Origin of the sequence: Rhodanobacter aciditrophus, assembly GCF_050026795.1 — a bacterium.
Taxonomy (GTDB): Bacteria; Pseudomonadota; Gammaproteobacteria; order Xanthomonadales; family Rhodanobacteraceae; genus Rhodanobacter_A.
This window is the reverse complement of sequence record NZ_JALBWP010000011.1, coordinates 893,867-944,038: the sequence shown is the minus strand read 5'-3', so window position 1 is coordinate 944,038 and position 50,172 is coordinate 893,867. Positions and strand designations below refer to the sequence as shown.

The window sequence follows — 50,172 nt, the reverse complement described above, 5'->3', positions numbered from 1 at the left end:
CCCCCCCAACCGCGACCCTGGGCGTGCGCCCCCCCTCCAGCTTGACAGGGGGCCCCGCGCGCCCACCGCCGGCGCCGCCCACACCACCCCCCACCGCCGCCGCCACGTTCACGACCCCCGGGGGCGGCCGGGGCCGCGCGGCGGGCGCGCCCGCGACGCATTCTGCAATAATCGCCGGATGCCCGAACCGTCCCAGTCGAAGAAAAACCCCAACTCCCGCCTGCGTGCAGTGATGGGCCACGAGTTCTTTGCGCCACACCAGTGGAAACGGCGCATCGTGTTGTGGAGCGGAGCGGTGCTGGTGGCACTGGCGGCGATCCTGTTCGCCAAGGCCAGCACCTGGTCGTACGACTTGTTCCTGCGCATCGTCGCGCATGGCGTCTGGATACCGCTGATCCTCACCCCGCTGGCATTCGGCCTGTTGTCCTGGGTCACCGAGGGCCGCCTGCGCGCGGCACGCGGCAGCGGCATCCCGCAGGCGATCGCCACCCTGCACGTCGAGGACGAGGGCTTCCGTGCGCGGATGCTGGCCCTGCCGATCGCGGCGAGCAAGATGGTACTGACCCTGATCGCGCTGGCGGTGGGTGCCTCGATCGGTCGCGAAGGGCCCACCGTGCACGTGGGCGCGGGCCTGTTCTATTCGCTGGGCCGGCGCTTCGGCTTCACCGACGCCAAGGCGGTCTCGCGCTTCATCCTCGCCGGCGGTGCCTGCGGCATCGCCGCCGCGTTCAACACGCCGCTGGCCGGCGTGATCTTCGCGATCGAGGAACTGGCCGGCACCTTCGAGCACCGCTTCAGCGGCCTGCTGCTCACCGCGGTGTTCGCCGGCGGCGTGGTGTCGCTGGGCGTCATGGGCAACTACTCGTACTTCGGCGAAGTGCAGACCACCCTGCCGCTGGGCCACGCCTGGCTGGCGGTGCTGCTGTGCGGGGTGATCTGCGGGCTGGCGGGCGGGCTGTTCGCACGGCTGATCCTGCTCGCCAGGCGTGGCCCGCTGGCACTGGTCGCACGGCTGCGCTCGCGCAATCCCGTACTGTTCGCCACCGGCTGCGGCCTCGCGCTGGCGGCGATCGGCGTGCTTTCGCACGGCAGCGTGTACGGCACCGGATACGACCAGGCGCGCGCCTTCGTGCAGGAGGCGGCGCAGACGCCCGGCGAGGGCTTCGGCATCGCCAAGCTGCTGGCGAACGTGGTGTCGTACTGGGCCGGCATCCCGGGCGGCATCTTCTCGCCGGCGCTGGCCGTGGGCGCCGGCCTTGGCCACAACATCGCGCATTTCCTGCCGCACGCGCCGGCAGCCGCGGTGGTGTTGCTGGGCATGAGCGCCTACCTGTCCGGCGTGACCGGTGCGCCGCTCACCTCGGCGGTGATCGCGATGGAACTGACCGACAACCAGGCGATGGTGATCCCGATCATGGCCGCCTGCCTGCTCGCCCGCGCCGCCGCCTCGATCTTCAGCCCCACGCCGGTGTACAAGGACTTCGCCGAACGACTGGTACGCGACTTCGAGCAGCAGCAGGCTGCCTGCAACGCGGCGCAGCAGTCGGACAGCGATACCGGCACCGACGGCGAACCCTGCGCGCCCGGGCCTGTCACCAGGGGCTCCGAACCGTGAGCGAGGCCCGCTGGGATCTGTTGCTGACCCGCGCCAACCTGGCGGGTTTCGCCGGCGACGCGCCGTTCGGCCTGGTCGAGGATGGCGCGCTGGCCTGTGCCGAGGGCCGCATCGCATGGATCGGCCCGATGCGCGAACTGCCGCCGGACGCGGCCGCCACGTGCGTCGAGGACCTCGGCGGCGCGCTGCTCACGCCGGGCCTGGTCGACTGCCACACCCACCTAGTGTTCGGCGGCAACCGCGCCCACGAGTTCGACATGCGCCTCAACGGCGCCAGCTACGAGGAAATCGCCCGCGCCGGCGGCGGCATCGTCTCCAGCGTGCGCGCCACCCGCGCGGCGGACGAGGATGCGCTGTTCGCGCAATCGCTGCCGCGCGCCCGCGCCCTGCTGGCCGACGGCGTCACCACGCTGGAGATCAAGTCCGGCTACGGCCTGGAGCTGGAAGCCGAGCGCCGCATGCTGCGCGTGGCGCGGCGCATCGGCGCGGAGCTCGGCGTCACGGTGCGCACCAGCTTCCTCGGCCTGCACGCGCTGCCGCCCGAATACCGGGAACGCCGCGACGACTACGTGGCACTGGTGTGCGACGGCATGCTGCCCGCGCTGGCCGGCGAGGGCCTGGTCGATGCGGTGGATGCGTTCTGCGAAAGGATCGCCTTCACGCCCGCCGAAACCCGCCGCCTGTTCGAACGCGCGCGGCAGCTCGGCCTGCCGGTGAAGCTGCACGCCGAACAGCTCTCCGACCAGGGCGGCGCTGCGCTGGTGGCGAGCTTCGACGGCCTCTCCGCCGACCACCTGGAGCACCTGGGCGACACCGGCGTCGCCGCGATGGCGGCGGCCGGCACCGTCGCCGTGCTGCTGCCCGGCGCGTTCTACGCGCTGCGCGAAACGCGACTGCCGCCTTTGGCCGCGCTGCGCGAACGCGGCGTGCCGATCGCCATCGCCACCGACTGCAACCCCGGCACCTCGCCCCTGCTCTCGCTGCGCCTGGCGGCGAACATGGCCTGCACGCTGTTCCGCCTCACGCCGGAGGAAGCGCTGCGCGGCGTCACCGCGAACGCGGCGCGCGCGCTGGGGCTCGCTGACCGCGGCACCCTGGCCGTGGGCCAGCGCGCCGACCTGGTGGCGTGGCATGCGGGGCAGCCCGCCGAGCTGTGCTACTGGATGGGCGGCAATCTCGTGCGGCGGATCTGGATAGGCGGCAGTCCTCTGTAGGAGCGCACCCTGTGCGCGAACGCTCTGTTCCGGCCATCGCCAGAGCCATCGCGCACAGGGCGCGCTCCTGCAGAATCAGGACAGGCTCGCAATCACCGCATCGACGAACGCTGCCGGCAACTCGGCACGCACCGGCACCCGCCACCAGTGCGGCTGCGCAAAGCCGCGGCACTTCACCGCGTCCTTGTCGGTCATCAGCACGGACAGGCCGTCGCCGAAGGCGAGCTCGTTGGCGACGAACGCGTGGTGGTCTGGAAACGCATGCCCGATCGTGTCGATGCCGGCCTCGCGCAGGCTGGCGAAGAAGCGTGCGGGGTTGCCGATGGCCGCCACCGCATGCACGCGCTGCCCTGCAAATGCCGCGAGTGGCTGCTCCCGCGTGCCGTCCAGCGTCGCCGCGGTGCCGCCCACGAGGCGCATGGGGTACTCGCCCGCCTGCGGCATGCCGCCGTTGCACACGCGCAGGTCCACGCGTGCCAGCCGGCGCAGCGGCTCGCGCAGCGGACCGGCGGGCAGCAGGCGGCCGTTGCCGAAGCGGCGCACGCCGTCGATCACGCAGATCTCCACGTCGCGGGCGAGGCGGTAATGCTGCAGGCCGTCGTCGGCGATCACCACGTCGCAGCCCTCCGCCAGCAGCAGTTGCGCCGCCGCGGGACGATCGCGCCCCACCGCCACCGGCACGCCGCTGGCGCGGATCAGGCAAGGTTCGTCGCCTACTTCGGCGGGGATGGGGCTTTCGCCCAGCAGCATCGGTTCGCGCTGCCTCCCGCCATGACCGCGGCTCACCACGCCGGGGCGAAAGCCTCGCGCACGCAGTGCCTCCGCCAATGCGATGGCGAGCGGTGTCTTGCCGGTGCCGCCGGCGGTGAGGTTGCCGATCACGATGACCGGCACGGGCAGGCGCACGCTGCGCAACACGCCGATGCGGTACAGCCAGCGGCGCAGCGCGGTCAGCGCGCCGTACAGGGCGGCCAGCGGCCATGTCCACCGGGGACTGCGGCGATGGCCGTACCACGCTTCGGCGAGTTCGTCCGCAAGCGCCATGCGCGCCTCAGTCGCTGCCGAGGTTCGCGTCGTGGAACTGCATGCGGTGCAGCGCGGCGTAGTGGCCGGCGAGAGCCAGCAGCTCGGCATGGGTGCCGCGCTCGACGATGCGCCCCTGTTCCATCACCGCGATCTGGTCGGCTCCCTCGATGGTGGAGAGCCGGTGCGCGATCACCAGGGTGGTGCGGTGGCGCATGAGCTGCTGCAGCGCCTGCTGGATCAGGCGCTCCGACTCGGTATCCAGCGCGCTGGTGGCCTCGTCCAGCACCAGGATCGGCGCGTTCTTCAGGATGGCGCGCGCGATCGCGATGCGCTGGCGCTGGCCGCCGGAAAGCTGGTTGCCGCCCTCGCCGATGTGGCTGTGGATGCCCCTGGGCAGGCGCGCGATGAACTCCATCGCGTTGGCCGCCTCGGCCGCGGCCACGATGTCGGCCTCGCTGGCGCCGGCCAGCTCGCCGTAGGCGATGTTGTTGGCCACGGTGTCGTCGAACAGCACCACGCTCTGCCCCACCCAGGCGATCTGCCGGCGCAGCGAGGCCAGGGTGTAGTCCTGGTAGTTCTCGCCGTCCAGCACGATGCGCCCGCCGCTGGGCTCGTTGAAACGTGGCAGCAGGCTCACCAGCGAGCTCTTGCCGCTGCCCGAGCGCCCGACCAGGGCGGTCACCGTGCCGGACGCGCAGTGCAGGTCCACGCCACGCAACGCGGGGAAGTCGTTGCGCGCATAGGTGAGCCGCACGTCCTCGAAACGCAGGTCGCCCTTCGTGCGTTCCAGCACGCGGGTACCGCGGTCGACCTCGGGCGGCAGGTCGATGATCTCGAACAGGTCCTCGGCTGCGGACATGCCGCGCTGGATGTTCGACTGCACGTTTGTTAGCCGCTTCAGCGAGGGCAGCATGGTGCCCATCGCGGTGAGCACGGCGAAGAACACGCCGGGCGACATCTGGTTCAGCACTTCCGGCCGCGTACCGAGGAACACCAGCGCGGCCAGGGCGAACGCCGCCACCAGCTGCACCGTGGAACTGGACGCGGCATTCGTCGCGGAGATCTTCAGGTTCAGCCGGCGGGTGTAGCGGGTAATCTCGTCGAAGCGATTGATCTCGTGGACCTGGCCGGCGTAGATGCGCACCTCGCGATTCGCGCCCACCGATTCTTCCACCGTGCCGGCGACCGAGCCCATCGTGCCCTGGATGCGCCGGCTGATCTGCCGGTAGCGCCGGCTCACCACGGTGGCGACCACCGCGATCGCCGGCACCAGCACCAGCAGCGACAAGGTGAGGTAGGCGCTGGTGCTCAACATCACGTAGAACATGAAGATCACGGTGAGCCCGTCGGTGATGCCGACCTTCGCGGCATCGCTGGCGGCCGAAGCCACCTGCTCGCTGGTGTAGGTGATGCGGGATATCTGCTGGCCCGACGGCTCGTCGCCGAAGAACGCCGACGGCAGTTTCATGTAGGCCGTGAACACGTCCCGCTGGATCGACTGCACCACGTGCCGGCCGATGTAGGAGACGCCGTAGCTGCTGGTGAAGGTGCCGCAGGAACGCAGGAAGAAGATGCCGACGATCCAGATCGGCATCCAGAAGATCAGGTAGGGATCCTTCTGCACGAACAGGTTGTCGATCATCGGCTTGAGCAGCTTGGTGAAGGTCGCCAGGCCGCCGCCGTCCAGGACCATGCCGACCACGGCGAGCGCGCCCACCGCCCAATAGCGTCTGGTGTAACCCAGCAGCCGCCTGTAGACGCGCCAGGTGTGCGCGTCCCAGATTGCGGTCCTGCCGCTGCTCATTGCGCTCCGCCGGGCTTGTCGGGCGTGGTGGCGATCGACAGGCGGGTGAAGCCGAGCTGGCCCAGCGCGTCCATCGCGGTCACCACGCTCTGGTGCGAGGACACCGCGTCGGCGCGGATCGCCACCGGGCGGTCATGGTCGCCATTCGCGTTGCGCGCTATCACCTGCTTCAGCACGTCGACGCCCTCGCCCGGCACCGCATCGCTGCCCACCCAGTAGTGGCCGTCGCGGTCGACCGTGATGGTGAGCGCGGGCGCGTTCATGTCGCGGTCCTGCGCGCTGGCGTTCGGCAGGGTGACCTGCATGCGCGAGTGCTGGATGAAGGTGCTGGTGAGCACGAAGAACATCAGCAGGGTGAGCAGCACGTCGATCAACGGCACCACGTTGATCTCGAAGTCATCCCGGCGGCGGTCGTTGCCGATGCGCATGCGCTTCAGCCCGCGGTCGGCGTGGCGGTTGCCGCCGCGCGGCGCGGGCGCGCCGCCACTGCCGGACTCAGGGTGAGATCATCCAGCAGCGCGGTGGCCTGCTTCTCCATCTGCACGCAGTAGCCGGCCACGCGCGAGCGGAAGTACCGGTGCAACACATAGGCGGGGATCGCCACGGTGAGGCCGGAAGCGGTGCAGATCAGCGCCTCGCCGATGCCGCCCGCCATCTTCGCCGGATCGCCGATGCCGCCGGCCATCACCTGCATGAACATGCGGATCAGGCCGATCACCGTGCCGAACAGGCCGAGCAGCGGGCCGATCAGCGCAATCGTGCCCAGCGTGTTGAGGTAGCGCTCCATCTCGTGCACCACGTGGCGGCCGGTGTCCTCGATGCGCTCCTTGATGATGTCGCGCGACTGCCCGCGCACCGCCAGCGCGGCGGCCAGCAGTTCGCCCAGCGGCGAGCCGTTCGACAGTGCCTGCAGGTGGTTCGGGTCGAGCTGGCCGGCGCGCGCCCACTGGCGCACTTCCTCGCCCAGCCCCGGCGGCAGCACGGCCTTGCGCCGCAGCGTCCAGCAACGCTCCAGCACGATCGCCAGCGCCACCAGCGAGCACACCAGGATGGGCAGCATCGCCCAACCGCCAGCCATCAGGATATCGAGCACGTTCGTTCCCACCGGGCTTCAAAACCGAGAGGCCGCATCATAGCAGCCGATCCGGCCGGTTCCGTGGCGGGCGTGGCAGTCCCTGAACGCGAGTGGCGGGTCAGGGTGACTCGCGCCAGTAGCGTGGTTCGCGGCGGCGCCAGCGCGCGATGACCCGGGCCGGGGCATCGGCGGGAAAACCGAGGGCTATCGCGCCGCTGTCGGCGGTATTCAGCACCGGCACGCCCGCCTCCGCGTAGCGTGCCATCACCTCGGGCTTCGGGTGCCCGAAACGGTTGCGCCAGCCGGCCGAGACCACGGCGAACGGCGGATTCACCGCGTCGATGAAGTCCGTGCGGGACGAGGTCTTGCTGCCGTGGTGCGGCACCAGCAGCACCGGCGGCGCCCCGCTTCCCACTGCAGCCGCCACCTGCGGCTCCACGTTCGAGGTGATGTCGCCGGTGAGCAGCAGGCGGCCGGCCCTGCCTTCCACCAGCAGGACGCAGGAACGGTCGTTGCCCTTGCCGCCGGCATCCGGCGCGGGGCTCAGCATGCGAAACCGCACGCCATCCCACTCCCAGGCCTGCCCCGCCATGCAGGCGTCCATCGGCATCGGCATGCGCTGCGGCTCGCCCGCGTAGCGGCGTGCCGCGGGAAACGCCGCAACCACCGCGGGCGCGCCGCCGGCGTGATCGTTGTCGGCATGGCTCACCACCAGCGTGTCCAGCCGCGCGATGCCCAGCGCATGGATCGCCGGCAGCACTGCGGCCTCGCCCAGGTCGAAGCCGGAGGGATAGCGCGCGCCGGTGTCGTACAGCAGCGCGTGGTCGCCGGTACGCAGCAGCACCGACAAGCCCTGGCCCACGTCGAGCACCCAGGCTTCGAAGGCGCCCGGCGCGGGCTTCGCCAGCGACGGCCACGACAGCGGCAGGAACAGCAGCAGGCCCAGCGCGCGCAGCGGCACGCCGCGCGGCAGGAACAGCCACAGCGCGCCCAACGTCGCCAGCAGCAGCGCCCACAGCGTCAGCTGCGGCAGGTACCAGTGCGCGCCCGGCCAGGTCGCCATGCGCTCCAGCAGCCACCACTGCGCATGCGCGAGCCATGCCGCCAGCCACAGCAGCGGCGTGGCCAGCGGCGGGCACAGCCCCAGGCACAGCATGCCCAGCAGCGCGCAGGGCACGATCACGAAACTCACGAACGGCACCGCGACCAGGTTGGACAAGGCGCCCACCAGCGATGCCTCGCCGAAGAACCACAGCGTCAGGGGCAGCAGCGACACCGTCATCAGGATCTGTCCCACGGTCAGCTCGCGCAGGAAGGCGCGCAGGCCATGCCCCCGCGACTGCAGGCACAGCATCAGCAGCGCCACGCCGGCGAACGACAGCCAGAAGCCCGCCGCCAGCACCGCGAGCGGATCAAACGCGAGGATCGCGATCATGGCCAGCGCCAGCGATTGCGCGCCGTGCCCGCCGCGCCGGGAACAGCGCGCCAGCGCCACCACCGCGATCATCAGCAGGGTGCGCACGGTGGGCAGGCCGAAACCGGCGAGCGCGCTGTAGCACACCGCCGCCAGCAGCGCTCCGCCCGCCTGTGCCTGCACGCGCGGCAGGCGCAAGCCAAGACCCGGCCAGACAAGGTACAGCGCGCCGACCAGCCACACGCCGAACGCCGCCGCCACGCCCACGTGGAAGCCGGAGATCGCGATCAGGTGCGGAACGCCGTTGGCCCGCGCCACCTCCCAGTCGTGCTGGCTCAGGCCGCGGGTGTCGCCCACCGAGAATGCCTGCAGCAGGGCCGCGTCATGCGGGTCGCGCACGCGCGCGGCGATGGCGTGCGATATCGCGTCGCGCACGCCGTCCACGCACCCGCCCGTGGCCAGCATCGCGTTGGCGGGGTCCGCGCGGACGTAGCCGGTGGCCACGATGCGGCGCTGCAGGGCCATGCGTTCGCCGTCCGCCGTGCCGGGATTGAGCAGGCCGCGCGGCCGCTTCAGGCGCAGCAGCAGGCGCCAGTGCTGGCAGGGCGCGAGCGGCGGGGGCGTGTCGTACCACGACACCATCATCCGGCCATGCAGGGGCGCGGGTTTGCCGCCCAGCGTGGCGTTGCCGGCGACGAAGGCGAAGCGCGTGGCATCCTCGCGCTTCAGGGGCAGCCCTTCGATGTGCCCGGTCACCACGAAGTCGCGGCCCTCCAGCGCACGCGGCAGGCGCGCCCCCATCGCAGCGGCGCCGACATGCATGGCCCACAGCGCACCGGCGCAGGCGCACAAGGGCAGACGCCAACGCGGCCAGCACCAGAACGCCACGGCAGCCGGCAGCAACAGCAGCATCGACAGCCAGACCGGCGGCAACACCGGCAGCCACTGCACCGCCAGCACGCCCACGAGCAGCGCAGGTGCCGCCAACGTCACGGTGAATGGTCTGAACGCCATGCCCTGCCCGGCTCCGGGGAACCGGATCGAGGCTAGCGCGCCAACGCCAGGGAATCGGACGAAAAGCGTGTAGGCCCGCACCCCGCCGGTCCCCACGCGAACATCAAACCTGGGTTCTCAGTTTCCAGATACGCCGCGGCGCGGCCGCATCGTCCTTCGCCTGGGAGGGCGCTGCTCCCGAATCCTCGACAGGACCCGCTTGTAGTTCCGGCGAATCGGATCAGGCGGCTTCTCTTGGTTCCTTCTCCCGACTCCGGGCATCCTGCCCTGTGCCGTTCGGGCCGGCTGCGCCATTCGCCGCCGCTCCTGCGGCGGTGTGCCGGCAAAGAGAAGGAACTCGGGCGCCGGCAGGCGACCGGAAACCCGCTGCAGGCGAGCAAGGGTGCGGAAGCGAAAGGCTATCGCGAGCACCCGCCCCTCACTCCGGCCCTCGCCCCAAAGGGGAGAGGGAGAAATCCGCGAGGCTATTCGCGCGGCTTCTCGCGCAACACCCCGCCGTGCAGCACCAGCGTGCGATCCATCCGCGCCGCCAGGCGGTGGTCGTGGGTGACCAGGATGAAGCTGGTGCCGATCTCGCGGTTGAGTTCCAGCATCAGCGCGTAGACCTGGGTGGCGTTGCCCTCGTCGAGGTTGCCGGTGGGCTCGTCGCCCAGCACGCAGGCCGGCCGCGTGACGAGCGCGCGCGCCACCGCGCAGCGCTGGCGCTCGCCGCCGGAGAGCTCGGCCGGCTTGTGCTGGATGCGCGCACCCAGCCCCACCCGTTCCAGCAGGGCCGTGGCCTGCTTCCGCGCCTCGGCGATCGCGGTGCCGCGGATCAGCAGCGGCATGCACACGTTCTCCAGCGCGGTGAACTCGGGCAGCAGGTGGTGGAACTGGTAGACGAAGCCCAGCGAGCGGTTGCGCACGCGGCCGCGCTCGGCGTCGGAGAGCTTCGACAGCTGGTGGCCGTCCACCTCCACTTCGCCCGAGCTCAGGGTGTCCAGTCCGCCCAGGATGTGCAGCAGGGTGCTTTTGCCGGTACCGGACGCGCCCACGATGGCCATGGTCTCGCCGCGCTTCAGCTCGAAGCTGACGTCGGTGAGCACCTCGGTGCGTAGTCCGCCCTCGGCATAGGTCTTGGCCACGCGATGGGCGCGCAGCACGTTTGCGTTCGACGGCATCGGAGACTTCTCACTCATAGCGCAACGCCTGCGCCGGCTGCGTGCGCGAGGCGCGCCACGCGGGATACAGGGTGGCCAGCAGCGAGAACGCGAATGTGACCAGCGCCACCCAGCCCACGTCGTGCCACTCCAGCCGGCTCGGCACCTCGGTGATGTAGTACACGTCCGGCGACAGGAACTGCACGTGGAACACGTGCTCGATCCACTTCACGATGCCCGGCAGCCGCCACGACAGCAGCGAGCCCAGGCCCACGCCGAAGCCGATGCCGACCAGGCCCACCAGCAGGCCCTGCACCATGAACATGCCCATCACGCTGCGCGGCGTGGCGCCCAGCGTGCGCAGGATCGCGATGTCGGCCTGCTTGTCGGTGACCAGCATCATCAGCATCGAGACCAGGTTGATCACCGCCACCAGGATGATCAGCGAGAGGATGATGCCCATCACCTTCTTCTCCATCGAGATCGCAGAGAACAGGTTCGCGTTGGTCTGCTCCCAGGTCTGCACCTGGTAGACCTGTCCAAGCCGGTCGGCCAGCTGGCGGGCCACCGGCCGCGCGTTGAACAGGTCGTCCAGCTTCAGGCGGATGCCGCTGGGGCCGCGGAGGCTGTCGAGTTTCTCGGCATCCTGGATGTTGACCAGGGCGAGGCCCGAGTCGAACTGCTCCATGCCCATCGAGAACGTGCCCACCACGTGGAAGCCGCGCATGCGCGGCACGCCGCCGAACGGGGTAGCGCGGAACTCGGGCACCGCCATCACCACCTGGTCGCCCACGCTCACGCCGAGCTGGGTGGCCAGGTCCTGGCCCAGCACGATGTTCCAGCGGCCGGGAACGAGCGCGTCGAGCTTGCCGCGCACCATGTGACGGCCGATGTCGACCACCTTCGGCTCCAGCGCCGGGTCGATGCCGCGCACCATCGCCGCGGCCGGCGCGCGCCCCTGCAGCAGCGCCTGGATCTCGACGTAGGGTGCGGCGCCCTTCACGTGCGGATTCGCCTCGGCGATCTGCAGTGCGCGCGGCCAGTCCTCGATGCTCTGGCCGACGCCGGAAATGGTGGCGTGCGAGATCGCGCCGAGGATGCGCGTCTTCATCTGGTAGTCGAAACCGTTCATCACCGACATCACGGTGATCAGCGCGATCACGCTGATCGAGATGCAGACGATGGAGACCGCGGAGATGAAGGAGATGAACTGGTTGCGCCGCTTGGCGCGGGTGTAGCGCAGGCCGATGAAGAGCTCTAGCGGTCGGAACATGGGCGGGTCGCTTTGGGATCAATGGGCGGCGCGCCCGAGGAAACCGGCATTATCCGGCATTCGCTCGGACAACGCAGGCGACACGAAGTGCCGGCGGAAACGCTCAGGCGCGCGGCGCGGCTCCGCCGGCCTGCACCACGGCCAGCCGCATGCGCAGGCGGCGGCGGATGTCCGCGTCGCTGTTGTCCGGCGCCAGCAGCAGCACCTGTTCGCCCAGCGGGGCCGCGCGCAGGCGCAGCAGGATGCAGGCGCCCAGCACGCGGAACGACGCCAGCACGGCAGGCGCGTCGCTGCGATCGGCCAGGCGCAGGCTCCAGCCGCCCTCGCCGCTCCAGCCTGCCGCCCGCACCGGCGAAGCCGACCAGCGCCGCACCGCGCGGAACACCAGCAGCGCGACCAGCACGACCAGCGGCAGCTTCAGCCAGCCCGGCAAGCCGGACAGCACGACCGCAAGGGTGGCCAGCACGGCCATGGCCCCCAACAGGCGCGGCAGCCAGCGCGAGGGCCGGTACTCAAAGCCGATGGCGGGCGCGGATGTCATCGATGATCGCCTGCCAGTCCGCGCGCGGCGGACGCGCATGGCCCATCACCCAGTCCCACAGGTCGGGGTCCTGCACGTCCAGCAGTTCGTCGAACGCCCGCTGTTGCGCTTCTCCGGCGTGGGGAAAGGCCTCGTCCAGCCAGCCGCCGAACAGCGCGTCCAGTTCGCGGGTGCCGCGGCGGGTGCGCCAGCGCAGGCGCTTGATGCGGGCAGCGTCCATGGGATCAGGACGCGCGCAGCGCCGCGCTCGCCGCCTCTCCCCGCCGGGGAGAGGATTGAGGTGAGGGGGCAATCTCGCACCGAACCATCATTGGACGCTTTCCTCGATCAACCTTCCGCGAGCACCGGCCCCCTCACCCTGCCCTCTCCCCGGAGGGGAGAGGGGAAACATCAAGTGCGGCGTTCCACCATGAGCTTCTTGATCTCGGCGATCGCCTTGGCCGGATTCAGGCCCTTCGGGCAGGTGCGCGTGCAGTTCATGATGGTGTGGCAGCGGTACAGCTTGAACGGGTCTTCCAGGTCGTCCAGGCGCTGGCCGGTGGTCTCGTCGCGGCTGTCCACGATCCAGCGGTAGGCCTGCAGCAGGATCGCCGGGCCGAGGTAACGGTCCCCGTTCCACCAGTAGCTGGGGCAGCTGGTGGAGCAGCAGGCGCACAGGATGCACTCGTACAGGCCGTCGAGCTTCTTGCGGTCTTCCGGCGACTGCAGGCGCTCCTTGTCGGGCACCGCGCTCTGCGTGCGGATCCATGGCTTGATCGACGCGTACTGGGCGTAGAAGTGCGTCAGGTCGGGCACCAGGTCCTTCACCACCGGCATGTGCGGCAGCGGGTAGATCTTCACGTCGCCCGCGGCGACCTTGTCGATCGCGCAGATGCAGGCCAGCGTATTGGTGCCGTCGATGTTCATCGCGCACGAGCCGCAGATGCCCTCGCGGCAGGAACGGCGCAGGGTCAGCGTGGGGTCGATCTCGTTCTTGATCTTCAGCAGCGCATCCAGAACCATCGGGCCGCACGCGGCGAGATCCACCTCGTAGGTGTCGATGCGCGGATTCTGCCCGTCGTCCGGGCTCCAGCGGTAGATACGGAAGGTGCGCGGCTTCTTGGCGCCCTTCGCGGGCCAGTGCTTGCCCGGCTGGATCTTGGAATTCTTGGGTAGCGAAAACTCGGCCACGTTTGCCTCACTCTGCTCGTGCTAGCCGCAACTGCTCGCCTGGCGAGCGCCGGTACAACGTTGTGGGAACCCCGAAGGGCTCCCGTCCCGATCAGTAAACGCGCTTCTTCGGCGGCACCACCTCGACCTCGTCGGTCAAGGTGAACATGTGCACCGGGCGGTAGTCGAAACTGGTCCGGCCGTTCTCGTCCACCTTCACCAGGGTGTGCTTCATCCATTCCGCGTCGTTGCGCTCGGGGAAGTCCTCGCGCGCGTGGGCGCCGCGGCTTTCCGGGCGCTGCTCGGCCGAATGCATGGTGCCTACCGCCTGGTCGAGCAGATTGGCCAGCTCCAGCGTCTCGATCAGGTCGGAGTTCCACACCAGCGAGCGGTCGGTGACGCGCACCTGCTTGAACGAGGCGTGCACCGCGTCGATCTTGGTGCAGCCTTCCTTCAGGCTCTCGCCGGTGCGGAACACCGCGGCATCGGCCTGCATGGTGCGCTGCATGTCGAGACGGATCTGTGCGGTGGGCAGTTCGCCGTTGGCATGGCGCAGGCCGTCGAAGCGGGCCAGCGCCTTGTCCAGCGCGCTTGCCGGGAGGTCCTTGTGCGCGGCGCCGGGCTTGATGATCTCGGCACAGCGGTGCGCCACCGCGCGACCGAACACCACCAGGTCGAGCAGCGAATTGGAGCCCAGGCGGTTGCCGCCGTGCACCGACACGCAGGCCGCCTCGCCGATCGCGAACAGGCCCGGCACCACGGCGTCGACGTCGTCGCCCTTCTTCTGCACCACTTCGCCGTGATAGTTGGTGGGGATGCCGCCCATGTTGTAGTGCACGGTGGGCAGGATCGGGATCGGCTCCTTGGTCACGTCCACGCCGGCGAAGATGCGCGCCGACTCGGCGATGCCCGGCAGGCGCTCGTGGATCACCTCCGGGCCGAGGTGCATCAGGTTCAGGTGGGCGTGGTCCTTGTGCTCGCCCACGCCGCGGCCCTCGCGGATTTCGATGGTGATGGCGCGGCTGACCACGTCGCGGGAGGCCAGGTCCTTCGCGCTCGGCGCGTAGCGCTCCATGAAGCGTTCGCCCTTGGAGTTGGTGAGGTAGCCACCCTCGCCGCGCACACCCTCGGTGATCAGGCAGCCGGCGCCGTAGATGCCGGTGGGGTGGAACTGCACGAACTCGAGATCCTGCAGCGCCAGGCCGGCGCGCAGCACCATGCCGCCGCCGTCGCCGGTGCAGGTGTGCGCCGAGGTGGCGCTGAAGTAGGCGCGGCCGTAGCCGCCGGTGGCCAGCACCACGCCCTGGCCGCGGAACACGTGCAACGTGCCCTCGTTCATGTCCAGCGCCAGCACGCCGCGGCAGACGCCCTCGTCGTCGAAGATCAGGTCGGTGGCGAAGTATTCGACGAAGAAGGTGGCATCGTGCGCCAGCGCCTGCTGGTACAGCGTGTGCAGCATGGCGTGGCCGGTACGGTCGGCCGCGGCGCAGGTGCGCTGCGCGGTGCCTTTGCCGTAGTGCGTGGTCATGCCGCCGAACGGACGCTGGTAGATGTGGCCGTCCTCGGTGCGCGAGAACGGCACACCGTAGTGTTCCAGCTCGATCACCGACTGCGGCGCGTTCTTGCACATGTACTCGATCGCGTCCTGATCGCCGAGCCAGTCGCCGCCCTTCACGGTGTCGTAGAAGTGGAAGCGCCAGTCGTCCTCGCCCATGTTGCCGAGCGCGGCGGCGATGCCGCCCTGCGCCGCCACGGTGTGCGAGCGGGTGGGAAACACCTTGGTGACGCAGGCCGCCTTGAGGCCCTTCTCGGCCAGGCCGAAGGTGGCGCGCAGGCCGGCACCGCCGGCGCCGACCACGATCACGTCGTACTTGTGCTGCTGGATCTTGTAGCTTTCCACGGTTTCAGACTCCCAATGCGATGCGCAGCACGGCCAGCACGCCCGCGAGCGCAGCAAGCACCGCGAGGAACTTGATCGCCACCAGCAGGACCACTTCCTTCCAGCGGGTGTGCACGTAGTCCTCGATCACCACCTGCAGGCCGAGCACGGCATGCCAGAACATGGTGACGATGAACAGGATCAGCAGCAGCGCGTTCCACGGCCTGGCCACCGCGGCGCGTGCGGTGGCGTAATCGGCGTGCAGCAGGGAAAGCACGGTGAACACGAACCACAGCCCGAGCGCGATCAGCGCGGCGGCGGTGACGCGCTGCGTCCACCAGTGGCCGACGCCGTACTGGGCCGAGCCCAGGCCGCGCGCATGTTTCATCGGGTGGCGCAGCTGGCTGCGCACGTCATCGGTACCCACGCGCAGATTCATGCCGCACCTCCTTGAGCGAGCACGCAGGCCCAGATGAGCACCGTGATCACGAAGCTGCCGATCACCGACAACCAGCTCGAGCGCACGAACTGGGGAATCCTGTAACCCGCACCGGTGTCCTGCACGAGGTGGCGGATGCCATTGCACAGGTGATAGCCGAGCGCCCAGGTCCACCCCAAGAGCAGCAGCATGCCCAGCGGGCTGCCGCTGCAGGCCTTGAACCGCGCGAAGGCGGCTTCGCCGGAGGCCAACGCAAGGATGCCCCAGACCACCAGCAAGGTGCCTACGGCAAGCGCGATGCCGGTGGCGCGATGCAGGATGGAAGTCACCATCTGGATCTGCCAGCGGTAGACCTGCAGGTGCGGTGAAAGCGGGCGGGGCGTATCTGCCATGGCGGCTATCCTGTGGTGGAATCGCTGGAACTTTCTGCCACACCGAACCACGCCACGCGACGACACCCACGCCGTCGCGCGGGGCGCATCAGAAATCGATGCAGCGCCCGTTCTTCTCCCAGTCGCCGTAGCGGGTGGGATCGAGCGCAGGCTTCTCCTTCGCCCCCGTCCCCTGCCCCGGCACGGCCGCAGGCTCCGCGGGCATGGAGGCAGGCGTGGATTCGGGCGGGCGGACGGTATCGGTCATGGTCGTTGAATCAAGCGGCGGAAGGTTAATACTTGCGCCCATGCCGCACAACCTTGACGAACGTCGAGCAACTGCACCCGCCACGTGCGACCACGTCTTGTGCCCCGCCGTCACCGACCACATGTCGCTCCCCATGCCGTCCTCCATCCACGCCGAAACCCTGTTGATCGAAGGTCCCGATGCACTTGCCTTCGCACACGCGCAATTCAGCAGCAACATCCAATCGCTCGCCGTCGGCGCATGGCAGTTTGGTGCGTGGTTGAGTGCGCAGGGTCGGGTGCGCGTGCTGTTCCACCTGGCGCGACTGGACGAACAACGCCTGCTCCTGCTGTTGCGCGGCGGTGACGCCGCGACGCTGGGCGAATCCCTGCGCCGCTACGTGTTCCGCTCCCGGCTCACGTTGCAGGCGTCGCCATGGCACGTGCCGGTCACCGCCGCCGCGTTGCCGCTGCATGAAGTGCGCATCGACAGCGACGGCATCGTGTTCGGTTGTGGCACGCATGGCCTGCGGCTCGCTGCCGATGGCGAAGGCGACGCAGCGTGGCGGCGGCTGCAACTGCAGATGGGTTGGCCCTGGCTGCCCGCCGCCGCGCTCGATGCCTTGCTGCCGCCGGCGCTGTCGCTGCACCGCCTGCAGGCGGTAGCAATCGACAAGGGTTGCTATCCCGGCCAGGAAATCGTCGCGCGCCTGCATTGGCGCGGCGGGCACAAGCGGCATCTCTGCACGGTGCAGCTGCTGCGCAATGCCGCAGCCGGCGAAACCCTGCGCCGCGAAGGCAACGATGTCGGCGTGCTGCTCGATGTCATCGGCGACAACGAGGACATCGCTGCGCTCGCGGTGTTGAACGACGACGTCACGACATCACCCGCGGAAAACGCCACGCTGCAACTCGACGACGACCTTGCATTGTGCGTGCGGCATCGCTGGGAAAACTGAAGTGCGCGCATCGTCACAAGTGCATGAACGACCCATTCACCTTTGTCGACGTTTTGCATGAGCATGCGTTGAATCGGGACAACCCGGCACTTGCCGTGGGGAAAATCCGCCGCTAGTCTCCGCCCACCTCATCAATGCGGCACCCGCCACCAACGGCTGCCGAAGCACGCGACGAACCGGAAGATTCCGTATCGGCGCGACCCGGTGAAGATCACCGGATGGAACACCCGCCTGAGGGCGGCACAAGTTGCAGGTTACGCGCACAGTCGCACAGCACCTCGGCAACATCCCTCGATCGGCACAGATGCCGCCGCTCGAACGCCACAATCCCGTGGCATTCGCCCAGCCACAAGTTTCGGCTGCGCGATCAATCCAGGTGGAACGGCCTGCCCGCCCGTCCACCGCAACGGCGCGTCGGACGGCTCCATCGTCTGCGCGTACAGCACGCTGGAGGCAGACAATGAAACTTTCCATGCTGTTGTGGCTGACCACGCTGATGCCGCAACCGGTCGCGAACCAGGCCTGCCTGGCCACGACGGTGTACCTGGAGGCACGCAGCCAACCCACCATCGGCCAGATGGCCGTCGCCGAAGTGGCGATGCGCCGACGCGAACGCGGCCAGTGGGGCAATACGGTGTGCGAGGTGGTGATGGCACCGCACCAGTTCGCCACCACGACCACGCCCGGCTCGTTCGAGATCACCAACGTCCAGGCCTTCCACAAGGCCTGGGAAATCGCCGGTCGCATGATCCACGACTGGCAGCTGCCGGCGAACCAGCGCCGCATAGTTGTCCCGCGCGCCGACCATTTCGCCACCGCGGCGATAACGCCCGCGTGGTCGCGCAACAAGCCGGCAATCACCATTGGCGACCACACCTTCTACGCCGTGAACTGAAGTCCAGCACCCTTGCGATCGCCCATGATCGCGAAGATCAAGCGGGCGGCCATCCCGGTCCACATCCCGCAAAGAAGAAAAGGCCCTCTTTCGAGGGCCTTTTCATTTGGACGTCCAGACGTCCATTCAACATGACACGAGAACGGTCACATCGGGTAGACCCGACCATCGCGAACCTGCACGTAGTCGCCGTTGCGAACACCCGGGCTCTCGCGCTGCGTCACCGTGGCGTACTGGCCGTTGTCCAGCCGCACCACGACGCGCCACGCATTGCCGCCGCCGGAGCGCCTGCCGACCTGGTTGCCGACGAGGCCGCCGGCCACCGCACCGGCCACCGTGGCGGCCTTGCGGCCATCGCCCTTGCCGATGGTGCTGCCCAGCACACCGCCGGCCACCGCGCCGATCACCGCACCAAGTACGCCGCCATTGCCGTTGCCGCCATCGACGTACACCGGCTGCACGTCCTGCACCACGCCGCAGCTCTGGCAGCGACCGTAGCCGCCGCCATAGCCCTGTCCGTAACCCTGCCGGTAGCCGCCGTCGCCATAGGTGGGTCCGGTGGCGCAGCCGGCCAGTGCCAGCCCCGCCGCCAGCACAGCCGCGGGAACGATGCCTCGCAAGGTGAAGTTCATCGCGCTGCTCCTTGGTGGTGTTCTGCGTCGGCGATCAGCGGGCGTCCGAAACGGCCGTCACGCCTTCCTGCACCTGCACGCGATCGCCCGGATCGTGGTCCATGCGCGTGGTGCGGGTGACGCCGTTGTACACGTACTGCACGTCGTAGCCGACGATCTTGCTGCTGCTGTTGCTGACCGTGCTGCAGCGGCGCTCGACCGTCTGGGTCACCTGCGGCTGGTGATGGGCGTTCTCGATGCGGTTGCCGGCATAGCCACCACCCACCGCACCGGCCACCGTCGCCAGGGTCTTGCCCTTGCCGCCGCCGACCATGTGGCCAAGCAGGCCACCGGCCACCGCGCCGATCGCGGTGCCCGCGATGTTGTGCTGATCCTTCGGCGGCGCGGCATGGTTCACCACCTCGTCATGGCAGACCTCATGCGGCGCGCTCGTGGTCGAGCGAACCGGCGTCACGCTGACCACCTTGGCGTACTGGGGGCCGGCCGGCTGCTGCGCGGCCGCCGGCTGCGCATCGTTCGCCGCCTGGGCTCCCTGCGTGGCGTCGGCACTGCGATTGCAGGCCGACAAGCCGACGGCCAGCGCGGCAGCAATCCCCACATTGAGTGCATTGACCATCAACCTGTTCATAACCATCCTCCTCTGTCAGTGTTCCGGCCGCGACGCGGTGCGACATGCACCGGCCTGCGGCCTGCAGGCCAATTGAACCTTCACGAGTCTGAATACCGCCTAGACCGCCGCCATTACACTAACTTCACGCCAAGATTGCTTCAGCCCTTGCCCGCACGCGGCATCGGAAAACGAGAGACGCATCACGCCCGTGCTTGTCGACAGCCACGCCCATCTTGACGACCGCACCTTCGATGCCGACCGCATACAGGTGCTGCAGCGCGCGCGCAATGCCGGCGTCGGCCAACTGGTGGTGCCGGCGGTGGACGCCGCCAGCTGGCCGCGCATCCGCGACCTCTGCGCCATGCACCCGCGCATGCTGTTCCCAGCCTACGGCCTGCACCCGCTCTGGTTGCGCCAGCATGCGCCCGGCGATGTGGACGCCTTGTTGTCGTGGTGCGATGCGAACGCAGCCGTGGCGATCGGCGAGATCGGGCTGGATTTCCACGCCGGCGAGCCGGATCCTGCGCTGCAACGCGACTATTTCACGCGCCAGCTGGCGCTGGCCCGCGACCTCGACCTGCCGGTGATCGTGCACGCGCGACAGGCGCTGGAGGAAGTGATCCTCGTCCTGCGCCGCCATCCCGGCGTGCGCGGCGTGGTGCACAGTTTTTCCGGAAGCGAGGAGCAGGCGCGGCGACTGTGGCAGCTCGGCTTCCTGGTGGGCATCGGCGGGCCGGTGACCTACGAGCGGGCGCAGCGCCTGCGCCGCATCGTGGCAGGCATGCCGATCGAATTCCTGCTGCTGGAAAGCGACGCGCCCGACCAGCCCGACGCGAATCATCGCGGCCGGCGCAACGAGCCGGCCCACGTCGCCGAGGTGCTGCGCTGCGTGGCGGCGCTACGCGGCGAGCCGGAACTCGCCGTGGCGGCCGCCACCGCCGCGAACGCCCAGCGGCTGTTCCGCCTGCCCGCTCCCCACTCCGAGTGATCGACGCGCGGCACTTGCAGCGCGAGCCGGTCTGCGCCAATATTTACTTCATCAGTGAAATATGAATTGATGAAATGGCCTGTCTTGGCAAATGCATTGCGATGATGGACGAGGGCATCGGGCGGATGCACGAGGTCATCCCGCAGTTGCCAGCCGAACAGGCCACGCTGTGCCGGCTGATGCTGATGGTGGGCGCACGCATGGACGAGGGGCTGGCGGACAAGCTCAAGCCGTACCAGCTCAACCACAGCGAATTCCTTACCCTGATGATCCTGCACAGCCGTCCGGACGGCAGCTCCACTCCCGGCGAGCTGTGCGAATTCACCTCGCAGGGCAGCACCAACATGACCCGCATTGGCAACGCGCTGGTGAAGCGCGGACTGATCTCGCGCGGCACCAGCCCCGGAGATCGTCGCCGCGTGCTGATCCGCATCACCGCCGCCGGTCGCCGCTTCGTGCAGAAGATGCTGCCACCGATGTTTCCCCGCGTGGAGGCGATGTTCGCCGGCTTCGGCGCCACCGACCGCCGCCAGCTCAGCCGCCTGCTGCGCAAGCTCGCCAAGAACCTCGACCAGCTCGACGCGGACGACGCGTCGTGAAGGAGCTCCCGATGACCTTCGCCCCGCCTCGCCCACGCGCGGCCCTGGCCCTTGCCGTCCTGCTGCCGCTCGCCGGCTGCGCATTGGCGCCGCCGAAGCTGGCGCCTCCGGCACTGCGCGACGACGTGCCGCTCGCCGGCCTGTCCGTGCCTACCCGCGCCGGTTGGCCGGCCACCGACTGGTGGCGTGGTTATGGCGATGCGCAACTCGACGAACTGATGGCGATGGCGCTACGCCAGTCGCCCGACCTCGCCCAGGCGCAGAGCCGCGTGCGCACCGCCGAGCAGTCGGTGAAGCTGGCCGCTGCCCAGGCCGGGCTCAGCATCAACGGCAACGCGCAGCTCAGCCGGCAGCGCATCAGCGAACACGGCCTGATGCCGCCGAAGCTGCTCGGCTTCACCTGGTACAACCAGGCCGATCTCGGCGTGCAGTTCCAGTACGACTTCGACTGGTGGGGCAAGAAGCGCGCAGCGATCGAAAGCGCGCTGGACCAGGCGCACGCCGCCGAGGCGCAGCGCAGCGCGGCCGCGCTGACGATCCAGAACGCCGTGGCCGACACCTACTTCGGCTGGCTGGCCGACGAGGCGCGGCTGGCGCTGGCCCGGCAGTCGCTGGCCGTGCAACGGCGCCTGCTCTCGATCGCCGGGCTGCGCGTGCGGCAAGGCGTGGACCTGCCCGACACCCTGCAGGAAGCACGCTCGCGCGTGATCGCCGTCGAGCAAGCGCAGACCGCGCTGGAAAGCTCGGCGCAGATTCGCACAGTTGCGCTGGCCGCCCTGCTCGGGGTGGCGCCTGCGCAGTTGCCGGCGCTGGCGCCGCGGCCGTTGCCGGCCATCAGCAGCGCGCTGCCCGCCGATGCGAAACTCGACCTGATCGCGCGCCGGCCCGACATCGCCGCCAGCCGCTGGCAGGTGGAGGCGGCGCTGCGGCAGACCGACGTGGCACGTGCGCAGTTCTACCCGGACTTCAGCATCACCGCGCTGGCGGGGCTTTCCAGCACCAATCAGGGTACGCCTGCGCTGTTCGGCGGCGGCTCCGGCGATCTCGGCAACCTGTTCAGCGCGGGCAGCCGCGTGTTCGCCCTCACGCCGGCACTGCACCTGCCGATCTTCGAGGGCGGCCGGCTGAAGGCCGCATACGGCATCAGCCGCGCCCAGCTCGACGACGCGGTGGCGCAATACAACGCCGCCGTGTTCCACGCCACGCGCGAAGTCGCCAGCCAGGCACTGGCTGCCGAGCAGCTGGCCACCAACCGGCGGCAGCAGGCGCAGCAGGTCGGTGCCGACGAGCGCCTCGTCGCCAGCGCGCAGGCACGCCTGCAGCGGGGCGTCCGCGACGCCCGCGAAAGCCTCGCCGCCAAGGCCCAGCTGCTGCAGCAGCAGGACCAGGCCATAGCCCTGCATGCGCAGGCGCTCACTACCGATCTCGCCCTGGTCAAGGCGCTGGGTGGCGGCTACCGCATGCCCGCTGATGCCGCCGACGCGACGCCATCCTCCCCCACCTCACCTTCCAAGAACGCCAGCCGGAGTCCCCGCCCATGAGCGCCACCGAGTCCGCCCTGCCGCAGGACCGCAACGACAGCGGCTTCGCCGCCAAGGATCCGCCCAAGCGCCGGCGCGCGCTGTTGATCGTGACCCTGGTGTTCATCCTTGCCGCACTGGCCTGGTTCCTGCTGTGGTTCTTCGTGTTCTCCACCCGCGAGAGCACCGACAACGCGTACGTGGGCGGCAACCTGGTGGGCATCTCCGCCCAGGTGCCCGGCACCGTGGTCGCGGTGCTGGCCGACGACACCGAGCATGTCGACGCCGGCCAGGTGCTGGTGAAGCTCGACCCCACCGATGCCGACGTGCGCCTGCGCCAGGCGAGGAGTGCGTTGGCGCTCGCGGTGCGCCAGGTGCGCGGGCAGACCGACAGCGCCAGCGGCGCCGACGCCGCGGTGGCGGCGCGCAAGGTGGAACTGCAGAAGGCGGAAGCCGACCTCAGGCGCCACCTGCCGCTGGTGGCCGCGCAGGCGGAATCGCCCGAGATCGTGCAGCATCTGCGCGATGCCGTGGCCGGCGCACAGGCCGCGCTGGACACCGCCGACGCGCAGGCCAGGGCCGCGCACGCCGCCGTCGCCGGCACCGACATCGCGAACAACCCCGCCGTGCAGCAGGCGCGCGCGAACTTCCGCGCCGCCTGGATCGCCGCGCAGCGCGACACCATCGTGGCGCCGGTGTCCGGCTACGTGGCCGAACGCAGCGTGCAGCTGGGCAACAGCGTGGCGCCCGGCCAGCCGCTGATGAGCGTGGTGCCGCTGCACGACCTGTGGGTGGACGCCAACTTCAAGGAGAACCAGTTGCGCCACGTCCGCATCGGTCAGCCGGCGAAGATCACCACCGACCTCTACGGCGACAAGGTGGAATATCACGGCAAGGTGATCGGCCTGGGCGCCGGCACCGGCAGCGTGTTCTCGCTGCTGCCCGCGCAGAACGCCACCGGCAACTGGATCAAGGTGGTGCAGCGCGTGCCGGTGCGCATCGCGCTGGACGACAAGGAACTGGACCGGCATCCGCTGCGCGTGGGCCTGTCCGCCGACGTCACCGTGGACATCAGCCACGACCAGGGCAAGGTGCTGGCGGCCGGCCCCGCGCAGCCGGCCGCGGAGACCAGCGTGTACGACGCCGTCGCCAGCCAGGCCGACGCCGAGGCCGAGAAGGTGATCCGCGCCAACCTCGGCAGCGCCGGCCGGTCGCGCTGAACCGCGCCGCTGCGAGCCCCACACGAGTCCCGCCATGGCCACCACGCCCGAGAACGCCGCTCCGCTGAAGCCGCTGCACGGCGGTCCGCTGGCGCTGCTCACCATCGCCGTCGCGTTCAGCACCTTCATGGAGGTGCTGGACATGACCATCGTCAACGTGGCCGTGCCGCACATCTCCGGCAGCCTCGGCGTGAGCCCGAACGAGGGCACTTGGACGATCAGCTCCTACGCGCTGGCGAGCGCGATCATGCAGCCGCTCACCGGCTGGGTGGCGCGGCGCTTCGGCGAGGTGCGCACGTTCGTGGTCTCGGTGCTGCTGTTCGTGGTGTTCTCGATGCTGTGCGGCCTGGCCACCAGCATGCCGATGCTGGTGGTCTGCCGGCTGATGCAGGGCGCGGGCTCCGGCCCGATGGTGGCACTCTCGCTGACCCTGCTGCTGACCAGCTACCCCAAGGAGAAACAGGGCATCGCGCTGGCGCTGTGGGCGATGACCGTGGTGGTGGCGCCAATCTTCGGCCCGATCCTGGGCGGCTGGCTCACCGACAACTTCTCCTGGCCCTGGATCTTCTACATCAACCTGCCGGTGGGCCTGGCCGCGGCGGCGGTCACCTGGGCGATCCTGCACAAGCGCGAGACGAAGACCTTCAAGGCGCCGATCGACGTGGTGGGCCTGGTGCTGCTGGTGGCGGGCGTGGGCTGCCTGCAGTTCATGCTGGACAACGGCAACGACCACGACTGGTTCGCCTCGCCGCTGATCCTCACGCTGGGCATCATCGCCCTGGTCTGCCTCACCTTCCTGGTGGTGTGGGAGATCCACGCCAAGCATCCGGTGATCGACCTCTCGCTGTTCAGGCAGCGCAACTTCACCGTGGGCGTAGTGGCGCTCACGCTGGGCATGTTCGCGTTCTTCGGCATCAACGTGGTGTTCCCGCTGTGGCTGCAGATCGACCTGGGCTACACCGCCACCTGGGCGGGCCTCGCCACCGCGCCGGTGGGCGTGCTGGCGTTCCTGCTGTCGCCGGTGCTCGGCAAGAACATGCACCGGCTGGAGCTGCGTGCGGTGGTGACCTTCGCGTTCGTGATCTTCGCGCTCACCTCGTACTGGTTCTCCAGCTTCGACAGCAACGCCTCGTTTTCCACCCTGGTGCTGCCGCGCTTCGTGATGGGCCTGGCCATCCCCTGCTTCTTCATCCCGCTGAACCAGATCTACCTGGCCGGCCTGCCCGCCTCGGAGATCGCCAGCGCCTCGGGCCTGTCCAACTTCTGCCGCACCATGGGCTCCTCCATGTCCACCGCGATCACGGTGACGCTGTGGCAGCACCGCAGCGAGCTGCACCACGCCAACCTCACCGAGTACGTCAGTCCCGGCCATCCGGCGGCGACGCGGTTCCTGCAGGAGTTGGCCCATCGCAGCATGCCGCACCGGCAGACCCTGGGCGTGGTCAACCAGCTGGTGAACCGCGAGGCGCTCACCCTGGCGGTCAACGACGTGTTCTGGGGCTGCGCGGTGCTGTTCCTGCTGCTGATCCCGATCCTCTGGTTCGCCCGGCCGCCGTTCGGCAGCGAGGGCGGGGCCATGGGGCACTGATCCGCCGCCTTTTGCTGCAGACCACCCCTGCGCACATCGCCACGCCGCGGCCCATCGCAGAGCAGACCAATTTTGTGGCGTGCATGCCAGTGGTCTACTGGTGCGGCGCAATATCTTCTGCTAGTTTCGCCGCATGGCACAAAACAAGCGCATCATCAAGAAGTATCCGAACCGTCGGCTCTACGACACCGAAATCTCCAGCTACATCACGCTGGAGGAGGTGCGTCAGCTGGTGCTGGACAACGAGGACTTCGAGGTCCGCGACGCCAAGACCGGCGAGGATCTCACCCGCTCCGTGCTGCTGCAGATCATCTCCGAGCACGAGGAGAAGGGGCAGCCGATGCTGTCGCCCCAGCTGCTCAGCCAGATCATCCGCTTCTACGGCGACTCGCTGCAGGGCTTCATGGGGCCGTACCTGGAGCGCAGCCTGCAGGTGTTCCTGGATCAGCAGCAGCAGTTCCGCACCCAGCTGAACAGCCTGATGGGACAGACCCCGTGGGCAATGCTGAACGAGCTGACCGAGCGCAACATGGACGCGTGGAAGTCGATGCAGCGCGGCCTGCTCGACGCCGCCGCACAGATCCATCCGCAGGGTGGCAGCCGCGGCGGCACCAAGAAAACCGGCTGACGCCGCCTCCCGCCCCTCCACGCGCCGCTCCCGAGCGGCGCGTTTTTGTTTGAAGCGCGCGGCCAGCAACGACCGCAAGAACGACGGAACCCCTCATGCACGCAGCTTTTGCGACCGGCGCACCCGCGCGCCTCGCCCTGGTCACCGGCGGCCTCGGCGGCCTGGGCACCGAGATCTGCCGCCAGTTGGCCCGCGCCGGCCGGCGCGTGATCGCGGCCGACCTGCCCGCCGGCGAGGCGCGCGTCGCCGCGTTTCGCGCGGCCACCGCCGAGTTCGGCGATGCCATCGGCCACGACGTGCTGGATGTCAGCGACCACGACGCCTGCGCCGCGCTGATCGGCCGCCTCGAACGCGAGCACGGTGGGGTGGACATCCTGGTCAACGCCGCCGGCATCACCCGCGACGCCAGCCTGCGCAAGATGACGCCCGCGCAATGGCACGAGCTGATGCGCGTGAACCTCGATGGCGTGTTCAACACCAGCCACGCCGTGGTGGAAGGCATGACCGGCCGCGGTTTCGGCCGCATCGTCAACATCAGCTCGGTGAATGGCCAGACCGGCCAGTTCGGCCAGACCAACTACTCCGCCGCCAAGGCCGGCGTGCACGGCTTCACGATGGCGCTGGCGCGCGAGACCGCACGCAAGGGCGTCACCGTCAACACCGTCTCGCCCGGCTACTGCGACACGCCGATGGTGGCCGCGGTGCCCGCCGAGATCCGCGCCCAGATCGTCGCCGGCATCCCGGTGGGCAGGCTGGGCCAGCCCGCCGACATCGCCCGCGCGGTGTGCTTCCTCGCCGACGACGACGCCGGCTACCTCACCGGGGTCAACCTGCCGGTCAACGGCGGGTATTTCATGAGCTTCTGAGCTTGCTTCGCTCCTCCCCCGGCACAGCCGGGGGAGAAGGCCTGACACTGGGGACCTTTCTCACCACACCCATCTGCCGCCATCGCATTCGTCGAGAGTGCCGTTCTGCCTGAAGGAAACATGGCCGGCAGGGCAGCTTTTACTGTTCACCACGGCAGGCCTGGCGAGAATCCCCTGCCTCAGGCGGCCATCCGGCCAGAACTGGACATCGAATCCATTGCCACGATTGGACTGCGCCAGCTTCAGCGTCCGGTACGTGGAACCCGCGCCGATCAACGCCTGTCTGATGCGGCCGGTCGCAAAGAACCCGATCGGCCCGGGCCGCACATGCAAGCCGTCCACGACAAACCCTTTCAGCAGTTCGCCGCGCTTGACGCGGCCATTGGAGTGGAACTCGATCCAGCGGTTTCCCGCGAACAGCATGCCCCGTATGGCGATCGGCGGCCCTTCGTTGCTGCTCATGTCGGCCAGTCGGCCGTGCGCATCGAAATCGACCTGGGTTCCTGCGGGCAGATCGATGCCGTGGAAGCGTTGACCAGGCTCGGAATCGAACCAGGCCAGATGGGGCGGTGTTCCCTTGGCCTCGAAAACCATCAGTTGAGTGCCGCTTTTCAGCCAATGGCCGTCCACCTCGCAGCCGCGATGGAGAATCGCCTTGCCGGTCGCCACGCCCGTGCTGTCGAGGACCTCGACCTCGGTACCTGCAGGGAAACGGAAGCCTATGACGGACCGCTCCGACTTGAGCCTCGTCAGGTGGCCCGGGAAAACGGGCTGGGCAGCCATGGCGGGCAACACCCGGGACAGCAGCATGGCAGCCATGCACCATGTCGCCGGCCGCGACTTCGCGGACACGGCACATTCGATTTCCATTTCGCCCTCCGTAGCCGGGAACGGCACCGCCATCGCGGTCATCCTGCAAGTCCGCGGTGAGGGATTGCAGTCGCGCGCCGCTTGCGGAACAGTGACGCGATCCCTTCGACGGTACGCGCCATGACGCAAGCTCCTCGTATCACCCTGATCGGCGGCGGCCTGGTGGGCGCCCTGCTGGCGCGGCAGCTGGCGCAGCACGGTTTTGCGGTCGAGGTGTTCGAGAAGCGGCCCGATCCGCGCCGCGCGGGCTTCCTCGGCGGGCGTTCGATCAACCTCGCGCTGGCCGAGCGCGGCCTGCAGGCGCTGCGCACGGCGGGGCTGGCCGACGAGGTGCTTCGGCATGCGGTGATGATGCGCGGGCGCATGGTGCATACGCCCGGCGGCGCCAGCACACTGCAACGCTACGGCGTGGACGACAGCGAGGTGATCTGGTCGGTGTCGCGCGGTGCGCTGAACATGCTGCTGCTGGACGCCGCCGAGGCCACCGGCGTGCGTTTCCATTTCGGCCAGTCGCTGCTGGGAGCGGACTTCGACCGCTGCCGGATCCGGCTCGCCGACGAGGCCGGCAGCACGCGCGAGCATGCCCCCGGCCTCCTGATTGGCGCCGACGGCGCGGGCTCGGCGCTGCGCGCCGCGATGAACGCCTACGCGCCGCTGGGCGAGCACATCGAGCCGCTCGGCCACGGCTACAAGGAACTGGAAATCCCCGCCGCCGAGGCGTTGCCGCCCGCGCTGGCGCAGCAGGCCGGCGGCGCAGACCGCTTCGCGCTGGAGCCGCACGCGCTGCACATCTGGCCGCGCGGCGGCTACATGTGCATCGCGCTGCCGAACGCCGAGGGCAGCTTCACCGTCACCCTGTTCCTTCCCGCCACGGGGGCGCACCCCAGCTTCGCCACCCTGCCCGATGCCGCCACGGCGCGTGCGTTCTTCGCCGCGGACTTCCCCGACCTGCTGCCGCTGATCCCGCGTTTCGACGCGGACTATGCCGAACATCCGGTGGGCACGCTGTCCACGCTCTACCTGGACCGCTGGCACCTCGATGGCCGCGCCCTGCTGATCGGCGACGCGGCACACGCCATCGTGCCGTTCCATGGCCAGGGCATGAACTGCGGCTTCGAGGACACGGTGGAGCTGACCCGCCTGCTGGCCGCCACGCCCGGCGACAGCGCCGGCGCGTTCGCCGAGTTCCAGCGCATCCGCCAGCCGAACGCCAATGCGATCGCCGCGATGGCGCTGGAGAACTACGTGGAGATGCGCGACTCGGTGGCCGATCCTCACTACCTCGCCAAGCGCGCGCTGGGCGCAAAGCTGGCCGGACGCATTCCCGGCCACTACATGGCGCGCTACCGGCTGGTCACCTTCACCCACCTGCCCTACGCCTACGCGCTGGAACGCGGTCGCGCGCAGGATGCGTTGCTGGAGGAATTGCTGCGCGACACACCGGACGCGGATGCCGTCGATCTCGACGCCGCCGCCCGACTGATCCAGTCCACCCTGGCGCCGCTGCCGGACTCGCGCCATGGATGAGGCCCTGCTCGAGGCGTTCCGTTCCACCACCTACCACGTCTGCCTGGACGCGGTGCGCTGGGCCATCATCCGCGTGGACCTGCCCCTGCCCGCCACGCTTGCCACCTTGGTGGGCGCACAGCCCTGGGCCTTCGTCACGGCCTGGAACCCCCAGGCGCGCCGGCGCCCGCCGGCCGAGAACGAGGCTGCGCAGCGCGAGCTGCTGGCCTCGCTCGAACGGCAGCCGGGCGTGCGCGTCTATCCGGCCATCGGCGTGGGCACCTCCGGCTGGAGCGAGCCGAGCCTGTTCGTGACCGGCGTGGGTGTCGAGGCGCTGGACCTGCTGACCCGCGCGCACGGCCAGCTGGCCTACGTGCACGGCGAGGCGGGTGGCCACGCCACGCTGCGGGTGCTGGATTGAGGCGCGCAGCGGCAGCGCGTCGCATGGACAAGCCGGCGAGGCATTGCGGAGAATGGAAGCAATGACTGCCACCTCTCCCCTGCTCGAAGCGCGCCGCCTGAGCTTCCATCGCCAGGACGAGCCGGTGTTCGCGCCGCTGGATTTCCGCCTGCACGAGGGCGAGCTGGCCTTGGTCGAGGGCGACAACGGCAGCGGCAAGACCACCCTGCTGCGCCTGCTGGCCGGCCTGCTGCACGCGAGCGAAGGACGTCTGCTGTGGCGCGGCATGCCGTGGCAGCGCGAGGCCTGCTCCGGCGAGATCCTGTTCCTCGGCCACCAGCTGGGCCAGAAGCTGGAACTGAGCCCGCGCGAGAACCTCGCCTTTGCCGCGGGCCTGCGCGGCCGGCGCGACGGCGCCACGGCCGATGCGGCGCTCGATGAAGTGGGCCTGGCCGGCTACGAGGACGAGCCGGTGCGACGCCTTTCCGCCGGACAGAAGAAGCGTGCCGCGCTGGCGCGCCTGCTGCTGCTGCCGGCGACGCTGTGGCTGCTCGACGAGCCGTACGCGAATCTCGACCGGCACGGCATCGCGCTGGTCAACCGCCTGCTCGAGCAGCACGTGGCGGCCGGCGGCGCGGTGCTGGTGAGCAGCCATGGAGCGGTGGGGTTCCACGGCGGCGAGCCACAGCGGATACGCATGCATGCGTGAGTTTTTTCGCAGAGGGGGCGTTCGCGGATGAGCGGCGCTTCGCTGCTTCCGGCCTGCGCCGCGATGTTGCGGCGGGATCTCTTGCTGGCGTGGCGCCGGCGCGGCGATCTGGCGATGCCGGTGCTGTATGCGGTGATCGTGGCGGTGCTGTTCCCGTTTGCGCTGGGGCCGGATCTGGCGCTGCTGCAGCGGATCGCGGGCGGCGTGGTGCTGGTGACCGTGCTGCTGGCGATGCTGCTGGCGCTGGACGGGATGTTCGCCAGCGACATCGAGGATGGTTCGCTGGAACAGCTGGTGCTGGCGCCGCAGCCGCTGGCGCCGATGCTGGGCATGAAAGTTCTTGCGCACTGGATCACCACGGCCTTGCCGCTGATCGTGATCGCGCCGCTGCTGGCGGGCATGCTGCACCTGCCGGCCGCCGCGATGCCCGCGCTGCTGCTGGCGTTGCTGCTGGCGACGCCGCTGCTCAGCCTGCTCGGCGCGGTGCTGGTGGCGCTGACGGCCGGCACGCGGCGCTCTGGTATGCTGCTGGCCCTGATGTTGCTGCCGCTGTGCGTGCCGGTGGTGATCTTCGCGGCCGGCGCCGTGGCAGCCGCCCAGCAGGGCCTGCCATGGCTGGCACCGGTCGCCTGGCTGGCCGCCGCACTCATCCTCTGCGTGGTGTTGGCGCCGCTGGCCTGCGCGGCGGCCTTGCGTATTGCCCTGGACTCGTAAGCGATGTCTACCTGGATTCCGCTCTGGTTGCACAAGCTCGGCTCGCCGCCGACGTTCTACCGCGTCGCCGGCGCGGTGCGGCCGTGGGCGATGGGACTGGCGCTGCTCGCCGGCGCGATCGGCCTGTACGGCGGCCTGGTGCTGGCGCCGCCGGACTACCAGCAGGGCGATGCCTACCGCATCATCTTCATCCACGTGCCCAGCGCCTGGATGAGCATGTTCGTCTACGCGGTGATGGGCGTGGCCGCGTTCGTCGCGCTGGTGTGGCGCATGAAGCTGGCCGAGGTGGTGGCGATGGAATCGGCACCGGTCGGCGCGGCTTTCACCTTCATCACCCTGGTCACCGGCTCGCTGTGGGGCAAGCCGATGTGGGGCACCTGGTGGACCTGGGACGCGCGGCTCACTTCCGAGCTGGTGCTGCTGTTCCTGTATCTCGGCGTGATCGGGCTGTACCACGCGTTCGAGGATCGCCGCCAGGGTGCGCGCGCCGCGGGCTTCCTCGCGATCATCGGCGTGATCAACGTGCCGATCGTGCATTGGTCGGTGGTGTGGTGGAACACCCTGCACCAGGGCAGCACGGTGGACATCTTCGGCCACTCGAAGATGCCGTGGTCCATGCTGTGGCCGCTGCTGGTGATGACCCTGGCCACCAAGGCCTACTACGCGGCCAGCCTGTGCCGCCGCGCGCGCACCGACCTGCTGGCGCTGGAAGGCGGCAAGGACTGGGTGCGCCAGATCGCCGAGGCGGAGGCCGGCCGATGAGCCCGCTGCAGCACTTCTTCGAGATGGGCGGCTATGCCGGCTACGTGTGGCCAGCCTATGCGGTGTTCTTCGCGGTGCTGATCGCCGACAACGCGGCGCCGCGGCTGCGCCGCCGCCGCATCCTGCGCGAACTGCGCGGCCGGCTGGCGCGCCAGGCCGCACGCGCCCACCGCACTCCCTCCTCTTCCGTCGCGCCCTGAGGGGCAGGAACACCGCATGCCGATGAACCCCACCCGCAAGCGCAGGCTCACCGTCGTGATCGTGGTGGCGATCGCCGCCGCACTGGCGATCGGCCTGGGCGTGTACGCGCTGCAGCAGAACATGAACTACCTGTTCACGCCTAGCCAGGTGCAATCGGGGCAGGCGGCGCAGTACAAGACCTTCCGCCTCGGCGGCATGGTCAAGGCCGGCTCGATCCAGCGCAGCAAGGACTCGCTGCAGGTCACCTTCACCGTGGTCGATGCCGACGGCGCGATGCCGGTGGAGTACACCGGCATCCTGCCCGACCTCTTCCGCGACAACCAGTCGGTGATCGCCACCGGCCACATGGCCGACGGCCGCTTCGTCGCCACCGAGGTGCTCGCCAAGCACGACGAGACCTACATGCCGAAGGAACTGAAGGACGCGATGGCCAAGGCGCACGCGCAGGCGAAGGTGAAGGAAGCCGCCGCGCAGGACAAGAGCCCATGACCCCCGAACTCGGCCAACTCGCGCTGGTGCTCGCCTTCCTGCTCGCGATCGCGCAAGGCGTGCTGCCCCTGCTCGGCGCCTGGCGCGGCAACCGCGCGCTGATGGCGGTGGCGCGGCCTGCCGTCGCCGGCCAGGCGGTGTTCGTGGGCACGGCTTTCCTGATCCTGGTGTGGGCCTTCCTGCATTTCGATTTCTCGGTGCAGTACGTGGCCGACAATTCCAACCTCGCGCTGCCCTGGTACTACCGCATCGCCGCGGTGTGGGGCGCGCACGAGGGTTCGCTGCTGCTGTGGATCCTGATCCTCAACCTGTGGACGGTGGCGCTGGCCGCGCTCAGCCACAGGCTGCCGGAGGTGTTCGCCGCGCGCGTGATGGGCGTGATGGGGCTGGTGTCGATCGGCTTCCTCGCCTTCATCCTGTTCACTTCCGATCCGTTCGGCCGGCTGCTGCCGATGCCGGCCGACGGCGCCGACCTCAACCCGGTGCTGCAGGACCCCGGCATGACCTTCCACCCGCCCGTGCTGTACATGGGCTACGTGGGCTTCTCGGTGGCGTTCGCGTTCTCCATCGCCGCGCTGCTGGGCGGCGAGGTGGAACAGGCCTGGGTGCGCTGGGCGCGGCCGTGGACGAACGCGGCCTGGGGCTTCCTCACCCTCGGCATCGTGGCCGGCAGCTGGTGGGCCTACGCCGAGCTGGGCTGGGGCGGCTGGTGGTTCTGGGACCCGGTGGAGAACGCCAGCTTCATGCCGTGGCTGGTGGGCGCGGCGCTGATCCACGCGCAGGCGATCACCGAGAAGCGCGGCGGCCTGCGCGCGTGGACCCTGCTGCTGTCGATCTTCGCGTTCTCGCTGTCGCTGCTGGGCACCTTCCTGGTGCGCTCGGGCGTGCTCACCTCGGTGCATGCGTTTGCCTCCGACCCGCGCCGCGGCGTGTTCATCCTGACCTTCCTCGCCATCGTGGTGGGCGGCTCGCTGCTGCTGTACGCGCTGCGGGCACCGAAGGTGGCGGGCGGCAAGCCGTTCAATGTCGTTTCGCGCGAGACGGCGCTGCTGATCGGCAACCTGATGCTGGCCACCGCGTCGGCCATGGTGCTGCTGGGCACGCTGTTCCCGCTGATCGGCGACGCGCTGCACCTGGGCCGCATCTCGGTGGGCCCGCCCTACTTCGGCCTGCTGTTCCCGCTGCTGATGGCGCCGGTGGTGGCGCTGCTGCCGTTCGGGCCGTTCCTGCACTGGGGCAAGGCGGGCGGCGGCGTGCTGAAGCAGGTGGCGCTGCGCGCAGGCATCGCGGCGCTGGCCTGCGCCATCGTGGCGGCGTTCTTCGTGCAGGGGCAGCTGAAGGCCATCGTCGGCGTGGCGTCGGCGGTGTGGATCGCGGTGGGCGTGCTGCTCTACGCGCTCAAGCGCTGGCGCGAAGTGCCGCGCGGCCGCCGCTACCCGGCCGAGATGGCGGGGATGCTGCTGGCGCACCTGGGCGTGGGGGTGTTCGTGGCCGGCGTGCTGCTGTCCGAATCACTCAGCGCCACCCACGACGTGCGCCTCGCCCCGGGTCAGAGCGAGCAGGTCGCCGGCTACGACTTCCGCTTCGACGGCGTACACCGCACCGTCGGCCCGAACTGGCATGCCGACCAGGGCGTGGTCACCGTGCTGCGCGACGGCCGCACCGTCACGGTGATGCACCCGCAGAAGCGCACCTACTCGCGCGAGCAGGTGCAGACCGAGTCGGCGGTGGACGCCGGCCTGTTCCGCGACCTGTACGTGGCGCTGGGCGAACCGATGGATGCGGGCAACATCGAAGGCGCGTGGGCGCTGCGCCTGTACTACAAGCCGTTCGTGCGCTGGATCTGGGGCGGCGGCGTGCTGATGATGCTGGGCGGCTTCGTCGCCGCCTGCGACCGCCGCTTCCGCATCAGGCGCATTGCCGCCGAGGCGGCGGCAGCGCCCGCCGCGGTCCCGCCGCAGGAGTCGCCGGCATGAAGCGGCTGATCCCGTTCCTCGTCTTCGTGCTGCTGGTGGGGCTGTTCGGCTTCGGCATCTGGTGGAACAGCTGGCACGACGCGCGCTACGTGCCCTCGCCGCTCATCGGCAAGCCCGCGCCTGCGTTCGCGCTGCCGAAGCTGGATGCGCCCGACCAGACCGTGACCAAGGCCAGCCTGCTCGGCAAGCCCTACCTGCTCAACGTGTTCGCCAGCTGGTGCGTCGCCTGCGCCGAGGAGCATCCGGTGCTGATGGCCGACGGCCGCCAGCTCGGCATCCCGCTGGTGGGCTACGACTACAAGGACGTGCCCGACGACGCCAGGCGCTGGCTGCGCGAGCACGGCAGCCCCTACGACCTCGTGATCGCCGACCAGTCCGGCCGCACCGCGATCGACTTCGGCGTGTACGGCGCGCCGGAAAGCTTCCTGATCGACGCGAAGGGCGTGATCCGCTACAAGCACATCGGCCCGCTCACGCCCGAGGTGATCGCCAGGGAACTGCAGCCGGCGATCGCCGCGGCCAGGCAGGAGGCGCCATGAGGCTGCGCCCCGTCCTGCTCGCCGCACTGCTGGCGTTCGCCGGCGCGGCATTCGCCGGCAGCGGCGCGATCGAACCGCTGCCGTTCAAGGACCACGCCCAGGAAGTGCGCTTCCAGCACCTCACCAAGCAGCTGCGTTGCCTGGTCTGCCAGAACGAGAACCTGGCCGATTCCAATGCCGACCTCGCCCGCGACCTGCGGCTGGAAGTGTTCCAGCTGATGCAGCAGGGCAAGAGCGATGCCCAGATCAAGCAGTACCTGGTGGACCGCTATTCCGATTTCGTGCTGTACGACCCGCCGCTGAAACCCGGCACCTGGCTGCTGTGGTTCGGGCCGCTGGCGATTCTCCTGGCCGGCGGCGTGGTGGTGGCGGTGGCGATACGCCGGCGCAACCGCGGCGACGGCGCCACCGACGACGACACGCCTGCCGACGGCAGGCAAGCCGGCAACGAGCCGGCCGACACGGGGGACGACTGGTGAAACTCGCGTTCTATCTGGTTGCCGCCGCCATGATCGCGGTGGCGCTGGCGCTGCTGCTGGTGCCCCTGCTGCGCGAAGGACGCCGGCACGGCCGCCCGCGTGGCGTCTTCGTGCTGGCACTGGGCATCGCCCTGCTGCTGCCGCTCGGCGCCGGTGCGCTGTACCTGCACATCGGCACGCCCCTGGCGCTGGATGGCGTGCCCGCTGCGCCGAAGCCCATGGATTTCCAGCAGGCGCTGATCGCACTGCGTGCGCACCTCCGGCAGCAGCCGGACGATGCGCAAGGCTGGGCCCTGCTCGCCCAGGCCACCACCGCGCTGAAGCAGCCTGACGAGGCGCGCGACGCCTGGGATCACGCGCTGAAGATCGATCCGAACGATGTGGCGGCGATGGTGGGTTGGGCAGAGACCGATTCGATGGCGCGCGACAACCACCTGATCGAGGGCCGCGCGCTCGACCTGCTGCATCACGCGCTGGAACTGCAGCCGGACAGCCAGCGCGCCCTGTGGCTGCTCGGCATCAGCCAGTTCCAGCACGCACGCTACGCCGACGCCGCGGCGACCTGGCGCAAGCTGCAGCCGCTGCTGGAACCGGGCTCGACCGTGGCCAAGGCGGTGGCCGAACAGATCGCGAGCGCCGACGCCCGCGCCGGCATCAAGCCTGCGGCGGAACCCGCGCCCGTCGCCAGCCAGGGCACCGCGCTGAAGGTGGAAGTGAGCCTGGCGCCGGCGCTCAAGGACAAGCTGCGGCCGGGCGACCAGCTCTACGTCTACGCCCGCGCGGTGAGCGGCCCGCCGATGCCGCTGGCGGTGGCGAAGCTGGCGGCCGACGCGCTGCCGGCCACGGTCACGCTTACCGACGCGATGGCGATGACGCCGGACCTGAAGCTGTCCTCGGTGGCGCGCGTGGTGGTAGCCGCGCGGATCAGCCACAGCGGCCAGCCGATCGCCCAGCCGGGCGACCTGGAAGGCAGCGCCGGCATCGTCGACACCGACCGCAAGGCGCCGATCGCCATTGCCATCGACCAGGTGCGCTGAGCATGGCCGACGCCCGCCGCTACTGCGCCCTGCCCTCACCGTTCCCGATGAAGCGCGGCGGCGCACTGCATGGCGCACACGTGGCCTACGAAACCTGGGGCACGCTCAACGCCGCGCGGGACAACGCCATCCTCGTGCTCACCGGCCTCTCGCCCAGCGCGCACATGATGTCCGGCGCGGAAGACCCGACGCCCGGCTGGTGGGAAGGCATGGCCGGCCCCGGCAAGGCCATCGACACCGACCGCTGGTTCGTGGTCTGCGTGAACTCGCTGGGCAGCGACAAGGGTTCCACCTGCCCCGCCTCGATCAACCCAGCCACCGGCGAGCCGTACCGGCTCGACTTTCCCGAGCTTTCGCTGGAAGACGTGGCCAACGCCGCGCACGCCGTGGTGCAGGGCCTCGGCATCGAACGCCTCGCCTGCCTGATCGGCTGCTCGATGGGCGGCATGGCCGCACTGGCCTACATGCTGCTGCACCCCGGCACGGTGCGCACCCACGTCAGCGTGGACACCGCGCCGCAGGCGCAGCCGTTCGCCATCGCGATCCGTTCGCTGCAGCGCGAGGCGATCCGGCTCGACCCCAACTGGGCCGGCGGCCACTACGACATCCACGGCGACGGCGAGCGCTACCCCGACATGGGCATGAGCATCGCGCGCAAGCTGGGCGTCATCACCTACCGCTCGGCGATGGAATGGAACGGCCGCTTCGCGCGCATCCGCCTCGACGCCGAGCGGCGCGAGGACCAGCCGTTCGGCTTCGAATTCCAGGTGGAGTCCTACCTCGAAGGTCACGCCCGCCGCTTCGTGCGCAGCTTCGACCCCAACAGCTACCTCTACCTGTCGCGCGCCAGCGACTGGTTCGACACCGCCGAATACGGCGGCGGCAACGTGATGGAAGGCCTCAAGCGCATCCGCGTCGAGCGCGCGCTGGTGATCGGCGTCAGCACCGATATCCTGTTCCCGCTGGAGCAGCAGGAGCAGATCGCCGCGGGCCTCGAGGCCGCCGGCGCCAGCGTGGACTTCGTCGCGCTCGACTCGCCACAGGGCCACGACGCGTTCCTGGTCGACATCGAGAACTACAGCCGCGCGATCGGCGGCTTCCTCGGCCGGCTCTGAACCACCCGGAACCCCGCCCGGGGCGCGCTGGTAGAATGGCGCCACCCAGCCAGCTTTGCGAGAACGCCATGCTCACCACCGAATTTCCGGGCTGTCGCCAGCTGATCGACGCGATCGACGCGGCGGTCGCCCAGGGCAGTACGCCGGCGATCACCGACAGCCTGCGCAACAGCCTGTGCCGGCTGATCCGCGGCAACGAGATCCAGCTGCCGGAATGCGTGCTGGAGACCGCCGAAGGCCGCTACGCGCGGCGCGAGCTGTACCGCAGCGAGGACCACGGCTATTGCGTGGTGGCGATGACCTGGGGCCCCGGCCAGGGCACCCCGATCCACGACCATGCGGGCATGTGGTGCGTGGAAGGCGTGTGGCGCGGTGCACTGGACGTGGTGCAGTACGAGCGCATGGACGACGCGGAAGGCCACTGCCGCTTCCAGCCCGTGGGCTCGGTACAGGCCGGCCCCGGCTCCGCCGGCAGCCTGATCCCGCCGCACGAATACCACACCATCCGCAATCCCAGCGACCGCGACATCGCGGTCAGCCTGCACATCTACTCCGGCAACATGACCCGCTGCGCGGTGTTCCAGCCGCTGACCGGCAACGAAGGCTACGAGCGCTGCGAACGCCAGCTGGGCCTCGACCCCGTGCACTGAAGCCGGCATAATGCCCAATCCACATGCCGGTGTGGCGGAATGGTAGACGCGGCGGACTCAAAATCCGCTTCTGGCGACAGAGTGTAGGTTCGAGTCCTATCACCGGTACCACGTGGGAGAACCAAGGCCGCCTCGCGCGGCCTTTGTCGTTTCCGCGCCTCCCGCAGGCGCGATGACCGGCCGCCTCACTGCACCAGCGGCGAAGCGGCCGCTTCCAGCTCCACGCCTTCCAGCGCGGCCTGGCCGGCCAGCACGCGCACGTACTGGCCGAGCGCACGCCGTTCGGCGGCGGCGCGCAGCTCCCGCTCCACCCGCCCGGCCACCGCCACGAACGGCAGCTGCTCGCCGGGGATGCGCCGATCCACCGCCACGATGTGGAAACCGTAGCGGGTGTTCACCAGCCCGGGGAGGATGCCCAGCTGGCTGCCTTCGAACACCGCCTTCTCGAACTCGGGCACGCTGGCGCCGCGTTGCAGCTGGCCGAGCTGGCCGCCCTGCGCGCCGGAGGGGCAGTTGGACTTCTCGCGGGCGCGCGCCTCGAACAGCTGCGGCTGCGCCAGCAGCTCCTGCAGCATCGCCTCGGCCACCGCGCGGATCGCCGGCACCGGCGTGCCGGGCGTCACCTGGAACAGGATGTGCCGCGCGTGCACCAGCTCGCCGCTGCGGTAGCGTTCGGGGTGGGCGTCGTACCAGCGGCGGCATTCCTCCGGCGTGGGCTCGGGCACGCGCACCTCGCGCGCCAGCAGCTGCTCGACCGCCTCGGCGCCGGCCTCGGCGCCGGCATCCGCCTCCAGCAGTCCGAGTTCCAGCGCGCGCTGGCGTAGCAACTCGTGCACCGCGGCCAGCTCGTCGCTGGGCCAGTCGGCGGCCGCAACGTCGACGCCGTTGACGCGCACGCTCACGAGTGCACCGCCCGCTTGCGCGTGCGCACCAGCTGGTAGGGCCGGAACAGGTAGGCGACGCTGCCGACGCCGCTCCAGATGTGCACCATGCGGGTGAACGGCGAGACCAGGAAGATGGTGAAGCCGAGCAGGATGTGCAGCTGGTACACCCATGGCGTGCCCTGCAGCAGCAACGCATTGCCGCCGTGGAACAGCACCACGCCCTGCACGTAAGCCACCAGCCGCTCGAACATCGCGCCGTCCATGTGCTGCGCCGACATCGGCACCGTGGCCAAACCCAGCAGCAGTTGGAGCCACAGCATGACGACGATGCTGATGTCCCACGCGCGGCTGTTGCGGCGCACGCGCGGATCGCCCAGCCGGCGCCAGATCAGGAGGCTGAGGCCAATGATGGCCACCGCGCCGGCCGGGCCGCCCACCGCCATCGCCAGCAGCTGGTGCTGGCCCGGGCTCATCAGCCACAGCACCAGCGACTCGGGCATCAGGAAGCCGGCGAAGTGGCCCAGCACCACCACCAGCACGCCGTAGTGGAACAGGTTGGAGCCCCAGCGCAGCGTCTTCGCGCGCAGCACCTGCGAGGAGTCGCTCTTCCACGAGTACGGCTCGCGGTCGTAGCGGATCAGGCTGCCCAGCAGCAGCACGCTGAGGCAGATGTAGGGGTAGATGCCGAACAGGAACTGGTTCCAGGCGGGAGACAGGGTCATGGCAGGCACTCCTGGACGGAAGCGGGATCGGTGGTCATGGCGTAGTCCCGGCAGGCCGCTCGAAGGCTGGACGTTCTTCCCAGCTCTGGTCGAGATCCTCGGGCGGCGGTATCGGCGTGTGCGGGTCGAGGCCCTCCTCGCCGGCCAGCGCCAGCAGGGCGGCAGGCACCGCGGCGTAACGGCTGCCGCGGTGGGCCAGCGCATTGCCCAGCTTGCGCAGCACGTGGGCACACTCGCCCAGCAGCTCGGGCGTCTCGGCCGGATCGCAGCAGCTCAGGTACTCCAGCAGCACCGGCAGGTGATCGGGCAGCTCGTGGCCGCGTTGTTCCAGCCCGATCCGCTGGTAACGCTCGCGCAGCTCCAGCATCGCCGAGCCGCGCTCGCGGCCGTCGCCATGCACGTGCTCGAACAGGTTCAGCGAGGTGGAGCGGCCGCGGTCGAACAGCTCGACGTAGCGCGCCTCGGCATCGAGCTGTTCGCCTTGCCCCAGTTCGCCGGCCAGCGCGAGCAGCTCGCCGCGGCGCTGCGCGTCGAGGCCGCGCGCCGCACGCAGCGCGCCGGCGATCTCCGGCAGCGCGGCGCGCAGCTCCTCGTCCGGGTAGGCCAGCAGCGCGGCCAGCGCACGCAGGGTGATGGCGTGTTCGTTGCGCATCAGGTGTCGTCGTCGACCATGCGGATGGGGATCATCTTGCGCCGGCCCATCTTGCCGCCGAACAGGCCGGCCTTGGCGTCGATGCCGTCGCAGCCGTTGCCGAAGGTGAAACCGCAGCCGCCGCGCAGCTGGTAGGCGTTCTCGGCCTCCTCGCGGTGCGCAGTGGGGATCACGAAGCGGTCTTCGTAGTTGGCGATGGCGAGGTAGCGGTGCATCGCCTCGGCGGTGGCCTCGTCCAGGCCCACCGCAGCGAGCATGGCCGGGTCCTGCGGTTCGCCCAGCTGGCGCGCGCGGAACCACGCACGCATCGCCAGCATGCGCTTCAGTGCGCCGGTGACCGGTGCCTCGTTGCCGGCGGTGAGCAGGTTGGCGAGGTAGCGCACCGGGATGCGCAGCGAGTCCACGTCGGGCAGGCCGTGGTCGGTGCTGTCGATGGCGCCGGCGTTGGCGTGCGCCTGGATCGGCGACAGCGGCGGCACATACCACACCATCGGCAGGGTGCGGTACTCCGGGTGCAGCGGAAAGGCGATCTTCCACTCCACCGCCATCTTGTAGGTGGGCGACTTCCTCGCCGACTCGATCCACTCGGCCGGTACGCCGTCGGCCAGCGCCTGGCGCTGCACTTCCGGGTCGTGCGGATCGAGGAACACATCGAGCTGGGCCTGGTACAGGTCGTGCGGGTTCTCGGTGGCGGCGGCCGCATCGATGCGGTCGGCGTCGTAGAGCAGCACGCCCAGGTAGCGGATGCGGCCCACGCAGGTTTCCGAGCACACCGTGGGCAGGCCGGCCTCGATGCGCGGATAGCAGAAGGTGCACTTCTCTGCCTTGCCGCTCACCCAGTTGTAGTAGATCTTCTTGTACGGACAGCCGGAGACGCACATGCGCCAGCCGCGGCACTTGTCCTGGTCGATCAGGACGATGCCGTCCTCCTCGCGCTTGTAGATCGAGCCGGAAGGGCACGAGGCCACGCAGGTGGGGTTGAGGCAGTGCTCGCACAGCCGCGGCAGGTACATCATGAAGGTGTTTTCGAACTGGCCGTAGATGTCCTTCTGCACGGCCTCGAAGTTGTAGTCGGCGCTGCGCTTGGCGAACTCGCCGCCGAGGATCTCCTCCCAGTTCGGGCCCCACTCCACCTTGTCCATGGTGCGGCCGGAGATCAGCGAGATCGGCCGCGCCACCGGCGCGGTGGGGAGTTCCGGCGCGGTCTGCAGGTTCTCGTAGTCGAACGTGAACGGCTCGTAGTAGTCGTCGATCTGCGGCATCGCCGGATTGGCGAACAGCTTCGCCAGCACCGCGAAGCGCCCCCCCTGCTTCGGCACCAGCTTGCCGCTGGCCTTGCGTTCCCAGCCGCCCTTCCAGCGCTCCTGGTTTTCCCAGTCCTTGGGGTAGCCGATGCCGGGCTTGCTTTCGACGTTGTTGAACCACGCGTATTCCATGCCCTTGCGCGAGGTCCACACGTTCTTGCAGGTGACCGAACAGGTGTGGCAGCCGATGCACTTGTCGAGGTTCAGCACCATCGCGATCTGTGCGCGGATCTTCATCAGCGGGCCTCCACCAGCTTGGTATCGAGTTCTTCCTCACGGGCCTTGCGTTGCACGCGGTCCATCCAGTCCACCTTGGCGAGCTTGCGCACGATCACGAACGAATCGCGGTTGGCGCCGGTGGTGCCGTAGTAGTTGAGCCCGTACGACAGTTGCGCGTAGCCGCCGATCATGTGGGTGGGCTTGACGACCGTGCGCGTCACCGAGTTGTGGATGCCGCCGCGCTGGCCGGTCACCTGCGAGCCAGGCACGTTCACGATCTTCTCCTGCGCGTGGTACATCAGGCACATGCCTTCCTTCACGCGCTGGCTGACCACCGCGCGCGCGGTCAGCGCACCGTTGGCGTTGAAGCACTCGATCCAGTCGTTGTCCTCGATGCCGGCCTTCCTGGCGTCCACCTCGGAGATCCACACGATCGGGCCGCCGCGCGAAAGCGTCAGCATGATCAGGTTGTCGGTATAGGTGCTGTGGATGCCCCACTTCTGGTGCGGGGTGATGAAGTTCAGCACCACTTCGGGATGGCCGTTGTCCTTCCTGCCCAGAAGCGGCGCGGTCGCGTGCATGTCGACGGGCGGGCGGTACAGCGCGAAGCCTTCGCCGAAATCGCGCATCCAGGCGTGGTCCTGGTAGAACTGCTGGCGGCCGGAGAGGGTGCGCCAGGGAATCAGTTCGTTGACGTTGGTCCAGCCGGCGTTGTAGCTGACGTGCTCGCTCTCGATGCCCGACCAGGTGGGCGAGGAGATGATCTTGCGCGGTTGCGCCTGGATGTCGCGGTAGCGGATCTTCTCGTCCTCGCGGGCTCGCGCGAGGTGGGTATGGTCGCGGCCGGTGATCTTCGACAACGCGGCCCACGCCTTCACCGCCACCTCGCCGTTGGTTTCCGGCGCGAGATACATGATGGTCTCGGCGGCGTCGATGTCGCTGAAGATGCGCGGTCGACCCTTGGCCGGGCCGTCGTCGACGGTGTAGTTGAGTGCAGCCAGCCCCTTCACTTCATGCTCGGTGTTCCAGGCAATGCCCTTGCCGCCGTTGCCGAGCTTGTCCATCAGCGGCCCCAGCGAGGTGTAGCGCGCGTAGGTCGCCGGGTAATCACGCTCGACGGTGACGATGTTGGGTGCGGTGACACCGGGGACCAGTTCGCACTCGCCCTTCTTCCAGTCGCGCACTTCGAACGGCTGCGCGATCTCGGCCTTCGTGTCGTGCAGGATCGGCACCAGCACCACGTCCTTCTCGACGCCCAGCACGCCCTCGGAAAGTTCCGAGAATTTCTTCGCGACGGCCTTGAAGATTTCCCAGTCGCTCTTCGATTCGAATACCGGGTCCACCGCTGCCGACAGCGGATGGATGAACGGGTGCATGTCGGTGGTGTTGAGGTCGTTCTTCTCGTACCACGATGCGGTCGGCAGCACCACGTCGGAATACAGGCACGAGGTGGACATCCGGAAGTCCAGCGTCACCACCAGGTCGAGCTTTCCTTCCGGTGCCGGATCATGCCATTCCACTTCCTCCGGCTTCACGCCGCCGTCCTCGCCGAGGTCCTTGCCCTGCAACCCGCAGCGGGTGCCGAGGAAGTGCTTCAGGAAATATTCGTGGCCCTTGCCGGACGAGCCGAACAGGTTGGAGCGCCAGATGAACAGGTTGCGCGGGAAGTTCACCGGGTTGTCCGGGTCCTCGCAGGCCATCCTGATGTCGCCCGATTTCAGCGCCGCCGCCACGTAATCCTTCGCGTCCTTGCCGGCAGCCGCGGCATCGCGCGCAACATCCAGTGGATTGCGATCCAGTTGCGGCGCGGATGGCATCCAGCCCATGCGTTCGGCGCGCACGTTGCAGTCGATCAGGGTGCGGCCATGGCGCGAGGCATCCGCCAGCGGCGAAAGTTGCTCGGCGGTCTTCAGCGTTTCGTAGCGCCACTGGTCGGAGTGCGCGTAGAAGAACGAGGTGCCGCACATGTGCCGCGGCGGGCGCACCCAGTCCAGCGCGAACGCCAGCGCGGTCCAGCCGGTCTGCGGGCGCAGCTTCTCCTGGCCGACGTAGTGCGCCCAGCCGCCGCCGGACACGCCCACCGTGCCGCACAGCATCAGGAAGTTGATGATGCTGCGGTAGTTCATGTCCTGGTGGTACCAGTGGTTCATGCCCGCACCGATGATCACCATCGAACGGCCGCGGGTCTTCTCGGCGTTGTGGGCGAAGCCGCGCGCCACTTCGATGACATGCGCTGCGGGCGTTCCGGTGATGGCTTCCTGCCACGCCGGCGTGTAGGCGACGTTGTCGTCGTAGCTCGTCGCGCATTCGCCACCGAGTCCGCGGTCGAGCCCGTAGTGCGCGCACAGGAGGTCGAATGCCGTGGCGACGACCATTTCGCCGTTCTTCGTGGCGAGCTTGCGCACCGGCACGCGCCGCATCAATACGCCATCGGCGCCCTGCGCGTTGGCGGTGAAGTGCGGGTTGGCGACGCCGCCGAAATACGGGAATGCCACGTCGGCGACTTCGTCGCGGTGGTCGAGTTGCGTCAGTTGCAATTCGGTGTCGCGACCGTCGCCGGATTTTTCCTCGAGGTTCCACTTGCCGTGGTCGGGGCTGTCCTTCTCCGGCCAGCGGAAACCGATCGAACCCGTCGGCACCACGGGCCGGCCATCCCTGTCGAAACCGACCGTTTTCCAGTCGGCGTTGCCGGGCGAACCCAGGTCGCCCTCGAAATCGCTGGCGCGCAGATACCTGTCGGGCACCCAGCGCGCACCATCGCGGCGCAGCGTGACCAGCAGGGGCAGGTCAGTGTACTTGCGGCAATATTCCTGGAAGTAGGGCACCTGCCGGTCGATGAAGAATTCCTTCAGGATCACATGGCCCATCGCCATCGCGGTGGCGGCGTCGGTGCCCTGCTTCGGATGCAGCCAGAGGTCGGAGAGCTTGGCGACTTCCGAATAGTCCGGCGTCACCGCCACGACCTGCGTGCCGTTGTAGCGCGCCTCGACGAAGAAATGCGCGTCGGGCGTGCGCGTCTGCGGCACGTTCGAGCCCCACGCGATGATGTAGCTCGAGTTGTACCAGTCAGCCGATTCGGGTACGTCCGTCTGTTCACCCCAGGTCTGCGGGCTGGACGGCGGCAGGTCGCAGTACCAGTCGTAGAACGACAGCAGCGCGCCGCCGATCAGGTTGAGATAACGCGACCCCGACGCGAACGACACCATCGACATCGCCGGGATCGGCGAGAAGCCGGCCACGCGGTCGGGACCGTGATGCCGGATCGTGTACACGTTGGCCGCGGCGACGATTTCCAGCACCTCGTCCCACTTCGCGCGCACGAAGCCGCCGAGGCCGCGCACGGCCTTGTAATCCCTGGCTTGCGGATCGGCCATCAGCGCGGCCCACGCTTCGACCGGCTGCAGCGTCTTGCGCGCCTCGCGCCAGCGCTTCAGCAGCCGCCCGCGCACCATCGGGTACTTCAGGCGGTTGGCGCTGTACAGGTACCAGGAGTACGAGGCGCCGCGCGAACAGCCGCGCGGCTCGTGATTGGGCATGCCCGGGCGCGTGCGCGGGTAATCCGTCTGCTGCGTTTCCCAGGTCACCACGCCCTGCTTGACGTGGATCTTCCAGCTGCAGCCGCCGGTGCAGTTCACGCCATGCGTGGAGCGCACCACCTTGTCGTGCGACCAGCGGTTGCGGTAACCGTCTTCCCACTGGCGCGCCTCGACGCGCACCTCGCCCCAGCCGTTGGAGAAGGGTTCGCGCGGACGCGAGAAATAGCGCAGGCGTTCCAGGAACTGGCCCATGGCGGCAACCTCAAGCTTGTTTTGCGGGAGACGGGTTCTGGCGGCCGCGGAAATCCACCTGCCGCACCTCGGTGAAGAAGATCAGGATCAGCGCCACGATCACGACGCCGTAGAGCAGCATGAAGGCGCTGGAGCGGATGCCCAGCCAATCCAGCAGCGCGCCCCAGATGATCGGCAGCAGGAAGCCGCCCAGGCCGCCGGCCATGCCCACGATGCCGGTGACCACGCCCAGGTTTCCGGAAAAGTCGTCGCCCAGGTACTTGAAGGTGGAGGCCATGCCGAAGGCCAGCGCCACGCCCAGCACGAACAGCAGCGGCACGAACAGCCAGAGCCCCAACCCGATGTGGAACGCGGCCGGCCCGCGGATGGTCTGCACCACCAGCTGGGTCTGCGGATAGGAGAGCAGGAACAGCATCACCGACGCCACCCACAGCACCCACCAGGTGGTGGCGTGCGCGCCGAACCTGTCCGCCAGCGCGCCACCCAACGCGCGCAGCACACCGGCCGGCAGCGAGAAGCTGGCGGCCAGCGCCGCCGCCATGCCGATCGCCACGCCGTACTCGCCGACGAAATACTGCGGCATCCACAGCGACAGCGCGGTGAAGCCGCCGAAGGTCAGCGAGTAGTACTGGCAGTACTTCCACACCCGGGGATCGCGCAGCACGCGCAGCTCCGCGCCCATGCCCGGCGCCTTGCCGCCCTGGCCCACGCCCGGATCGGGTGCCGCCAGCAGCCAGAACAGCGCGGCGGTGGCCAGAAGCGCCACCGCGTAGATGCGCGGCACCATCCGCCAGCCGTAGTGGCTCACCAGCAACGGCGTCACGAACAGGTTCAGCGCCGCACCGCTGGTGCCCGCGCCGAACACGCCCATGGCGAAGCCGCGCCGCGAGGCGGGAAAGAAGCGCGCCACGTAGGGCGTGCCCACCGCGAACGAAGCGCCCACCGTACCGAGCACCAGACCCGCCAGCAGGAACTGCCACAACTGGCCCGCGTAGCCCAGCAGCCACACCGGCAGCGCGCAGGCCACCAGCAGCGCCGTCATCACCAGGCGACCGCCGAAGCGGTCGGTCCAGATGCCCAGCGGCAGGCGCAGCACCGCGCCGCTCAGCACCGGCGTGGCGGTGAGCAGGCCGAACTCGGTGGCATTGAGGCCAAGCTCCTGGCGGATCGGGATGCCGATCACGCCGAACATCATCCAAACCGCGAAACACACCACGAACGCGAACGTGCTGGCGAACAACACACGGTAGGCAACACCCATCGCGCTGGCCTCCATCGGCTGGCTGGTTCCCTGACGGCACCGCCCGGACATCCTACGACACGCGGCGCCGCTGTCCTTGCCTGCGGTCAAGTTCGCCGCCCCTCGCGGCGCGCCACAACCCCGCTGCCCACCATCGCCGACACCGCGTAAAACCGAAGTGACGGCGGCTCCTCAAGCGGGCCAGCAGCGGATTGCCGACGGGGGCAGGCTCAGCCGCACGGTTCCGCCCGCGTCGCCGGACGAAAGGCTGGCCCACAGCCGGGCCTGTCCGCAGCGCAGGCCGACGCAACGGCCGTGCGCGATTATTTGCCGCAGCTCCACGCGGGCCGCGATGGCGTCGGCCGGGGCGGCATCCGCGTCATGCAGCACGACCGCTTCCGGCGCGACGTGCCAGTCCACCACGGTGCCGTCGGCCAACGCGGTGCGCACCGGCAGCGACACGCCCGCCTCCTCCCACACGAGGCGCTGCGCTTCGGCGACACCCGCGAGCCGGCCACGCAGCACGTTGCGCAGGCCAAGCAGCCGCGCGGCTGCACCGCTGACCGGCTGCGCATGCACGTCCGTGGGCGCGCCCACCTGCACGATGCGGCGCCCGTGCATCAGTACAAGCCGGTCGGCCACTGCGGCCAGCGCGGGATCATGGCTCACCGCCAGCGCGGGGATGCCCGCCGCATGCACTTCGGCGATCAGTTCGGCCAGCACGTCGTCGCGGGTGGCCGGGTCCAGCGCCGAGGTGGGTTCATCCAGCAGCAGCAGCTGCGGCCGCCGCGCCAGTGCGCGAGCCAGCGCCACACGCTGCTGCTGGCCGCCGGAAAGTTGTGCGGGACGCCGTTCAGCCAGCGCGGCCAATCCCAACCGCTCCAGCCACGCGACGGCCTCGTCGCGGCGGCGCGGACCGCGCAGTGCGAAGGCCACGTTCCGCCACGCGTTCAGATGCGGAAACAGTGCGTGCCCCTGCGGCAGGTAACCCACCGCGCGCCGTTGCGGCGGCAGGCCGCCGAAGGGTTCGCCCTGCGCCGGCAGCAGGCCGGCGATGGCGCGCAGCAGCAGCGACTTGCCCTCCCCGCTTGCGCCCAGCAGCACGGTGAAACCCTCCACCTCGAAGCGGGCGGAGAGCGCCACCGGGTGCGCGATGCGGTAGTCGATCCGCATCAGGCCAGCCTCCGCCGCACCGCGAGCCCCAACGCCAGCGGCAGCGGCAGGGCGACCAGGAAGAACACCCACAGCAGCGGATACACCGCCGACAGGCCGATGTCCTGCAGGTTGGTCCACAGCTTCACCGGGATGCCCTGCGGGTAATACGCCACGATCAGCACCACGCCGAACTCGCCCAGCGCGCGCACCCAGGCCAGCGCCACCGCCGCGGCCAGACCCAGCCTGGCCAGCGGCAGGCTGACGTGGAAGAAGCTGCGCGCCGGCGAATGGCCCAGCGTCAGCGCGATCTGCTCCAGCTCGCGCGGCACGCCCTCGAAGGCGGCGCGCGCCGCAAGCACGTAGTACGGCAGCGCCGCATAGAACTGCGCCATCACGAAGGCCGGCGCCGAGTTGGTGAGCAGCAGGCCGGCGCGTTCCAGCAGTCGCCCGGCCGGGCCGTAGGGGCCGTACATCGTGGCCAGCAGCAGGCCCATCGCCAGCGGCGGCGTGAGCAGGGCCAGCAGCAGCAGCGCATCGATCAGCCACTGTCCGCGCACGCGATGACGGGCCAGCCACCACGCCAGCGGCGTGCCCAATGCCACGATCAGCCCCAGCGCGACCAGGCTCAATCCCAGCGACACCGCCACCGCACTGCCGTCGCCCGGGGCGAAGCCGGGATGGCGCCAGTCGGTGGCGACTGCGAGGCCGACGAACGGCGTGGCCAGCAGCAGCAAGGTCAGCGCCGCGATGAACGCCGTCAGGCCTGGCGTCCGTGCGCCCCTGCTCACAGCGCGTTCCCGTGTGGCGGCCCGTAGCCGCGCTCGTGCAGCATCGCCTGCCCCTGCGCGCTGCGCATGAACCGCACGAAGGCGCGCCCCAGCGCAGGCTGCTTCGCATCGGCCGGCACCGCGGCGTAGAACACCAGCGGCTGCGCCTCGATCTGCTTGCCGCCGGCCAGCGTGAAACCGGCCTTGGCGTACCACGGTGCCTGCATCGCCGGCTGCGCGAGGTCGATCTCCGCAGGCAGGTCGACGGTGGGCAGGCGGTGCGAGAACGCCGCGCTGGCGTAACCGATCGCGGCGTCGATCTGGCCCGCTTCCAGCCGCGACATCAGCGAGGCCTCGGCGAAGATCTGCCGTGGATTCCGGAGGTCGCCGGCGACCTGCCGCAGCAGGTCGGGCTGGCGGTAGTAGCGCGACGCCAGCTGCAGGGTGAGCAGCGCGTTGGCACCCTGCGGATCCACCGCGGGATCGGTGCGGCCGAAGCGCAGGCCGGGTTCGCACAGCACCTCGTACCAGGGCTTCCGGCCCTGCGCTGCCGCGGCGAAGTCGGGGGCGTAGCGGCTCTTCGGGCTGTAGACCAGCACCATGCGCGTGCTGGCCACCGGCACCGCGTGGTCCACCAGGCCGGCCTGCTGCAGCAGCCTGATCGGGCCGGGCGTGATGGCCACGAACACGTCGGCCTGCAGCTGCCGGCCGGCCAGCAGGCGCGCCAGCGCGTACGAACCCTGGCCGATGCCCTGGTAGCTGGCGTGCTGCGCCTTCGCCACGGCGGGGCCGAGGTCGCGATCCATCAGCACACCCATCGAGCCGGCGTAGGCCACGCGCAACACCGGCGCATCGCCGGCCAGCGCGACCAGGCTGCGCAGCAGGAGCAGCGGCGCGAGCCAGCGCAGGCGGCGCGCGAGGCGGCTCACGCCCCGCCCTCCTTGCCCGCGCGGCGCTGGCGCACGCTGTCGCGCACGTCCACGTCGAACAGCACCTCGAGCACGGCGCCGTCCGGCGCGGTCAACGCGAACGACAGGCCGTCGCGGCTGGGCAGGCGCGCGGCGAGTTCGCGCACCGCGGACTCCGCCAGCTCCATGCGCCAGCCGTCGTCGCTGCGCCGCCAGCCGTGCTGCGCGGCCAGCGCGAGTTGCTGGCGCTCGTTGCGGCCGTCGGGCCAGCGAATGGCGTTTTCCACGGTGTGGCCGGCCAGCAGGCGCGCCAGTTCCGCCTCGTCGATGCGCAGGCGCAGCGCCTGTCCCTGCAGTTGCACTTTCATCGGCTCGCCTCGTT

52 protein-coding genes and 1 tRNA gene (1 of these 53 running past the window's edge) are annotated in these 50,172 nt (G+C 69.5%); 25 read left to right on the top strand and 28 right to left on the bottom strand.

Translation table 11 applies throughout. The annotated features are described in order from the left end of the window. Positions 1-178 precede the first annotated feature (178 nt). Positions 179-1,615 (top strand): chloride channel protein, encoded by a 1,437-nt coding sequence (locus tag ACQGNW_RS13150; protein WP_426663638.1) that lies wholly within the window; start codon positions 179-181, stop codon positions 1,613-1,615. Further along, the gene (gene hutI / locus ACQGNW_RS13145; RefSeq protein ID WP_426663637.1) at positions 1,612-2,829 is read left to right on the top strand and encodes an imidazolonepropionase; all 1,218 of its coding nucleotides are present in this window, start codon (positions 1,612-1,614) and stop codon (positions 2,827-2,829) included. Before ACQGNW_RS13150 ends, hutI begins: the two co-directional genes overlap by 4 nt. A 75-nt stretch (positions 2,830-2,904) precedes the next feature. Here the strand turns inward: hutI and lpxK are convergent, their stop codons facing one another. The 14 genes from lpxK to ACQGNW_RS13075 form a co-directional block, all read right to left on the bottom strand. After that, a complete protein-coding gene (gene lpxK, locus ACQGNW_RS13140; protein ID WP_426663636.1) occupies positions 2,905-3,873 on the bottom strand; it encodes a tetraacyldisaccharide 4'-kinase in 969 nt (322 codons plus the stop codon). 7 nt (positions 3,874-3,880) lie between these two features. Next, a complete protein-coding gene (gene msbA, locus ACQGNW_RS13135) occupies positions 3,881-5,659 on the bottom strand; it encodes a lipid A export permease/ATP-binding protein MsbA (protein ID WP_426663635.1) in 1,779 nt (592 codons plus the stop codon). Continuing rightward, complete coding sequence (locus ACQGNW_RS13130; protein WP_426663634.1) at positions 5,656-6,087, bottom strand: ExbD/TolR family protein; 432 nt, start codon at positions 6,085-6,087, stop codon at positions 5,656-5,658. The genes msbA and ACQGNW_RS13130 overlap by 4 nt, the downstream gene beginning before the upstream one ends. A 5-nt stretch (positions 6,088-6,092) precedes the next feature. Further along, positions 6,093-6,752: a MotA/TolQ/ExbB proton channel family protein gene (locus ACQGNW_RS13125; RefSeq protein WP_426663633.1), complete on the bottom strand. Its 660-nt coding sequence runs from the start codon at positions 6,750-6,752 to the stop codon at positions 6,093-6,095. 100 nt (positions 6,753-6,852) lie between these two features. Then, complete coding sequence (locus ACQGNW_RS13120; protein ID WP_426663632.1) at positions 6,853-9,162, bottom strand: DNA internalization-related competence protein ComEC/Rec2; 2,310 nt, start codon at positions 9,160-9,162, stop codon at positions 6,853-6,855. A gap of 464 nt (positions 9,163-9,626) precedes the next feature. Then, complete coding sequence (lolD, locus tag ACQGNW_RS13115; RefSeq protein WP_426663631.1) at positions 9,627-10,322, bottom strand: lipoprotein-releasing ABC transporter ATP-binding protein LolD; 696 nt, start codon at positions 10,320-10,322, stop codon at positions 9,627-9,629. A 10-nt stretch (positions 10,323-10,332) separates the two neighbouring features. Further along, positions 10,333-11,574: a lipoprotein-releasing ABC transporter permease subunit gene (locus ACQGNW_RS13110; RefSeq protein WP_426663630.1), complete on the bottom strand. Its 1,242-nt coding sequence runs from the start codon at positions 11,572-11,574 to the stop codon at positions 10,333-10,335. A gap of 103 nt (positions 11,575-11,677) precedes the next feature. Then, a complete protein-coding gene (locus ACQGNW_RS13105) occupies positions 11,678-12,115 on the bottom strand; it encodes a protein YgfX (RefSeq protein ID WP_426663629.1) in 438 nt (145 codons plus the stop codon). Then, on the bottom strand, positions 12,087-12,335 hold the full coding sequence (locus tag ACQGNW_RS13100) for an FAD assembly factor SdhE (protein ID WP_426663628.1): 249 nt from the start codon (positions 12,333-12,335) through the stop codon (positions 12,087-12,089). Before ACQGNW_RS13100 ends, ACQGNW_RS13105 begins: the two co-directional genes overlap by 29 nt. A gap of 170 nt (positions 12,336-12,505) precedes the next feature. Continuing rightward, complete coding sequence (locus tag ACQGNW_RS13095) at positions 12,506-13,285, bottom strand: succinate dehydrogenase iron-sulfur subunit (RefSeq protein WP_426663627.1); 780 nt, start codon at positions 13,283-13,285, stop codon at positions 12,506-12,508. 91 nt (positions 13,286-13,376) lie between these two features. Continuing rightward, positions 13,377-15,164, bottom strand: coding sequence for a succinate dehydrogenase flavoprotein subunit (gene sdhA / locus ACQGNW_RS13090; RefSeq protein WP_426663626.1), 1,788 nt, complete (start codon positions 15,162-15,164; stop codon positions 13,377-13,379). A 4-nt stretch (positions 15,165-15,168) separates the two neighbouring features. After that, the gene (gene sdhD, locus ACQGNW_RS13085; RefSeq protein WP_426663625.1) at positions 15,169-15,582 is read right to left on the bottom strand and encodes a succinate dehydrogenase, hydrophobic membrane anchor protein; all 414 of its coding nucleotides are present in this window, start codon (positions 15,580-15,582) and stop codon (positions 15,169-15,171) included. Then, a complete protein-coding gene (gene sdhC / locus ACQGNW_RS13080) occupies positions 15,579-15,974 on the bottom strand; it encodes a succinate dehydrogenase, cytochrome b556 subunit (RefSeq protein ID WP_426663624.1) in 396 nt (131 codons plus the stop codon). Before sdhC ends, sdhD begins: the two co-directional genes overlap by 4 nt. Before the next feature lie 88 nt (positions 15,975-16,062). Beyond that, complete coding sequence (locus tag ACQGNW_RS13075) at positions 16,063-16,179, bottom strand: DUF1674 domain-containing protein (RefSeq protein WP_426663623.1); 117 nt, start codon at positions 16,177-16,179, stop codon at positions 16,063-16,065. On the opposite strand from ACQGNW_RS13075, the gene ygfZ reads away from it, so the two are divergent. Continuing rightward, the gene (gene ygfZ / locus ACQGNW_RS13070; protein WP_426663622.1) at positions 16,178-17,158 is read left to right on the top strand and encodes a CAF17-like 4Fe-4S cluster assembly/insertion protein YgfZ; all 981 of its coding nucleotides are present in this window, start codon (positions 16,178-16,180) and stop codon (positions 17,156-17,158) included. The two genes, ACQGNW_RS13075 and ygfZ, sit on opposite strands and share 2 nt — an antisense overlap. A gap of 460 nt (positions 17,159-17,618) precedes the next feature. After that, complete coding sequence (locus tag ACQGNW_RS13065) at positions 17,619-18,053, top strand: cell wall hydrolase (RefSeq protein ID WP_426663621.1); 435 nt, start codon at positions 17,619-17,621, stop codon at positions 18,051-18,053. Positions 18,054-18,199: 146 nt separating this feature from the next. Here the strand turns inward: ACQGNW_RS13065 and ACQGNW_RS13060 are convergent, their stop codons facing one another. Together ACQGNW_RS13060 and ACQGNW_RS13055 are read right to left on the bottom strand one after the other, a co-directional pair. Further along, positions 18,200-18,685, bottom strand: a complete 486-nt coding sequence (locus ACQGNW_RS13060) for an outer membrane lipoprotein (RefSeq protein ID WP_426663620.1) — start codon at positions 18,683-18,685, stop codon at positions 18,200-18,202. Between the two features lie 34 nt (positions 18,686-18,719). Continuing rightward, entirely contained in the window at positions 18,720-19,313 is a 594-nt protein-coding gene (locus ACQGNW_RS13055) for a glycine zipper 2TM domain-containing protein (protein ID WP_426663619.1), read from the bottom strand. 190 nt (positions 19,314-19,503) lie between these two features. Here ACQGNW_RS13055 and ACQGNW_RS13050 point away from each other — a divergent pair, with 190 nt between their 5' ends. The 7 genes from ACQGNW_RS13050 to phbB all read left to right on the top strand — a co-directional run bounded on the left by ACQGNW_RS13050 (position 19,504) and on the right by phbB (position 26,704). Beyond that, a complete protein-coding gene (locus tag ACQGNW_RS13050; protein ID WP_426663618.1) occupies positions 19,504-20,283 on the top strand; it encodes a TatD family hydrolase in 780 nt (259 codons plus the stop codon). A gap of 104 nt (positions 20,284-20,387) precedes the next feature. After that, positions 20,388-20,882, top strand: coding sequence for a MarR family winged helix-turn-helix transcriptional regulator (locus ACQGNW_RS13045; RefSeq protein ID WP_426663617.1), 495 nt, complete (start codon positions 20,388-20,390; stop codon positions 20,880-20,882). Positions 20,883-20,893: 11 nt separating this feature from the next. Beyond that, positions 20,894-22,423: an efflux transporter outer membrane subunit gene (locus tag ACQGNW_RS13040; RefSeq protein ID WP_426663616.1), complete on the top strand. Its 1,530-nt coding sequence runs from the start codon at positions 20,894-20,896 to the stop codon at positions 22,421-22,423. After that, complete coding sequence (locus ACQGNW_RS13035; protein WP_426663615.1) at positions 22,420-23,622, top strand: HlyD family secretion protein; 1,203 nt, start codon at positions 22,420-22,422, stop codon at positions 23,620-23,622. The genes ACQGNW_RS13040 and ACQGNW_RS13035 overlap by 4 nt, the downstream gene beginning before the upstream one ends. A 34-nt stretch (positions 23,623-23,656) precedes the next feature. Further along, positions 23,657-25,210, top strand: a complete 1,554-nt coding sequence (locus ACQGNW_RS13030) for a DHA2 family efflux MFS transporter permease subunit (RefSeq protein WP_426663614.1) — start codon at positions 23,657-23,659, stop codon at positions 25,208-25,210. 133 nt (positions 25,211-25,343) lie between these two features. Then, positions 25,344-25,838 (top strand): polyhydroxyalkanoate synthesis repressor PhaR, encoded by a 495-nt coding sequence (gene phaR / locus ACQGNW_RS13025; protein ID WP_426663613.1) that lies wholly within the window; start codon positions 25,344-25,346, stop codon positions 25,836-25,838. A 95-nt stretch (positions 25,839-25,933) separates the two neighbouring features. Next, positions 25,934-26,704 (top strand): acetoacetyl-CoA reductase, encoded by a 771-nt coding sequence (gene phbB / locus ACQGNW_RS13020; protein ID WP_426663612.1) that lies wholly within the window; start codon positions 25,934-25,936, stop codon positions 26,702-26,704. 60 nt (positions 26,705-26,764) lie between these two features. Here the strand turns inward: phbB and ACQGNW_RS13015 are convergent, their stop codons facing one another. Then, positions 26,765-27,607 carry a hypothetical protein gene (locus tag ACQGNW_RS13015; RefSeq protein WP_426663611.1) on the bottom strand — a complete coding sequence of 281 codons (843 nt, stop codon included), beginning with the start codon at positions 27,605-27,607 and terminating at the stop codon, positions 26,765-26,767. A gap of 87 nt (positions 27,608-27,694) precedes the next feature. On the opposite strand from ACQGNW_RS13015, the gene ACQGNW_RS13010 reads away from it, so the two are divergent. From ACQGNW_RS13010 to ACQGNW_RS12945, 14 genes are all read left to right on the top strand, one after another. Next, on the top strand, positions 27,695-29,101 hold the full coding sequence (locus ACQGNW_RS13010; RefSeq protein WP_426663610.1) for an FAD-dependent oxidoreductase: 1,407 nt from the start codon (positions 27,695-27,697) through the stop codon (positions 29,099-29,101). After that, positions 29,094-29,501, top strand: coding sequence for a DUF3293 domain-containing protein (locus ACQGNW_RS13005; RefSeq protein WP_426663609.1), 408 nt, complete (start codon positions 29,094-29,096; stop codon positions 29,499-29,501). Before ACQGNW_RS13010 ends, ACQGNW_RS13005 begins: the two co-directional genes overlap by 8 nt. A 52-nt stretch (positions 29,502-29,553) precedes the next feature. After that, positions 29,554-30,189, top strand: coding sequence for a cytochrome c biogenesis heme-transporting ATPase CcmA (gene ccmA / locus ACQGNW_RS13000; RefSeq protein WP_426663608.1), 636 nt, complete (start codon positions 29,554-29,556; stop codon positions 30,187-30,189). Between the two features lie 27 nt (positions 30,190-30,216). After that, on the top strand, positions 30,217-30,903 hold the full coding sequence (gene ccmB / locus ACQGNW_RS12995) for a heme exporter protein CcmB (RefSeq protein ID WP_426663607.1): 687 nt from the start codon (positions 30,217-30,219) through the stop codon (positions 30,901-30,903). 3 nt (positions 30,904-30,906) lie between these two features. Continuing rightward, complete coding sequence (locus ACQGNW_RS12990; protein ID WP_426663606.1) at positions 30,907-31,665, top strand: heme ABC transporter permease; 759 nt, start codon at positions 30,907-30,909, stop codon at positions 31,663-31,665. Beyond that, positions 31,662-31,865, top strand: a complete 204-nt coding sequence (gene ccmD / locus ACQGNW_RS12985) for a heme exporter protein CcmD (protein ID WP_426663605.1) — start codon at positions 31,662-31,664, stop codon at positions 31,863-31,865. Before ACQGNW_RS12990 ends, ccmD begins: the two co-directional genes overlap by 4 nt. 22 nt (positions 31,866-31,887) lie before the next feature. Then, complete coding sequence (gene ccmE / locus ACQGNW_RS12980; protein WP_426663660.1) at positions 31,888-32,355, top strand: cytochrome c maturation protein CcmE; 468 nt, start codon at positions 31,888-31,890, stop codon at positions 32,353-32,355. Beyond that, positions 32,352-34,331, top strand: a complete 1,980-nt coding sequence (locus ACQGNW_RS12975; RefSeq protein ID WP_426663604.1) for a heme lyase CcmF/NrfE family subunit — start codon at positions 32,352-32,354, stop codon at positions 34,329-34,331. Before ccmE ends, ACQGNW_RS12975 begins: the two co-directional genes overlap by 4 nt. Beyond that, positions 34,328-34,870 (top strand): DsbE family thiol:disulfide interchange protein, encoded by a 543-nt coding sequence (locus tag ACQGNW_RS12970; protein WP_426663603.1) that lies wholly within the window; start codon positions 34,328-34,330, stop codon positions 34,868-34,870. Before ACQGNW_RS12975 ends, ACQGNW_RS12970 begins: the two co-directional genes overlap by 4 nt. After that, entirely contained in the window at positions 34,867-35,349 is a 483-nt protein-coding gene (locus tag ACQGNW_RS12965) for a cytochrome c-type biogenesis protein (RefSeq protein WP_426663602.1), read from the top strand. The genes ACQGNW_RS12970 and ACQGNW_RS12965 overlap by 4 nt, the downstream gene beginning before the upstream one ends. Further along, positions 35,346-36,386 carry a tetratricopeptide repeat protein gene (locus tag ACQGNW_RS12960; protein ID WP_426663601.1) on the top strand — a complete coding sequence of 347 codons (1,041 nt, stop codon included), beginning with the start codon at positions 35,346-35,348 and terminating at the stop codon, positions 36,384-36,386. The genes ACQGNW_RS12965 and ACQGNW_RS12960 overlap by 4 nt, the downstream gene beginning before the upstream one ends. A 2-nt stretch (positions 36,387-36,388) precedes the next feature. Next, entirely contained in the window at positions 36,389-37,501 is a 1,113-nt protein-coding gene (gene metX / locus ACQGNW_RS12955) for a homoserine O-acetyltransferase MetX (protein ID WP_426663600.1), read from the top strand. A 68-nt stretch (positions 37,502-37,569) separates the two neighbouring features. Then, positions 37,570-38,151, top strand: a complete 582-nt coding sequence (locus ACQGNW_RS12950) for a cysteine dioxygenase family protein (protein ID WP_426663599.1) — start codon at positions 37,570-37,572, stop codon at positions 38,149-38,151. A gap of 25 nt (positions 38,152-38,176) precedes the next feature. After that, positions 38,177-38,262 (top strand) — tRNA-Leu (locus tag ACQGNW_RS12945). Positions 38,263-38,336: 74 nt separating this feature from the next. Here ACQGNW_RS12945 and ACQGNW_RS12940 read toward each other — a convergent pair. From ACQGNW_RS12940 to mobA, 11 genes are all read right to left on the bottom strand, one after another. Then, complete coding sequence (locus tag ACQGNW_RS12940) at positions 38,337-39,053, bottom strand: peptidylprolyl isomerase (RefSeq protein WP_426663598.1); 717 nt, start codon at positions 39,051-39,053, stop codon at positions 38,337-38,339. Further along, positions 39,050-39,757 carry a respiratory nitrate reductase subunit gamma gene (narI, locus tag ACQGNW_RS12935; protein WP_426663597.1) on the bottom strand — a complete coding sequence of 236 codons (708 nt, stop codon included), beginning with the start codon at positions 39,755-39,757 and terminating at the stop codon, positions 39,050-39,052. Before narI ends, ACQGNW_RS12940 begins: the two co-directional genes overlap by 4 nt. A 34-nt stretch (positions 39,758-39,791) precedes the next feature. Then, the gene (narJ, locus tag ACQGNW_RS12930) at positions 39,792-40,409 is read right to left on the bottom strand and encodes a nitrate reductase molybdenum cofactor assembly chaperone (protein ID WP_426663596.1); all 618 of its coding nucleotides are present in this window, start codon (positions 40,407-40,409) and stop codon (positions 39,792-39,794) included. Then, positions 40,409-41,950, bottom strand: a complete 1,542-nt coding sequence (gene narH, locus ACQGNW_RS12925) for a nitrate reductase subunit beta (protein WP_426663595.1) — start codon at positions 41,948-41,950, stop codon at positions 40,409-40,411. Before narH ends, narJ begins: the two co-directional genes overlap by 1 nt. Continuing rightward, the gene (locus ACQGNW_RS12920; RefSeq protein WP_426663594.1) at positions 41,950-45,720 is read right to left on the bottom strand and encodes a nitrate reductase subunit alpha; all 3,771 of its coding nucleotides are present in this window, start codon (positions 45,718-45,720) and stop codon (positions 41,950-41,952) included. The genes narH and ACQGNW_RS12920 overlap by 1 nt, the downstream gene beginning before the upstream one ends. A 10-nt stretch (positions 45,721-45,730) precedes the next feature. Further along, a complete protein-coding gene (locus tag ACQGNW_RS12915; RefSeq protein ID WP_426663593.1) occupies positions 45,731-46,981 on the bottom strand; it encodes an MFS transporter in 1,251 nt (416 codons plus the stop codon). Positions 46,982-47,152: 171 nt separating this feature from the next. Continuing rightward, on the bottom strand, positions 47,153-48,133 hold the full coding sequence (locus ACQGNW_RS12910; RefSeq protein ID WP_426663592.1) for an ABC transporter ATP-binding protein: 981 nt from the start codon (positions 48,131-48,133) through the stop codon (positions 47,153-47,155). Next, a complete protein-coding gene (locus tag ACQGNW_RS12905) occupies positions 48,133-48,903 on the bottom strand; it encodes an ABC transporter permease subunit (RefSeq protein WP_426663591.1) in 771 nt (256 codons plus the stop codon). The genes ACQGNW_RS12910 and ACQGNW_RS12905 overlap by 1 nt, the downstream gene beginning before the upstream one ends. Further along, positions 48,900-49,811: an extracellular solute-binding protein gene (locus ACQGNW_RS12900; RefSeq protein WP_426663590.1), complete on the bottom strand. Its 912-nt coding sequence runs from the start codon at positions 49,809-49,811 to the stop codon at positions 48,900-48,902. Before ACQGNW_RS12900 ends, ACQGNW_RS12905 begins: the two co-directional genes overlap by 4 nt. Further along, positions 49,808-50,158, bottom strand: coding sequence for a hypothetical protein (locus ACQGNW_RS12895; protein ID WP_426663589.1), 351 nt, complete (start codon positions 50,156-50,158; stop codon positions 49,808-49,810). The genes ACQGNW_RS12900 and ACQGNW_RS12895 overlap by 4 nt, the downstream gene beginning before the upstream one ends. After that, positions 50,155-50,172: the 3' end of a molybdenum cofactor guanylyltransferase gene (gene mobA / locus ACQGNW_RS12890; RefSeq protein ID WP_426663588.1), read on the bottom strand. 555 nt of this gene lie beyond the right edge of the window; the window shows 18 of its 573 coding nt (coding positions 556-573); the start codon falls outside the window, past its right edge — the gene reads right to left on this strand; its stop codon occupies positions 50,155-50,157. The genes ACQGNW_RS12895 and mobA overlap by 4 nt, the downstream gene beginning before the upstream one ends.

Bases quoted from the DNA above. Each gene is read 5' to 3' on its own strand.
- ACQGNW_RS13075 (WP_426663623.1), bottom strand. From the start codon at position 16,179: ATGCCCGCGGAGCCTGCGGCCGTGCCGGGGCAGGGGACGGGGGCGAAG.
- msbA (WP_426663635.1), bottom strand. From the start codon at position 5,659: ATGAGCAGCGGCAGGACCGCAATCTGGGACGCGCACACCTGGCGCGTC.
- ACQGNW_RS13035 (WP_426663615.1), top strand. From the start codon at position 22,420: ATGAGCGCCACCGAGTCCGCCCTGCCGCAGGACCGCAACGACAGCGGC.
- ACQGNW_RS12970 (WP_426663603.1), top strand. From the start codon at position 34,328: ATGAAGCGGCTGATCCCGTTCCTCGTCTTCGTGCTGCTGGTGGGGCTG.
- ACQGNW_RS13045 (WP_426663617.1), top strand. From the start codon at position 20,388: ATGGACGAGGGCATCGGGCGGATGCACGAGGTCATCCCGCAGTTGCCA.
- narH (WP_426663595.1), bottom strand. From the start codon at position 41,950: ATGAAGATCCGCGCACAGATCGCGATGGTGCTGAACCTCGACAAGTGC.
- ACQGNW_RS13100 (WP_426663628.1), bottom strand. From the start codon at position 12,335: ATGGACGCTGCCCGCATCAAGCGCCTGCGCTGGCGCACCCGCCGCGGC.
- ACQGNW_RS13060 (WP_426663620.1), bottom strand. From the start codon at position 18,685: ATGAACTTCACCTTGCGAGGCATCGTTCCCGCGGCTGTGCTGGCGGCG.
- ACQGNW_RS13110 (WP_426663630.1), bottom strand. From the start codon at position 11,574: ATGTTCCGACCGCTAGAGCTCTTCATCGGCCTGCGCTACACCCGCGCC.
- ACQGNW_RS13005 (WP_426663609.1), top strand. From the start codon at position 29,094: ATGGATGAGGCCCTGCTCGAGGCGTTCCGTTCCACCACCTACCACGTC.
- ACQGNW_RS12920 (WP_426663594.1), bottom strand. From the start codon at position 45,720: ATGGGCCAGTTCCTGGAACGCCTGCGCTATTTCTCGCGTCCGCGCGAA.
- ACQGNW_RS13040 (WP_426663616.1), top strand. From the start codon at position 20,894: ATGACCTTCGCCCCGCCTCGCCCACGCGCGGCCCTGGCCCTTGCCGTC.
- ACQGNW_RS13150 (WP_426663638.1), top strand. From the start codon at position 179: ATGCCCGAACCGTCCCAGTCGAAGAAAAACCCCAACTCCCGCCTGCGT.
- narI (WP_426663597.1), bottom strand. From the start codon at position 39,757: ATGACCCTGTCTCCCGCCTGGAACCAGTTCCTGTTCGGCATCTACCCC.
- ACQGNW_RS13065 (WP_426663621.1), top strand. From the start codon at position 17,619: ATGAAACTTTCCATGCTGTTGTGGCTGACCACGCTGATGCCGCAACCG.
- ACQGNW_RS13120 (WP_426663632.1), bottom strand. From the start codon at position 9,162: ATGGCGTTCAGACCATTCACCGTGACGTTGGCGGCACCTGCGCTGCTC.
- ACQGNW_RS12965 (WP_426663602.1), top strand. From the start codon at position 34,867: ATGAGGCTGCGCCCCGTCCTGCTCGCCGCACTGCTGGCGTTCGCCGGC.
- ACQGNW_RS13030 (WP_426663614.1), top strand. From the start codon at position 23,657: ATGGCCACCACGCCCGAGAACGCCGCTCCGCTGAAGCCGCTGCACGGC.
- ACQGNW_RS13105 (WP_426663629.1), bottom strand. From the start codon at position 12,115: ATGACATCCGCGCCCGCCATCGGCTTTGAGTACCGGCCCTCGCGCTGG.
- phbB (WP_426663612.1), top strand. From the start codon at position 25,934: ATGCACGCAGCTTTTGCGACCGGCGCACCCGCGCGCCTCGCCCTGGTC.
- ccmD (WP_426663605.1), top strand. From the start codon at position 31,662: ATGAGCCCGCTGCAGCACTTCTTCGAGATGGGCGGCTATGCCGGCTAC.
- ACQGNW_RS13015 (WP_426663611.1), bottom strand. From the start codon at position 27,607: ATGGCGGTGCCGTTCCCGGCTACGGAGGGCGAAATGGAAATCGAATGT.
- ACQGNW_RS13055 (WP_426663619.1), bottom strand. From the start codon at position 19,313: ATGAACAGGTTGATGGTCAATGCACTCAATGTGGGGATTGCTGCCGCG.
- metX (WP_426663600.1), top strand. From the start codon at position 36,389: ATGGCCGACGCCCGCCGCTACTGCGCCCTGCCCTCACCGTTCCCGATG.
- lolD (WP_426663631.1), bottom strand. From the start codon at position 10,322: ATGCCGTCGAACGCAAACGTGCTGCGCGCCCATCGCGTGGCCAAGACC.
- ACQGNW_RS12990 (WP_426663606.1), top strand. From the start codon at position 30,907: ATGTCTACCTGGATTCCGCTCTGGTTGCACAAGCTCGGCTCGCCGCCG.
- ACQGNW_RS13130 (WP_426663634.1), bottom strand. From the start codon at position 6,087: ATGCGCATCGGCAACGACCGCCGCCGGGATGACTTCGAGATCAACGTG.
- lpxK (WP_426663636.1), bottom strand. From the start codon at position 3,873: ATGGCGCTTGCGGACGAACTCGCCGAAGCGTGGTACGGCCATCGCCGC.
- ACQGNW_RS13010 (WP_426663610.1), top strand. From the start codon at position 27,695: ATGACGCAAGCTCCTCGTATCACCCTGATCGGCGGCGGCCTGGTGGGC.
- ccmA (WP_426663608.1), top strand. From the start codon at position 29,554: ATGGAAGCAATGACTGCCACCTCTCCCCTGCTCGAAGCGCGCCGCCTG.
- ACQGNW_RS12895 (WP_426663589.1), bottom strand. From the start codon at position 50,158: ATGAAAGTGCAACTGCAGGGACAGGCGCTGCGCCTGCGCATCGACGAG.
- ACQGNW_RS12950 (WP_426663599.1), top strand. From the start codon at position 37,570: ATGCTCACCACCGAATTTCCGGGCTGTCGCCAGCTGATCGACGCGATC.
- ACQGNW_RS12975 (WP_426663604.1), top strand. From the start codon at position 32,352: ATGACCCCCGAACTCGGCCAACTCGCGCTGGTGCTCGCCTTCCTGCTC.
- ygfZ (WP_426663622.1), top strand. From the start codon at position 16,178: ATGGAGGCAGGCGTGGATTCGGGCGGGCGGACGGTATCGGTCATGGTC.
- sdhD (WP_426663625.1), bottom strand. From the start codon at position 15,582: ATGAATCTGCGCGTGGGTACCGATGACGTGCGCAGCCAGCTGCGCCAC.
- ACQGNW_RS12910 (WP_426663592.1), bottom strand. From the start codon at position 48,133: ATGCGGATCGACTACCGCATCGCGCACCCGGTGGCGCTCTCCGCCCGC.
- narJ (WP_426663596.1), bottom strand. From the start codon at position 40,409: ATGCGCAACGAACACGCCATCACCCTGCGTGCGCTGGCCGCGCTGCTG.
- ccmB (WP_426663607.1), top strand. From the start codon at position 30,217: ATGAGCGGCGCTTCGCTGCTTCCGGCCTGCGCCGCGATGTTGCGGCGG.
- phaR (WP_426663613.1), top strand. From the start codon at position 25,344: ATGGCACAAAACAAGCGCATCATCAAGAAGTATCCGAACCGTCGGCTC.
- sdhC (WP_426663624.1), bottom strand. From the start codon at position 15,974: ATGGCAGATACGCCCCGCCCGCTTTCACCGCACCTGCAGGTCTACCGC.
- ccmE (WP_426663660.1), top strand. From the start codon at position 31,888: ATGAACCCCACCCGCAAGCGCAGGCTCACCGTCGTGATCGTGGTGGCG.
- ACQGNW_RS12915 (WP_426663593.1), bottom strand. From the start codon at position 46,981: ATGGGTGTTGCCTACCGTGTGTTGTTCGCCAGCACGTTCGCGTTCGTG.